General features: G+C 41.7%; 49 protein-coding genes, 20 tRNA genes and 3 rRNA genes (2 of these 72 cut by a window edge). 3 read left to right on the top strand and 69 right to left on the bottom strand.

Features of this window, described 5'->3' with window-relative positions:
• The 7 genes from TZ97_RS09015 to TZ97_RS08985 all read right to left on the bottom strand — a co-directional run.
• On the bottom strand, positions 1–1,040 hold the 5' portion of the coding sequence (locus tag TZ97_RS09015) for an aldose epimerase family protein (RefSeq protein ID WP_045760100.1). The gene continues 1 nt to the left of window position 1, outside the view; only the first 1,040 of its 1,041 coding nucleotides appear in the window; it begins with the start codon at positions 1,038–1,040; only part of the stop codon is in view: it crosses the left edge, with 2 bases visible at positions 1–2.
• An 81-nt stretch (positions 1,041–1,121) separates the two neighbouring features.
• Positions 1,122–2,291 (bottom strand): SIS domain-containing protein, encoded by a 1,170-nt coding sequence (locus tag TZ97_RS09010; protein WP_045760099.1) that lies wholly within the window; start codon positions 2,289–2,291, stop codon positions 1,122–1,124.
• A gap of 83 nt (positions 2,292–2,374) precedes the next feature.
• Complete coding sequence (locus tag TZ97_RS09005) at positions 2,375–2,779, bottom strand: PTS sugar transporter subunit IIA (protein ID WP_045760098.1); 405 nt, start codon at positions 2,777–2,779, stop codon at positions 2,375–2,377.
• Positions 2,780–2,790: 11 nt separating this feature from the next.
• Complete coding sequence (locus TZ97_RS09000; RefSeq protein WP_045760097.1) at positions 2,791–3,609, bottom strand: PTS system mannose/fructose/sorbose family transporter subunit IID; 819 nt, start codon at positions 3,607–3,609, stop codon at positions 2,791–2,793.
• On the bottom strand, positions 3,596–4,510 hold the full coding sequence (locus TZ97_RS08995; protein WP_045760096.1) for a PTS mannose/fructose/sorbose/N-acetylgalactosamine transporter subunit IIC: 915 nt from the start codon (positions 4,508–4,510) through the stop codon (positions 3,596–3,598). Before TZ97_RS08995 ends, TZ97_RS09000 begins: the two co-directional genes overlap by 14 nt.
• 26 nt (positions 4,511–4,536) lie before the next feature.
• A complete protein-coding gene (locus TZ97_RS08990) occupies positions 4,537–5,013 on the bottom strand; it encodes a PTS system mannose/fructose/N-acetylgalactosamine-transporter subunit IIB (RefSeq protein ID WP_003009322.1) in 477 nt (158 codons plus the stop codon).
• Positions 5,010–6,797 (bottom strand): glycoside hydrolase family 35 protein, encoded by a 1,788-nt coding sequence (locus TZ97_RS08985; RefSeq protein ID WP_045760095.1) that lies wholly within the window; start codon positions 6,795–6,797, stop codon positions 5,010–5,012. Before TZ97_RS08985 ends, TZ97_RS08990 begins: the two co-directional genes overlap by 4 nt.
• A gap of 132 nt (positions 6,798–6,929) precedes the next feature.
• Between TZ97_RS08985 and TZ97_RS08980 the strand changes: the two genes are divergently transcribed.
• Positions 6,930–7,646, top strand: a complete 717-nt coding sequence (locus TZ97_RS08980; RefSeq protein WP_023920049.1) for a GntR family transcriptional regulator — start codon at positions 6,930–6,932, stop codon at positions 7,644–7,646.
• 338 nt (positions 7,647–7,984) lie between these two features.
• Here the strand turns inward: TZ97_RS08980 and purB are convergent, their stop codons facing one another.
• The 6 genes from purB to purD all read right to left on the bottom strand — a co-directional run bounded on the left by purB (position 7,985) and on the right by purD (position 13,544).
• The gene (gene purB / locus TZ97_RS08975; protein ID WP_045760094.1) at positions 7,985–9,283 is read right to left on the bottom strand and encodes an adenylosuccinate lyase; all 1,299 of its coding nucleotides are present in this window, start codon (positions 9,281–9,283) and stop codon (positions 7,985–7,987) included.
• A gap of 52 nt (positions 9,284–9,335) precedes the next feature.
• Positions 9,336–9,563, bottom strand: a complete 228-nt coding sequence (locus TZ97_RS08970; protein WP_045760093.1) for a hypothetical protein — start codon at positions 9,561–9,563, stop codon at positions 9,336–9,338.
• Positions 9,564–9,572: 9 nt separating this feature from the next.
• Positions 9,573–10,523 (bottom strand): ketopantoate reductase family protein, encoded by a 951-nt coding sequence (locus tag TZ97_RS08965; RefSeq protein ID WP_045760092.1) that lies wholly within the window; start codon positions 10,521–10,523, stop codon positions 9,573–9,575.
• Positions 10,524–11,615, bottom strand: coding sequence for a 5-(carboxyamino)imidazole ribonucleotide synthase (purK, locus tag TZ97_RS08960; RefSeq protein ID WP_045760091.1), 1,092 nt, complete (start codon positions 11,613–11,615; stop codon positions 10,524–10,526). It lies immediately after the preceding gene.
• Positions 11,602–12,090: a 5-(carboxyamino)imidazole ribonucleotide mutase gene (purE, locus tag TZ97_RS08955; RefSeq protein ID WP_003015335.1), complete on the bottom strand. Its 489-nt coding sequence runs from the start codon at positions 12,088–12,090 to the stop codon at positions 11,602–11,604. Before purE ends, purK begins: the two co-directional genes overlap by 14 nt.
• Positions 12,091–12,278: 188 nt before the next feature.
• A complete protein-coding gene (gene purD / locus TZ97_RS08950) occupies positions 12,279–13,544 on the bottom strand; it encodes a phosphoribosylamine--glycine ligase (protein WP_045760090.1) in 1,266 nt (421 codons plus the stop codon).
• Between the two features lie 182 nt (positions 13,545–13,726).
• Between purD and TZ97_RS08945 the strand changes: the two genes are divergently transcribed.
• The gene (locus TZ97_RS08945) at positions 13,727–14,746 is read left to right on the top strand and encodes a GBS Bsp-like repeat-containing protein (protein WP_045760089.1); all 1,020 of its coding nucleotides are present in this window, start codon (positions 13,727–13,729) and stop codon (positions 14,744–14,746) included.
• Positions 14,747–14,800: 54 nt separating this feature from the next.
• Here TZ97_RS08945 and purH read toward each other — a convergent pair whose 3' ends face one another.
• The 52 genes from purH to ychF all read right to left on the bottom strand — a co-directional run bounded on the left by purH (position 14,801) and on the right by ychF (position 53,238).
• Positions 14,801–16,348 carry a bifunctional phosphoribosylaminoimidazolecarboxamide formyltransferase/IMP cyclohydrolase gene (purH, locus tag TZ97_RS08940; RefSeq protein ID WP_045760088.1) on the bottom strand — a complete coding sequence of 516 codons (1,548 nt, stop codon included), beginning with the start codon at positions 16,346–16,348 and terminating at the stop codon, positions 14,801–14,803.
• 1 nt (position 16,349) lies between these two features.
• Positions 16,350–16,814 (bottom strand): GNAT family N-acetyltransferase, encoded by a 465-nt coding sequence (locus TZ97_RS08935; RefSeq protein WP_045760087.1) that lies wholly within the window; start codon positions 16,812–16,814, stop codon positions 16,350–16,352.
• A 43-nt stretch (positions 16,815–16,857) separates the two neighbouring features.
• Positions 16,858–17,406, bottom strand: a complete 549-nt coding sequence (gene purN, locus TZ97_RS08930) for a phosphoribosylglycinamide formyltransferase (RefSeq protein WP_045760086.1) — start codon at positions 17,404–17,406, stop codon at positions 16,858–16,860.
• A gap of 184 nt (positions 17,407–17,590) precedes the next feature.
• Complete coding sequence (gene purM, locus TZ97_RS08925) at positions 17,591–18,613, bottom strand: phosphoribosylformylglycinamidine cyclo-ligase (protein ID WP_031574112.1); 1,023 nt, start codon at positions 18,611–18,613, stop codon at positions 17,591–17,593.
• A gap of 210 nt (positions 18,614–18,823) precedes the next feature.
• Complete coding sequence (purF, locus tag TZ97_RS08920; protein WP_045760085.1) at positions 18,824–20,263, bottom strand: amidophosphoribosyltransferase; 1,440 nt, start codon at positions 20,261–20,263, stop codon at positions 18,824–18,826.
• Between the two features lie 12 nt (positions 20,264–20,275).
• A complete protein-coding gene (locus tag TZ97_RS08915; protein WP_045760084.1) occupies positions 20,276–24,001 on the bottom strand; it encodes a phosphoribosylformylglycinamidine synthase in 3,726 nt (1,241 codons plus the stop codon).
• A gap of 208 nt (positions 24,002–24,209) precedes the next feature.
• Positions 24,210–24,917, bottom strand: a complete 708-nt coding sequence (gene purC, locus TZ97_RS08910) for a phosphoribosylaminoimidazolesuccinocarboxamide synthase (protein WP_045760083.1) — start codon at positions 24,915–24,917, stop codon at positions 24,210–24,212.
• Between the two features lie 150 nt (positions 24,918–25,067).
• Positions 25,068–25,316, bottom strand: coding sequence for an acyl carrier protein (locus TZ97_RS08905; RefSeq protein WP_024054589.1), 249 nt, complete (start codon positions 25,314–25,316; stop codon positions 25,068–25,070).
• A 3-nt stretch (positions 25,317–25,319) separates the two neighbouring features.
• On the bottom strand, positions 25,320–26,315 hold the full coding sequence (plsX, locus tag TZ97_RS08900) for a phosphate acyltransferase PlsX (protein ID WP_021154191.1): 996 nt from the start codon (positions 26,313–26,315) through the stop codon (positions 25,320–25,322).
• On the bottom strand, positions 26,312–27,091 hold the full coding sequence (gene recO / locus TZ97_RS08895; protein WP_045760082.1) for a DNA repair protein RecO: 780 nt from the start codon (positions 27,089–27,091) through the stop codon (positions 26,312–26,314). The genes plsX and recO overlap by 4 nt, the downstream gene beginning before the upstream one ends.
• Positions 27,075–28,256, bottom strand: coding sequence for a pyridoxal phosphate-dependent aminotransferase (locus TZ97_RS08890; protein WP_045760081.1), 1,182 nt, complete (start codon positions 28,254–28,256; stop codon positions 27,075–27,077). The genes recO and TZ97_RS08890 overlap by 17 nt, the downstream gene beginning before the upstream one ends.
• Positions 28,257–28,418: 162 nt before the next feature.
• On the bottom strand, positions 28,419–29,267 hold the full coding sequence (gene srtB / locus TZ97_RS08885; RefSeq protein ID WP_013904382.1) for a class B sortase, LPKTxAVK-specific: 849 nt from the start codon (positions 29,265–29,267) through the stop codon (positions 28,419–28,421).
• Between the two features lie 93 nt (positions 29,268–29,360).
• Positions 29,361–29,987, bottom strand: a complete 627-nt coding sequence (abpA, locus tag TZ97_RS08880; RefSeq protein WP_045760080.1) for an amylase-binding adhesin AbpA — start codon at positions 29,985–29,987, stop codon at positions 29,361–29,363.
• Between the two features lie 359 nt (positions 29,988–30,346).
• A complete protein-coding gene (locus TZ97_RS10850) occupies positions 30,347–30,487 on the bottom strand; it encodes a hypothetical protein (RefSeq protein ID WP_013904380.1) in 141 nt (46 codons plus the stop codon).
• A 51-nt stretch (positions 30,488–30,538) separates the two neighbouring features.
• Positions 30,539–31,513, bottom strand: a complete 975-nt coding sequence (locus TZ97_RS08875; RefSeq protein ID WP_045760079.1) for a ribose-phosphate diphosphokinase — start codon at positions 31,511–31,513, stop codon at positions 30,539–30,541.
• A gap of 178 nt (positions 31,514–31,691) precedes the next feature.
• The gene (gene pcsB / locus TZ97_RS08870; RefSeq protein WP_045760078.1) at positions 31,692–32,933 is read right to left on the bottom strand and encodes a peptidoglycan hydrolase PcsB; all 1,242 of its coding nucleotides are present in this window, start codon (positions 32,931–32,933) and stop codon (positions 31,692–31,694) included.
• A gap of 93 nt (positions 32,934–33,026) precedes the next feature.
• Positions 33,027–33,527, bottom strand: coding sequence for a rod shape-determining protein MreD (gene mreD / locus TZ97_RS08865; protein ID WP_045760077.1), 501 nt, complete (start codon positions 33,525–33,527; stop codon positions 33,027–33,029).
• Position 33,528: 1 nt separating this feature from the next.
• Entirely contained in the window at positions 33,529–34,347 is an 819-nt protein-coding gene (mreC, locus tag TZ97_RS08860) for a rod shape-determining protein MreC (protein ID WP_045760076.1), read from the bottom strand.
• 62 nt (positions 34,348–34,409) lie between these two features.
• Positions 34,410–34,497: transfer RNA gene (locus TZ97_RS08855), tRNA-Ser, on the bottom strand.
• A 4-nt stretch (positions 34,498–34,501) separates the two neighbouring features.
• Positions 34,502–34,575, bottom strand: a tRNA-Ile gene (locus TZ97_RS08850).
• A 33-nt stretch (positions 34,576–34,608) separates the two neighbouring features.
• Positions 34,609–34,679 (bottom strand) — tRNA-Gly (locus tag TZ97_RS08845).
• A 15-nt stretch (positions 34,680–34,694) separates the two neighbouring features.
• Positions 34,695–34,767 (bottom strand) — tRNA-Phe (locus TZ97_RS08840).
• Positions 34,768–34,770: 3 nt separating this feature from the next.
• A tRNA-Met gene (locus tag TZ97_RS08835) sits at positions 34,771–34,844 on the bottom strand.
• 13 nt (positions 34,845–34,857) lie between these two features.
• A tRNA-Ser gene (locus TZ97_RS08830) sits at positions 34,858–34,947 on the bottom strand.
• A 10-nt stretch (positions 34,948–34,957) separates the two neighbouring features.
• Positions 34,958–35,031: transfer RNA gene (locus TZ97_RS08825), tRNA-Ile, on the bottom strand.
• 16 nt (positions 35,032–35,047) lie between these two features.
• Positions 35,048–35,121: transfer RNA gene (locus tag TZ97_RS08820), tRNA-Met, on the bottom strand.
• Between the two features lie 6 nt (positions 35,122–35,127).
• Positions 35,128–35,201: transfer RNA gene (locus TZ97_RS08815), tRNA-Pro, on the bottom strand.
• Between the two features lie 19 nt (positions 35,202–35,220).
• Positions 35,221–35,294, bottom strand: a tRNA-Arg gene (locus tag TZ97_RS08810).
• 36 nt (positions 35,295–35,330) lie between these two features.
• Positions 35,331–35,404: transfer RNA gene (locus TZ97_RS08805), tRNA-Arg, on the bottom strand.
• A gap of 19 nt (positions 35,405–35,423) precedes the next feature.
• Positions 35,424–35,509: transfer RNA gene (locus TZ97_RS08800), tRNA-Leu, on the bottom strand.
• A gap of 7 nt (positions 35,510–35,516) precedes the next feature.
• A tRNA-Gly gene (locus TZ97_RS08795) sits at positions 35,517–35,588 on the bottom strand.
• A gap of 23 nt (positions 35,589–35,611) precedes the next feature.
• Positions 35,612–35,684, bottom strand: a tRNA-Thr gene (locus TZ97_RS08790).
• Positions 35,685–35,701: 17 nt separating this feature from the next.
• A tRNA-Leu gene (locus TZ97_RS08785) sits at positions 35,702–35,783 on the bottom strand.
• A gap of 6 nt (positions 35,784–35,789) precedes the next feature.
• Positions 35,790–35,862 (bottom strand) — tRNA-Lys (locus tag TZ97_RS08780).
• A gap of 24 nt (positions 35,863–35,886) precedes the next feature.
• Positions 35,887–35,959: transfer RNA gene (locus TZ97_RS08775), tRNA-Asp, on the bottom strand.
• A gap of 2 nt (positions 35,960–35,961) precedes the next feature.
• Positions 35,962–36,034 (bottom strand) — tRNA-Val (locus TZ97_RS08770).
• A gap of 131 nt (positions 36,035–36,165) precedes the next feature.
• Positions 36,166–36,281 (bottom strand): 5S ribosomal RNA (rrf, locus tag TZ97_RS08765).
• A gap of 79 nt (positions 36,282–36,360) precedes the next feature.
• A 23S ribosomal RNA gene (locus TZ97_RS08760) occupies positions 36,361–39,260 on the bottom strand.
• 123 nt (positions 39,261–39,383) lie between these two features.
• Positions 39,384–39,456: transfer RNA gene (locus TZ97_RS08755), tRNA-Ala, on the bottom strand.
• A gap of 53 nt (positions 39,457–39,509) precedes the next feature.
• Positions 39,510–41,057, bottom strand: a 16S ribosomal RNA gene (locus TZ97_RS08750).
• Together the 16S, 23S and 5S rRNA genes with 19 tRNA genes alongside form the textbook arrangement of a ribosomal RNA operon.
• Positions 41,058–41,298: 241 nt before the next feature.
• Positions 41,299–41,778 (bottom strand): hypothetical protein, encoded by a 480-nt coding sequence (locus TZ97_RS08745; RefSeq protein WP_045760075.1) that lies wholly within the window; start codon positions 41,776–41,778, stop codon positions 41,299–41,301.
• Positions 41,779–41,932: 154 nt separating this feature from the next.
• Positions 41,933–42,004, bottom strand: a tRNA-Glu gene (locus TZ97_RS08740).
• A gap of 90 nt (positions 42,005–42,094) precedes the next feature.
• Positions 42,095–44,068, bottom strand: a complete 1,974-nt coding sequence (gene ftsH, locus TZ97_RS08735; protein WP_045760074.1) for an ATP-dependent zinc metalloprotease FtsH — start codon at positions 44,066–44,068, stop codon at positions 42,095–42,097.
• A 10-nt stretch (positions 44,069–44,078) separates the two neighbouring features.
• Positions 44,079–44,621, bottom strand: a complete 543-nt coding sequence (hpt, locus tag TZ97_RS08730) for a hypoxanthine phosphoribosyltransferase (protein WP_045760073.1) — start codon at positions 44,619–44,621, stop codon at positions 44,079–44,081.
• 4 nt (positions 44,622–44,625) lie between these two features.
• Positions 44,626–45,900 carry a tRNA lysidine(34) synthetase TilS gene (gene tilS, locus TZ97_RS08725; protein WP_045760072.1) on the bottom strand — a complete coding sequence of 425 codons (1,275 nt, stop codon included), beginning with the start codon at positions 45,898–45,900 and terminating at the stop codon, positions 44,626–44,628.
• Complete coding sequence (locus TZ97_RS08720) at positions 45,900–47,186, bottom strand: serine hydrolase (protein ID WP_045760071.1); 1,287 nt, start codon at positions 47,184–47,186, stop codon at positions 45,900–45,902. Before TZ97_RS08720 ends, tilS begins: the two co-directional genes overlap by 1 nt.
• Positions 47,158–47,286 carry an SP_0009 family protein gene (locus TZ97_RS11060; protein ID WP_003009253.1) on the bottom strand — a complete coding sequence of 43 codons (129 nt, stop codon included), beginning with the start codon at positions 47,284–47,286 and terminating at the stop codon, positions 47,158–47,160. The genes TZ97_RS08720 and TZ97_RS11060 overlap by 29 nt, the downstream gene beginning before the upstream one ends.
• Before the next feature lie 3 nt (positions 47,287–47,289).
• The gene (locus TZ97_RS08715) at positions 47,290–47,658 is read right to left on the bottom strand and encodes an FtsB family cell division protein (protein WP_003010764.1); all 369 of its coding nucleotides are present in this window, start codon (positions 47,656–47,658) and stop codon (positions 47,290–47,292) included.
• Positions 47,651–47,917 (bottom strand): RNA-binding S4 domain-containing protein, encoded by a 267-nt coding sequence (locus TZ97_RS08710; protein ID WP_003002258.1) that lies wholly within the window; start codon positions 47,915–47,917, stop codon positions 47,651–47,653. Before TZ97_RS08710 ends, TZ97_RS08715 begins: the two co-directional genes overlap by 8 nt.
• A gap of 68 nt (positions 47,918–47,985) precedes the next feature.
• Positions 47,986–51,480, bottom strand: coding sequence for a transcription-repair coupling factor (gene mfd, locus TZ97_RS08705; protein WP_045760070.1), 3,495 nt, complete (start codon positions 51,478–51,480; stop codon positions 47,986–47,988).
• Positions 51,481–51,484: 4 nt separating this feature from the next.
• Positions 51,485–52,054 (bottom strand): aminoacyl-tRNA hydrolase, encoded by a 570-nt coding sequence (gene pth, locus TZ97_RS08700; protein ID WP_045760069.1) that lies wholly within the window; start codon positions 52,052–52,054, stop codon positions 51,485–51,487.
• 68 nt (positions 52,055–52,122) lie between these two features.
• Entirely contained in the window at positions 52,123–53,238 is a 1,116-nt protein-coding gene (gene ychF, locus TZ97_RS08695) for a redox-regulated ATPase YchF (protein ID WP_003010773.1), read from the bottom strand.
• Positions 53,239–53,415: 177 nt separating this feature from the next.
• On the opposite strand from ychF, the gene TZ97_RS08690 reads away from it, so the two are divergent.
• Positions 53,416–53,913 (top strand): DUF1307 domain-containing protein, encoded by a 498-nt coding sequence (locus TZ97_RS08690; protein WP_031574824.1) that lies wholly within the window; start codon positions 53,416–53,418, stop codon positions 53,911–53,913.
• A gap of 35 nt (positions 53,914–53,948) precedes the next feature.
• Here the strand turns inward: TZ97_RS08690 and TZ97_RS08685 are convergent, their stop codons facing one another.
• The 4 genes from TZ97_RS08685 to TZ97_RS08670 all read right to left on the bottom strand — a co-directional run.
• Positions 53,949–54,140, bottom strand: coding sequence for a DUF951 domain-containing protein (locus TZ97_RS08685; RefSeq protein ID WP_003002008.1), 192 nt, complete (start codon positions 54,138–54,140; stop codon positions 53,949–53,951).
• 12 nt (positions 54,141–54,152) lie between these two features.
• Positions 54,153–55,289, bottom strand: a complete 1,137-nt coding sequence (gene dnaN, locus TZ97_RS08680) for a DNA polymerase III subunit beta (protein ID WP_021154169.1) — start codon at positions 55,287–55,289, stop codon at positions 54,153–54,155.
• 159 nt (positions 55,290–55,448) lie between these two features.
• Complete coding sequence (gene dnaA / locus TZ97_RS08675) at positions 55,449–56,807, bottom strand: chromosomal replication initiator protein DnaA (protein WP_031574821.1); 1,359 nt, start codon at positions 56,805–56,807, stop codon at positions 55,449–55,451.
• Positions 56,808–57,074: 267 nt separating this feature from the next.
• Positions 57,075–57,671: the 3' portion of a ParB/RepB/Spo0J family partition protein gene (locus tag TZ97_RS08670; RefSeq protein WP_045760068.1), read on the bottom strand. The gene runs 165 nt beyond the window's last position; the window shows 597 of its 762 coding nt (coding positions 166–762); the start codon falls outside the window, past its right edge; it ends in the stop codon at positions 57,075–57,077.

Below are 57,671 nucleotides of genomic sequence, written 5' to 3'. Positions count from 1 at the left end.
TATTTCTTAGCGATGGCATGGTAGCTAGTCTTGCTGGTGAAGACTTGACCTGCTCTCAAGATGACCTTTTCAGCTTGGTCACTGTGAATGGCATCTGGCACTGTTTGGAATTCTAGAGCCAAGCCATTGTGCTGAACCATTGGTTGGCCTTGCAGATGAACAGTTTCGTCTACGAAATTGGCTGAATATACCACCAAGGCTGGGGCTTCTGACTTAAAGGTCAAAAAACGTCCAGATGGCTGATGGTAAAGAAAGCCGGCATTTTCATGCCCTTCTGGAAGAGCAAATGGATGGTCTAATCCTTCTACCAGACGGATTTGCGGATCAGAGTCCTTAAAAAGATCCTCCAAGAGCATTGCTTGGTAGAGATGCTGGACAACCGGACTTTCTCTATCCACGGTCTGAAGAGGAACACCGTCTGGATGGATAGGGTAAAGCCCTTGATGGTTGATCTGAAAGACATGGTCATTGATCGGCTGGGTGAAGTTGCCTGATAGGTTGAAATAGCTGTGGTTGGTCGGGTTGACCAAGGTATCTTGATCCGTTTCTACCCGATAGGCAATCTCAAGTTCACCATCTTCCGTCAAACCATAGGTTACCCAGACCTTGAGATTTCCAGGGAAACCACCGGTTCCATCTGCACGTTCTGTGTATAGGGTAATTTCCTGATCCGTTACCGACTCCACGCTAAACAAAGCGCTGTCCCAGCCTGTTGATCCACTGTGGTTGCAGTTGGTACCATTATTGGCTTCCAAGTGATAGGTCTCTCCATTGAGTTCAAAACTTGCCCCTGCAATCCGGCCTGCTACCGGGCCAATACTAGCCCCATATTTAGGGCTATTGCCCACATAGTCCTCAAAGCGATCAAAGCCTAGAATAATATTCGTAAAATGGTCTTCTTTATCAGGTGTCACATATTCTAAGATCGTCGCCCCATAGGTCATGACAGATAATTGGTAACCCTTGTCATTTTCGAGGCGATAAGCCCGAACCTCTTGATTCTGCCATTTCCCAAACACGCTTTCTTGATACTGTTTCACAAACCTTCTCCTCTCACTGTTTTTCTCCATTGTATCAGTTTCACAAGAAGAAACACTCCACTTTTTATAGAAAATTAGTGGCTATTCTTTATGAAATGGATGAATGATCACCCCTTGAACAACCCGATTGACGGTACCAGTTGGTGATGGCGTGTCTGGGCGATTTTGCACCTTGAGCGAAGTCAAGAGAGAAATCAACTGACCGTAGATAATGTATGGGAAGGCACGGTAGATATCTAGGGAGTCTGCTGATGCTTTCACCAACACTTCCCGTACATGCTCGATCCCTGCAGCTTGATCGGTCAAGAGGACAACTTGACGGGCAATCCGATCTCCTGCAACTTCGCGAACCAAGTCCAGATCATACTGACGGGTATAAGGATCAATGGATCCAAAGACCAAGACGAGAGTCTGGTCATTGATGAGGGATTTTGGACCGTGACGGAAACCGACAGGACTCTCATACATGGTTGCGATTTTGCCTGCTGTTAATTCCAAAATCTTGAGCTGGGCTTCATGGGCTAGGCCAAAGAAAGGTCCTGCCCCCAGGTAGATCACGCGCTCGAAGTCTAGATCGACCACTTCTTTGACCGCACGGTCCTTCTCCAAGATTTGCTCTGACAGATGAATCAGTTCTTCTACTCGTTTTTCTTTCATCTCTTCCTCGCTTGGATCAAAGACCAAGAGAGCTGTCAAGAGCATGGAGGTAAAGCTAGAGGTCATGGCAAAACCAGCATCGTTGGTTTCTTTCGGCTGTAAGAGCAAGAGATTGCGCTCATCTCCGTGGGCTTGCTGGGCCAGTTTTCCTTCTTCGGCACAGGTAATGGTGATCTGATAAAGTTCATCGACCAAGCCTTGGGCCAACTGCACGGTTGCGACACTTTCTGGCGAATTGCCACTCCGGGCAAAAGATACTAAAATCGTCGGAACCTCTTTTTTCAAATAGGTTTGAGGATGAGCTACGATATCCGTCGTCGCAATGGATTGAAAATTCCAGTGGCGTTCATCGTGCACTTCCTGCAAGTAAGGAACCAAGGTATCCCCCACATATGCTGAGGTTCCTGCCCCTGTCAAGATGACCTTGATATAGTCATGCTCTTGCCCAATCTTTTCTAAGAAAGCTTTGATTTCCGCTTTTCTTTCTTGGTACAAGCGAGCCGTTTCTTTCCAAACACTTGGTTGTTGGTAAATCTCACGTGTTGTGATCTCTGCTCCTAGCTCCTGCAAGTCTTCTTTTGTATAGTCTAACATAGAACCTGTTGTTCCTTTCTACAATCTAACGTTGATAAATGGGAAAGGAGCCTGAGATGATGCTCCCAGACTCCCATACCAACCTACTCATCTTCATCATCATCAAGGTTTGACAAGAGGTCATTGACCTTGACAATACTTTCTTTTGCACGTTCAGGGTAGTCCCCTTCGCTACCAATCAGACTGCTATTGATGAATTCGATAACCATCGGAAGATTCATCCCTGCGTATAAGTCAATCGCACGTCCTTCAAGGATCAAGCGGCTCACAGTGTTGCAAGGAGTCCCTCCTAAGAGATCTGCAAATACAATATAGTCTTCTAGGCCTTGAACTGTTGCTTCAAACTTAGCAGTAAAGTCTTCTGGCCCTTCTTCTGGTAAGAGTGCAACTGTATGGATGGATTCTTGTGGTCCCATAATCATTTCTGTACTGGCTTTGAGCTCTTCACAGAAGCGACCATGACTGACCAATACTAGGTGTTTTGCCATACCTTACTCCATTATGCCATTCCAAAGAAGAAGTGGCCAAATGCTGAGAATGCGATTGCTGCAAGGATGATGAGCAAGATAGCTTTTGTAGAGTTCATACCCTTCCGTCCAAGCAACCAGTAGATTACACCTGTGATGATAGCTGGTACCAAACGTGGGAAGATAAGGTTGAGCATATCTTGAATTTCAATCGCTTTGTCCCCAATGTGTGGAGTCCAAGAAACTTCAACACCAATCATGCTGGCAATCAAGGCACCAACCATGAAGATACCCAGAACGGCAGCTGCATCGATCAAAGCTGTCAAGGTACTTTGCATGTTGTTGATGAGGTTAACCCCTTCTTTATAGGCAAATTCCAATTGTTTCCAACGGAAAATGTCATAAGCAACTGCCACAGCGATCCACAAGAAGATACCGGCTGGGTTTCCTGCAACAGCCAAAGTTGCTGCGATTGAACCCATAATAGCTGGTACCAATGATCCAAAGATTGAGTCTCCAAGAGGAGCGAATGGTCCCATGAGACCTGTCTTGATCCCGTTCACGGCATCTTTTGATTTGACACCATCTTTTTCTTCCAAAGCAAGGTCAAAACCAGTGATAATGGTGTGGAAGAATGGTGAAGTATTGAAGAATTGCGTATGCAATTTCATCATTTCTTTCAATTCTGGAGTGCCATCACCATACATTTTACGCAACTGAGGTAAAAGCATATAAAGGTAACCAGAAGCCTGCATCCGTTCGTAGTTCCAACCCAATTGGAAGGTGAAGAGGCTACGTTTGTTGATTTGTTTAAAATCTTCTTTTGTTAGTTTGTAATTAGAATTCGTCATCTTCAATTTCCCCGCTTTCTGATTCAGTTACTGGAGCAGCTACGACTGTACGTTGACTGTTTTTGAAGTGTTGTACTGCAAGGAAGATACCGATAATGGCAATACCAATCATAGATACACTCTTGAAGTTGTTAACAAAAGTAATAGCTTGTTCTTTTGGAAGTTTAGCGAACACATCAGAACCAACAATGCTAGACACTGCAGCACCAAGGCTTTGAACATTGCTATAAAGCACTGTCAACATTGCTGTTAAGCCAAAGCCAAGTGCAAGATAGTGAAGGTTACGACGAACAGGAAGGTAACGAAGCAAGATCGCAAATCCAAGACCTGGAAGCATTTGACCTGCGAGTTTCAGACCGTTTGCCAACCATTGTACATTAGCAAGACCTGTAACAACAGTTTCTACGAAAGAACCACCAAATGCAAGAGCCAAGAAGACTGGAAGGGCACGAGAAAGAGCCCAAGGAACAGCACCAAGAAGGTAGTTGCGTTCAATTCCTTTATAGTCGTAACGTTCGATCGCAGCATCTACACGGTGAGCGAAGTAAGTTGTAGTCATACGACCAAGAATATCAAAGTAGGTCAACAAAGTTGCTACCGGCACAGCGATTGTAGCAATAGCAATCTCTGGATCAATCCCTTTTGCTACTGAGAAGGCAGTCGCAAGAACGGCACCAGATGTTGCGTCAATACGAGAAGCTCCACCGAAAGTACCTACACCGAGCACTGTCAATTGAAGAGAAGCTCCGATAAATAGACCTGTCTTTAAATCCCCCATGACAAGTCCTGTAATGAAACCAGCAAAGACTGGTGATCCTGCTGATGAAACAATCGTCAACTCATCACAGATTTGATAAGCTGAGTACAAAGTAAGTAGTAAAATTTGCCACCATTGTATCATGACAATTTCCTCCTAAAAATTTTCTTTTACTTTAATAACTTCATAAAGTCTTCTGCAGTGTCGTTTGGCACCATCTGAGACGTAATCTTCACACCTTTTTCGTGGATCTTGTTAAAGTCTTCCACGTCCGCGTCCACCACATTGATCGAGCGGGTAATCGCACGCGTCTCATCGGATTGAGACATATTGCCGACATTTAGTGTTTCAAGCTGAACGCCTGCTTCGATCAAACGAAGGAAACGATCTGGTTTGCGAGCTACGATAAAGAGTCGTTGGCTATCATATTTTCCAGCCAAGATATTTTCCGCAGCCTTTGCGACTGGCAAGATACTAAGCTTAACACCAGGTGGTGTCGCTAGTTTCAAGCCACTTTTTTCGATATCATTTTGAGCGACTTCATCATCGATCACCATGATACGTGAAACATTTAGTTTGGTAGTCCAAAGATTGGCTACCTGCCCGTGGATCAAACGTCCATCGATACGGCATCCTACAATAGTCATAAGTTTTCCCCCTTTACTTCTTTGAATGTAGGTTGTTGAACAAGTTGAAGTGTCTCTTGGTAACGCCCTTCTGTCTCAAAGACGATCAGGCTATTGGCTCCTTCTTTGAGGAAACCATGAGGCACGTAAAGTGAAGTGGTCGGTCCGACCTCCCAGAAACGACCAAGGTTGTGGCCGTTGACAAAGACGACCCCTTTCCCAAATCCTGTCATATCCAGATAAGTATCAAGGGTGTGGTCCAGCTGAAAATCATATCGGTAAAATGATGGAGCACCTGCCTGCCATTCCTTTGAAAAATCGAGCTGACTGAGATCTTGTAAATCCAGTGGGTACTGCTTCCAATGAAGGTGGAAATGCAAATCCACACAGACACCTGTGCGAATGCCCTTGTGCTGGCTATCAGCTAAGAGCTTGTGCCCATAGTTGACACGTCCCATATTCTCAAGCAAGATTTTTAAATTCGTAACCGCTTTCTTTTTTCCTTTGATAAAAAGATCTTCACCGATCTCTGTTTGGTATTGTGTTGCTACATGTTGATCATCTAGGTAAATCTGTACCCGATCCCGACCATCAATGATGCGCAGTTTTTCTTCTTCCGCATCCAACTCAAGGTCTGTCTCATATAGGAGATAACCTGTGGTTTGCCCCAACTCCTCCATCTTTTCGGGATAAAGGCTGGTCTCAACCTGAGCCAAATTGTCCAGATTTCCAAAAAGACTAGTCTTGGCTACCAATTGCAAGGTTTGTTCTGGCAAACACTTTTTGATGAGTGGTTCTTGCTGTGGGTATTCCGGATAATAGGTCGCCATCATTTTTTGAATAGCATCATACTTCTCCGTCGGATTGCCCTGCTCATTGAGCAAAGCCCCATAGTCATAGGACGTCACCTGTGGCAAGTCTAGCGTTCCCCGAGCTGAGCAACCATTCATGAAGCCGAAATTGGTTCCGCCATGAAACATATAGAGGTTGATGGAACCAAGCTCCAAGACCTCATGGACAGCTTCTGCCAACTCCTCTGGGTCCCTTTGAATCACGGGTTCCTTCCAGCGGGTAAACCAGCCATCCCAGAATTCCATACACATCAAGGGCCATTTCTTGCCGTATTCGTCAAAGAATTCTTTCATCTGACCGAAGTTATAGGCTGCTTTGGAACCGAAGTTTCCCGTCACAAAGAGGTCTTCTTCGATCAAGGTTCCTGTTCTTAGCGTTGCTCGCCATGGTCCATCTGATGTAAAGAGGGGACAGGTCACGCCTTTTTCCTTCATCAAATCCCGAATGGCACGAAGATAATCCTTATCCTCTCCATAAGAGCCGTACTCATTTTCCACCTGCATCATGAGGATTGGACCACCCTGATCCACTTGGTAGGGTGTCAACAACCCAAGCAAGCGTTCATAATAACGATCCACTGCTTCGATAAAGGCTGGGTCTGATGAGCGGATTCGCAGGTCTTCTTCTAAGAGCCAGGCTGGTAATCCACCAAATTCCCACTCTGCACAGATAAAGGGCGACGGCCTTACAATCATGTAAAGTCCAAGGGATTGGGCTGTTTGAATGAAACGCTCTAGATCCAATCGACCACTAAAGTCAAACTGCCCTTTGCGGGGTTCATGCGCATTCCAAGGGACATAGGTTTCAACCGTGTTGAACCCCAATGCCTTTAGATTATACAAGGAATGATACCAGTCTGCTGGGTCAATTCGGAAATAATGGATCGCTCCGGATAAAATCTTGAAGGGTTGATCTTTTAAATAGAAAGCATCGCGAATCTCAAAAACTCCCATAAACGCCCCCCTTTCTTATATGTAACCCTTTTCATTTATTAATATAATAAATTATTTAAAAAATGTCAACACTTTTATAAAAAATATGTTAAAATAGGGTTAAATAAGAGAAATCTAAAGAGAGGTAGCACTATGGCAATTCCAAAGTACCAACACATCAAAGATGAATTGAAGCAGCAAATTATCTCCGGAAAATTTGAAAATGGAGATAAATTTTATACTGAAGCTGAACTCATTAAAATTTATGATGTCAGCTCTATCACCGTTGTCCGTGCTTTGAACGACCTCGCTGCTGATGGCTACATTGTCCGTCAGCAAGGAAAAGGAACCTTTGTTTCTCGTGCTCGAAAACACAAACTGGTTGAATTTTCAGATGTTGAGACCTTCCCAATCCAAAAGGCCAAAGTCAAAGTTCTCTCTATTAAACGTGGAAATACCTTAAGCATCCTAGACAAACTAGGCCTCAACCCAACGCAATTCTACTATAAGATCGAACGGACTCGCCAGACAGGGGATGATACCTATATCTTCCACCAAACCTATGTTCCTGAACAATACATCAATCCAAACTATCCAAATTTGGAATACTACAGCTCTATCTATGATCGCTTCAAAGAAGACTATCACATTCATATGAATGACGAGCACTTCGAAGAAGTCAACGAAATCGTCTTTCCTACACCAAGCAAGATTGCTAAAGTATTGAAGATCGATGAAAATTTCCCAACGGTCAAACAAGTGAAGACGACCAAGCTAGAAGCGACTGGCCAAATCCTTGAATACACGGAAACCTATAAACGCGGTGACTACTACAAGATCAAGTTCATCTCCTGTGACCGCGATCACTAAGAACCAAAAAGACTGAGACATCTCGGTCTTTTTTATAGCTCCAGTATAGCATGTTAAAAACGATTTCTAAAGACCTCTTTAAAAATATATATAATTAGTGATAGTTTAGCTATAAAAAGTTTAAAAAGAGAGTGGGACAGAAATCGGTAATTCGTTAGAATTCGATTTCGTCGTCCCACCTCCGCACAGTTGAGTAGGGCTGTAAAAGCTGATGAAATCAGCGTATTAGACCCCACTCAACCACTGCGTCTTGCAGTTAGTCTTATCAAACATCAAAGGCTGGACAGTTTTTGCCCAGCCTCTTTCGTCTATTTTTCAAATTCCCTTTTTCGTTGCGACTAGTCACCCAAACCGATGCGTTCGAAGATTTCATCCACCCGTTTGGTGTAGTAAGTTGGGTTGAAGATTTCGTCGATTTCTTCTTGAGTGAGACGTGAAGTTACTTCTGGATCTGCTTCAAGAAGTGGTTTGAAGTCTACTTGGTTATCCCATGATTGGGCAGTCTTCGGTTGAACAAGGTCGTAAGCTTGCTCACGTGTCATCCCTTTTTCAATCAAAGTCAACATGGCACGTTGGCTGAAGATCAAACCAAATGTAGAGTTCATGTTGCGAATCATGTTTTCTGGGAAGACTGTCAAGTTCTTAACGATGTTTCCGAAACGGTTGAGCATGTAGTCAATCAAGATGGTTGTGTCTGGTGCGATGATGCGCTCAGCTGATGAGTGAGAGATATCACGTTCGTGCCAGAGTGACACATTTTCATAAGCTGTGACCATGTGACCACGGATAACACGCGCAAGACCTGTCATGTTTTCAGAACCGATTGGGTTACGTTTGTGCGGCATTGCTGAAGATCCTTTTTGACCTTTGGCAAAGAATTCTTCCACTTCACGTTGTTCAGATTTTTGAAGACCACGGATTTCAGTCGCCATCCGCTCGATAGAAGTTGCGATGCTAGCAAGAACTGCAAAGTACTCAGCGTGAAGGTCACGAGGAAGCACCTGTGTAGAGATTTCTTGAGCACGGATACCCAATTTATCGCAGACGTATTTTTCAACGAATGGTGGGATGTTGGCAAAGTTACCAACCGCACCAGAAATCTTACCAGCTTCCACACCAGTAGCCGCATGCTCGAAACGCTCGATGTTGCGCTTCATTTCGCTGTACCAAGTTGCCAATTTAAGACCAAAAGTTGTCGGCTCAGCGTGCACACCATGAGTACGACCCATCATGATAGTGAACTTGTGTTCTTTCGCTTTGTCAGCGATGATGTTAAGGAAGTTTTCAAGATCTTTGCGGATGATGTCGTTGGCTTGTTTGTAGAGGTAACCATAGGCCGTATCGACCACGTCAGTAGAAGTCAAACCATAGTGCACCCACTTGCGCTCTTCACCAAGCGTTTCAGAAACCGCACGTGTGAAAGCCACCACATCGTGACGCGTTTGCTGCTCAATCTCCAAAATACGGTCGATGTCAAAGTCCGCTTTTTCACGGATCAAAGCCACATCTTCCTTAGGAATTTCTCCCAATTCAGCCCAGGCTTCGTCAGCCAAGATTTCCACCTCAAGCCAAGCACGGTATTTATTTTCTTCAGTCCAAATGTTCGCCATTTCTGGGCGAGAGTAACGTTCGATCATTGTTTTTTCCTTTCTTTTGATGTTTTACATCAGTTAGCAACCGACTGTCGCTTTACTCAAATTCTTCTTTCCCAATCCACACAGATGGATAGTGATCGAGTGTATTCAAATCCGTATCCAGTGGGACATCATAGATAGCTAAATAGTTTTCAGGGTATTGAGCAGTCAGCTCTTCATACTTAGCTTTCACTTTTTCGTGATCGCTACTAGCATATAAGACTTCGACGACTGCTCCAGTCTTCTCTTTTTCAACAAATGCGTTGACGATAAGTTGAATCATAAAAACCTCCTAAATCGAAATGCCCTTCATATTTGCTTCCAGAATAGGCATCTTCACACCTAACTCCTGACCAGTCTGATAAACACTTTGACAACAATAGAAGATGTCCTGTTTATCATTGTGTAAGGTCATGATTTTTCGGGTTAGCTCATTTTTCGCAAACATAACTTTCATGGCTTTGCCGGCTATCCAAGCCGGAATTTTGTAGGGTAAGAGTTCTGCCTTATAAAGTTTCAAATTCACACCACGCGCTTCTACAACTTTCAAAGCTTCTCGAATGGCCTTGATAGCTAATGATAATTCCGAAGAACTATTCATCAAGTTCAGAGCCAATTCTTCTGGATTTTCCAGATTTCCCGAACGCGCAGCTGTCGAAGTAACACCTGCGTTAATCGCCATGTGAATCCAAATCCACTCGACCATATCATGAGGCACTTCCCACTTCAAATCTGCAGAAGTCAGCAAAGTCGTCAGATCAGCATAGTTAGAAATGTGTGCTTTTTGCTCACCTTCTAGCATTAAATGGTCAAACAAGACACCATCCAAATGGTCCTCCTGCATGTGACCTCCAGCTGTCGGAAAGGCCAGAATATAGTCGTAATCCCCTGCCCACTCTTGGACCTCTTTTCGAGTATCCCAGAAATTGCAGAAGAAAACAAGGGTACCTTTGATATTATTTTTTCGCAAGGTCTCCACAGCTTCTTTGACAAACCCATGTCGCACACTCAGAAAAATAAAATCATATTCTGAATCAGCTTCTGCCACATGAACCTCATAGGTGTCGTGTTTATTTTCACCTTTGGAATGATAGCGACCATCTAGTAGATCAACCGACAACTCCTTCGGAGCAGTGCTTTTCTTACTATCTCTCAGTACGTGTTCCACTTGATGGCCTGCTTTTTGGAAGGCGTAGGCATAAGTGGTCCCGATGACTCCAAGTCCTAGAATCGCTATTTTCACTTAAAAATCAATCCCTTTCCCAAATTCCTCAACTTCATCAGGCTCATCACTAAACAAAGTCACATGTCCCATTTTGCGGTTGTGCTTTGCTTCTAGTTTACCATATAAGTGGAGGTGAGCGCTTGGATTTTCTGTCACATATGTTTCAGCAGCTTCGACGTGTTGGCCGAGTACATTAAGCATGACAGCAGGCGCATGAAGGTGGATTGCTGGGAGTGGTGCTCCGAGAACACCCAAGATGTGGGTATCAAACTGAGAGAAGTCGCATGCTTCAATTGAGTAGTGCCCTGAATTGTGTGGACGTGGCGCGATTTCGTTGACGATGATATCATCAGCTGTCGCAAACATTTCTACACAAAGAGTTCCAGACAAGTTCAGTTGTTCTGCGATTCGCACTGCCATGGCCTTGGCTTTTTCAGCTAGACTTTCTGAAATGCGAGCAGGCACAATGGTTTTTGAAAGAATGTTGTTGCGGTGGATATTTTCCTGAACGGGGAAAACCGTCACGTCCTTGCCATTTCCAGACACGATGACCGAAATTTCAAGATCAAAGTTGACAAATTCTTCCAAGACACAGTCTGCCGAGTCAGCTAGCGCATAGGCTTCTTCCAAATCTTCTTCTGAACGAATGACCTTCTGACCATGGCCATCGTAACCACCGGTCGCCGTCTTGAGAACATAGTTTTTCGAGAGGTCGATATCTGACAAGTCTTTGCTTGAGGTCACGACCTTGTAAGGAGCCACAGTGACTTGTGCCTTCTTGGAAAGAAAGTCCTTCTCAAAAATGCGATTTTGGGAGATGCGAAGCAGGTCTGTCCCTTGTGGGAGTTGTCCATCTTTGATAACGGCATCCAAACCATCAGCATCCACATTTTCAAATTCATAAGTGAGAACATCACAGCGATCTGCCAACTGACGAAGGGCATCCACGTCGTCGTAAGGAGCTACGATGATTTCCGCCACACGAGAGGCTGGGCAATCAGCTGCTGGATCCAGTGCGATAACCTTGTGCCCCATGTAGATAGCTGAGATTGCCATCATCTGACCGAGCTGGCCACCACCGATAATCCCAATGGTTTTAGTTGAGCTCATTTGTAGACTCCTCTGCGATTTTTCCTTGTTCTTCTGCGAAATCCGCTAACGCTGTCGCAATAGCCTGGTCCTCTACCGAAAGAAGGCGGAGGGCAAAGAGGGCCGCGTTAGTCGCACCTGCTTCACCGATCGCCATAGTTGCGACAGGCACTCCACCTGGCATCTGAACGATGGAATAAAGTGAATCTACACCGCTAAGGGCACGTGATTTGACGGGTACGCCGATAACCGGAAGGGTCGTTTTAGCTGCGACCATCCCTGGCAAGTGAGCTGCGCCACCTGCACCCGCGATGATGACCTTGATGCCACGGCTACGTGCTTCTTCGGCGTGTTTGAACATGAGGTCAGGCGTCCTATGGGCGGAAACAACTTTCTTTTCGTAAGCGACGCCGAAGTTATCGAGGACTTCAGCTGCTTTTTGCATGGTTGCCCAGTCGGATTTTGAGCCCATGATAATGGAAATTACTGGTTTCATTTTTAATCCTTTTTCTTTTTTTGATAATGGTCTTAGGTGGTGGGGACGGAAGCAAACCTTCGGTTTCATTCCTAAACTTTGAGCCTAAGGTCTCAAAGTTTCCCCCGACCAGAACAGATGCTGTTCTGGTCTTTTCACCACGGCGACCATTATCTTAGTTTAGCTCGCTATGACAAAGTTAGTATCTGTTAATCTTTTATCGCCTTGCTACCGATATCCGTACGATAGAACAGACCTTCTGTGTTTTGTTTGTTGAGTTGGTTGTAGATAATGTTTTGGCCGTCTTTGACGGTGTCTGCTGTTGTGACAAGCATGTAAACACGTCCGCCGTTTGAGAGGAGGTCTTGGCCATTTTCAGCGAATTTGGCACCAGCATAGTAAGTGATGATGTCCCCATCTGTCTTGGCTGGAAGTTTGACACCCTTCTCATAAGCGAGTGGGTAGCCGTTTGAGGCTACAACCACGCCCAATGTCACACCCTTGTCCGTCCAAGTGATGGCTGGCTCTTTGCCATCCAAAATGTCAGTGATATTTTGCGCAAAGTCAGATGTCAAACGAGGCAAGATGATTTGCGTTTCAGGATCTCCAAAACGAGCGTTGAACTCGATGACTTTCGGTCCATCAGCTGTCAAGATTAGCCCCACGTAAAGGACACCTAGGTACGGACGCCCTTCTTTGATCATGCCTTCAAGAACTGGCTTGACAATGGTGTCAACCGCTGTGTCAACCACGCTCTGTGGCAAGTGAGGAACTGGCGCATAGGCACCCATTCCACCAGTGTTAGGACCCTTGTCACCATCGTAGGCACGTTTGTGGTCCTGAGCTGTTGGCATGATGTAGAACTTGTCCCCATTGACAAAGGCAAAGAGAGAGAACTCTTCCCCGTCAAGGAATTCCTCGATGATCACACGCGCACCAGAGTCCCCAAATTTATTGTCCAAAAGCATCTCGTGAGCGGCTTCGACGGCTTGCTCAACCGTCTCCGCAACGACGACACCTTTCCCAAGAGCTAAGCCGTCTGCCTTGACGACGATTGGAGCACCTTTTTCCTCGATGTAGGCCTTGGCTTCTTCGAAATCTGAAAAAGTCCCATAGGCTGCTGTCGGAACGTCGTATTTGACCATGATTTCCTTTGCAAAATCCTTAGACCACTCAAGCTCAGCCGCAGCCTTGGTCGGACCAAAGGCTTTGAGTCCAGCCGCATTGAAATCATCCACGATACCAGCTGCAAGGGCATCATCTGGACCGATAAAGGTCCAAGCAATATCGTTCGCTTTTGCGAAGTCAATCAGCTTAGAATGTTCGGAAATTCCGATATTGATTAAATCAAGACCGTCCAATGTCATCCCGTCATTACCAGGAGCCACAAAAACCTGCTCAACGTCTCTAGACTCCAACAATTTCTTAGCAATCGCATGCTCACGACCGCCAGATCCAACAACCAAAAGTTTCATCTCGAACCTCTTTTGCGAATTATTTTATTAAATTATATCATAATCGTTCGTTTTATTCTAATGATTTCAGCAAAAGTCTTCTATTTTCAGTAGAATCCAAACATTTTTTGCTATTTTCTCCTATTTCTCATTTTTTTCCGAATAGTATAGGTGAGACCTACTAATTGACAAAAAGGAGTATTATGCAAACGATCAAAAAATTTGTAGTACTGACTTGTGCGACATGGGGGATGCAAGCCTCTATTGCCCATGCAGATCAAGCGACCAACGCTATCTATGCCGAAAAAGGGCAGCTGGTGATTCATCTTGGAAACGTCCCGGATAAGTATCAAAAGATCCAAGTTCCCGTTTGGTCTGACCAAAATGGCCAAGATGACCTGATTTGGTATCCTGTGGAACGCAGTGACAAAGGATTTGACCTACAAGTACCTTTAACCAACCACTCTGATCAAGCCGGACTTTATCATGTGCATGTCTATGGGGTGGAGGCAAATGAACAGCTAACCGGTCTTTACCCTCTCACGACCAGCGTCCAGCAAAAAGACCTGGCTTCTTCCCAGCCAAAAATCACGATCACACCCATCTCCTCACAAGAATTTGAGGTAGACCTAAAGTTATTCGAAGACGTTGACGAAATTGTCTTCCCCATCTGGTCTGAAGAAAATGGGCAGGATGATCTGGTCTGGTATCCCGCAAAGAAGATTGCACCTGGACATTTCCAACTGCGCTTTCAGGCTCAAAAACACAAGGGAAGTGGTCTATTTCATCTCCACGTCTACCAGAAAAGCCAGGGACAACTAAAAGGGCTATTCCCCACTAGCTTTCAAGTGGAAAAGGCAAAGCCAAAGCTCACTCCACTCGCGACACACCCGGGAAATACCTATCCGATCGGTGAATGTACCTGGGGAGCCAAAGAATTAGCCCCTTGGGCCCACAACTGGTGGGGAAATGGCGGCATGTGGGCAGCTAGTGCACGCGCTGCTGGATTCCGGACAGGAGATACCCCCGAGGTCGGCGCCATCGCCTGTTGGGACAATGGGGGATATGGCCATGTCGCCTTGGTTACAGACGTCGAACATGACCAAAAAATTCAGATCCAAGAGGCTAACTACAACGGCCATCGCTATATCGACAACTTCCGTGGTTGGTTCGATCCAACCAACCCCATCTGGGGAACCGTCACCTACATCTACCCAGATTAAGGTCTTCTTAATCAGCATAAAAGACACTCATCGTTGAATGAGTGCCTTTTTTGATTAATGTCTAAAATGTCTCACGCCTGTAAAGATCATTGTCAAACCGTATTTATCAGCCGCTTCGATTGACTCTTGGTCACGAACGGATCCACCTGGTTGGATGATCGCTTTAATCCCTGCTTTAGCGATTTCTTCCACATTATCCGCAAATGGGAAGAAGGCATCTGAAGCAAGAACAGCGCCGTCAAGACGGTCTTTAGCTTGGTCAATAGCGATACGGACTGAAGCCACACGATTGGTTTGACCTGGGCCAACACCAAGTGTCATGTGGTCGTTGGTCACGATGATACCATTTGATTTCACATACTTGATAGCTTTCCAAGCAAACTCAAGAGCTGTCGCTTCTGTCTCAGTTGGTTGGCGTTTCGTCACCACTTGCCAGTCAGCTGGGCTTTCTTTCACCACGTCTTGGTTTTGAACGAGGAGACCACCAACAACACCAGTGTATTCTGCTTCCACTTCGCTAGCATCTTGAGCGTCAAATGGCAACTCAAGGATACGCAAGTTTTTCTTCTTGGTTGTCAAGATTTCAAGCGCTTCATCTGTATAGCTTGGCGCGATGATGATTTCGAGGAAAACGCCATGCATCTTCTTAGCTGTCGCAGCATCTACCTCACGGTTGAGAACCACGATTCCACCGAAGATCGATACTGGATCAGACTCATAAGCATAGTCCCAAGCAGTTTCGATGTCGTCAGCTTGACCGATCCCACATGGGTTCATGTGTTTGAGGGCCACAACAGTTGGACGGTCTTTGAAATCACGGATGATCCGGATAGCGGCATCAGCGTCACGGATATTGTTGAAGGATAATTCTTTCCCGTTCAGCTGTTTAGCGGAAGCGATGGAGTAATCCGTTGGCAAAGCTTTTTGGTAGAAGTCTGCATCTTGTTGAGGATTTTCCCCGTAACGCATTGGTTGCTTAAGATCATAAGTCAAAGTGAGTTTTTCAGGTTTTTCTTCACCCACTTGAGCAGTGAAATATTCTGCGATCAAAGCATCATAGGCTGCTGTATGACGGAAGACTTTCGCTGCCAAACGTTGGCGAGTTTCGTAACTTGTTTCGCCGTTTGCTGCCAATTCGTCAAGCACCACAGCATAGTCAGCAGGGTCTACCACAACCGTTACGCTAGCGTGGTTTTTCGCTGCTGAACGAAGCATGGATGGTCCACCGATATCGATGTTTTCAACCGCGTCAGCGTAAGTTACGTCTGGTTTGAGAATCGTTTCCTTGAATGGGTAAAGGTTGACCACAACAAGGTCGATCAACTCGATATTATTGTCCTTAGCAGCCTCTAGGTGACTATCGAGGTCACGACGAGCGAGCAGACCACCGTGGATATTTGGATGAAGAGTCTTCACACGACCGTCCATCATTTCTGGGAAACCAGTCACATCGTCGATGGCAATGGTATCTACCCCAGCATTGTCAAGGGCAATTTTAGTCCCACCTGTTGAGATGATGTCCCAACCGAGTTTTTTGAGTTCTTGGGCAAATTCAACAATACCCGCTTTGTCTGAAACACTAATTAGTGCGCGTTTAGTCATTCTATTCCTCTTTCTTTAGATCCAACCGCATAGCGACTTCGTTATTTTCTTCTATAAATCTTGTTTCCTGAAAACCCAAACTAGTCAGCAGGTACTTCATTTTTTCATTTCCAACTACATAATCTGCGATAATATGATTGCAAGCTCTATCCATCTGAGCCTCTTTGATCAGAGCTTCCAAGGCTTTTCGTCCATAACCTTTTCCTTGGTACTGCTGGCCAATCATTATCCGCCAGATAAAGTATTCTGCCTCATCCTTATCTATTTCCAACAGTAGAAAACCAACTACTAGCTCATTCCAATAGATTGCCATTGGAAACACATCCCCATTCTCTCGGTAGAGCCATGCGTCAGCTAAAGAACGCACATTGGGAGCTACAAAACGTGCTCGTTCATCAGCTTCAGATATTTTCAAATCCAGCACTGCCTGAAAACTGCTCTCATCTACTAACTTCAGATTAATCATTTTTCTCCTACCAAGATTACACAATCAAAACTTGATTTCCTTCTTACCTTCTCTCCACTCCCAAACGTTCCAAGACTTCTGGATAGAGTTTGTACTCTGTTTCATGGATGCGAGTTTCGAAAGTATCAAGGGTATCCCCTTCAAGGCGCGGCACGCGGACTTGTTTGATAACCTTACCAGTATCCACACCAGAATCCACCCAGTGAATAGTCACACCGCTCTCAGCAACACCTGCATTCCAAGCATCCTCAATGCCATGAGCACCTGGAAATTCAGGGAGATAAGCCGGGTGAATATTGATGATACGGCCTTCATAAGCTGCTAGCAAGGTTGGGCCAACGATTTTCATATAACCCGCCAAACAAACCAAGTCAATCTGGTGTTCATCCAAGAGTTTGACGATAGCTTCTTCATAAGCTGCTTTATTGTCAAATTCCTTGAGTTCATAGGCATGACTCACCACACCAAGATTTTTGGCCCGTTCTAAGACATAGGCATCACGATGATCTGAAAAAACAAATTCTACTGGAAAGTGTTCTGCAATCACCTGAAAGTTTGAGCCATTGCCAGAGGCAAAAACAGCGATTTTCATATTCGATACAAAGGGACGTTTCGGCTAGCCGAACAGTTTCGTAGAAAAATAGGAAATCATTGCTGGGTGCTTACCCACAGAATGATTTCTCTTTTTTCCTAGAAAATGAGTCCCGTGTTCAGTTAGGCTTGCTAACTAAACATTCCTTTCTACAATTTCTCCGTATAAAATGGTGATAGCACCATTATTTAATCACCACACTTGCGCCATCTTTCTTCACAATCCGACCGATTTCATAAACAGGTTCGTCAAGAAGTTCTTTGACACGTTCCACATTTTCTGGTTTCACTGCAAGCATGAGACCAATCCCCATGTTGAAGATTTCAAACATTTCTTCATGTTTAATTTGGCCATATTTTTCAAGAGCTTTGAAAATTGGAAGAACTGGGACTTTGCTTTCGTCAATTTCAGCAGCCAAGTCATCTGAGAACATACGTGGTACATTTTCGATGAAACCACCACCTGTGATGTGGGCAATTCCGTTGACCAATTCTTCTTTGATGAGTGGTAATGCTGCTTTGACGTAGATACGAGTTGGCTCCAAAAGAACGTCTTTAAGTTTCTTCCCTTCCAATTCTGGGAGAACTTCTTCACCTGTGTAATCCGCAAAGACACGACGAACAAGTGAGTAACCATTTGAGTGGATACCGCTTGAAGCAAGGCCAAGAATCACATCGCCTTCAGCTACTTTTGAACCGTCAATGATTTGAGATTTTTCTGCAACACCGACAGCAAACCCAGCCAAATCATAGTCATCTTCACCATACATACCAGGCATTTCAGCCGTTTCTCCACCGATAAGGGCTGCACCAGCCTGCACACAACCTTCTGCAACACCAGCAACGACTTGCTCTAATTTAGCAGGTTCATTTTTACCAGTTGCGATATAGTCAAGGAAGTAAAGGGGCTCCGCACCTGCAGCGATGATATCGTTAACACACATGGCCACACAGTCTTGACCGATCGTATCGTGTTTGTCGTACTTGATGGCAAGCATGAGCTTGGTTCCAACACCATCTGTTCCTGAGATCAAAACAGGTTCTTTAACACCTGTTTTTGAAAGGTCAAACATGCCACCAAAACCACCAAGAGCTCCCATGACACCCGCACGTTCCGTACGAGCCACATGTTTTTTGATCCGTTCAACAACTTCATAACCCGCTTCAACGTCTACACCAGATTGAGCGTATGCATTCTTATTTGTCATTTTTTAATCCTTTTCTTTTTTTGAGAAAGAGTGCGACGTATTTTTAGATAAACAATTATTTTATCTAAAAATACTAGTCAGGTCTCTAGCTTTGGTCCAATAGGGCAAAGCGTCTACTGACAAATGCTTTAGCTTTTAGTCAGTAGTGAGACGTGGAGCATAAGCATTTTTATTTGTCATTTGTTTCATTCCTTTTCTTTTGCACTGCTCTTAATAGAAAGAAGTATGTTCTTTCAAACTTTCCACATAGCGTTCTTCGTAGTCATACAAAGGCGTTGGATATTTTCCATCAAAGTAAGCCACACAAAGACCGCCATTTGGGGCATCTGTATCGATTCCAATAGAATCAATCAAGCCATCGATTGACAAATACGTCAAGCTATCTGCACCAATGATATCGCGTGTTTCCTCTACTGTATGATTGGCAGCAATCAATTCCTTACGTGTTTGAATATCGATCCCGTAGAAACATGGATAAGCCAGAGCTGGGCTTGCGATTGCCACATGGACTTCTGTAGCCCCTGCTTCTTTCAATAACTTCACAATCCGACGTGATGTTGTCCCACGTACGATAGAATCATCAATCATGACAACCCGTTTGCCTTTCACGACACCGGATACGGCAGAGAGCTTCATCCGAACCCCTTGCTCCCGTAGTTCTTGTGTTGGTTGAATAAAGGTCCGTTGGGTATATTGGTTTTTAATCAAGCCCATTTCATTTGGTAGGCCAGATTCTTCCGCAAATCCCATGGCTGCGCTAAGTGATGAATTAGGTACACCGACCACAATATCTGCTTCATGTTTGAATTCACGTGCCAATTGAGCTCCCATACGTTTACGGGCTGTATGGACATTGACCCCTTGGATATTGGAGTCTGGGCGAGCAAAGTAGATATACTCCATCGAGCAAACAGCCAATTGGGTGTCCGTTGTATAGTTATCGTAAGTAATACCATTATCATCGATAATCACGACTTCACCTGGATTCACATCGCGGATCCACTCAGCACCAACCACTTCAAAGGCACAGGTTTCAGATGAAACCACGATAGCGCCATTGGCCATTTTCCCAATCGAAAGAGGACGGAAACCATTTGGATCCAAGGCCGCAATCAGCTTATCTTCCAGCATGAGAAGGTAAGCAAATCCACCTTTCACCGTATTCAAGGCTTCTTTCACCTTACCCATGAAGGATGGGTTGTGGCTCCGACGAATCAGGTGGGCCAAGATTTCTGAATCAGAAGTTGAGCTAAAGATCGCCCCGTTATTTTCCAACTCCCGTTTGAGGGACTTGGCATTGGTCAAATTCCCGTTGTGGGCAAGTCCAAACTGCGTATCATGAAAGCGAAAGAGGAAGGGCTGGATGTTATCCACCGAAGCTTCCCCAGCTGTCGCATAGCGAACATGGCCAATCGCTCCCGTTCCTGTCAACTTATCCAAGTTAGTAGGATTTCGAAATACTTCTGAGAGAAGACCCGTATCACGATACCGTTTTAATTGACCCGCATCATTCGAAAGGATCCCCGCCCCTTCTTGACCACGGTGTTGAAGACTGTGTAATCCGAAATAAGTCAGTTTTGCAGCATCTGGGTGTCCCCAGATCCCAAAAATACCACATTCTTCATTAAGAGATTTAACTTCGTATGTCATTTTGTATACCTTTTATTTTCCAGTAAAGTATTTAACCGCTGATGCAAAGAGATGTTGGTCTTTATTTCCTGGAATATTTTGGAAGAGACCGTCTTCGAAACGTTCTGAGTGACCCATCTTCCCAATAATTTGACCGTTCTTACTTGTGATACCTTCGATAGCATTCACAGATCCATTTGGATTGTATTTAGAATCCATGCTTGGTTTACCTTCGAAGTCAACATATTGGGTAAAGATTTGACCATTGTCGCGAAGCTCTGCAAACTCCTCAGCTGTCACGACAAATTTACCTTCACCATGTGATACTGGGATAGCATGAATGTCACCAACTTCTACTCCGGCAAGCCATGGTGAGTTGGTGTTGGCAATACGTGTTTCAACCATCTTAGCCATGTGTTGGTTGGCATCATTGTAGAAGAGGGTTGGACTGGTGCCACTTGCATCTTCAAAGTTACCATATGGAAGAAGACCTGATTTGACAAGGGCTTGGAATCCGTTACAGATACCAATAATCAAACCACCACGTTCGATGAAGCTATCAATGGCTACACGTACTTTTTCATTAAGCAAGATGTTAACGATAAATTTAGCTGATCCATCTGGTTCATCCGCTGCTGAGAAGCCACCTGCAAAGAAGATAATGTTAGCTTTTTCGATATTGTCAACCATAGTGTCAACAGACTTGACAATAGCTTCTTCATTCAGTGTGACAAATGGTACCAAGTTGACTTTTGCACCTTCTTTTTCAAAGGCCTTAGCTGAATCGTACTCAGAGTTAGTACCTGGGAATACTGGGATGTAAACCACTGGTGTATCAACTGTTTCTTTAGCTTTGATCACAGCATCTGATACCACAGCTGGTACTTCTTCCAACTCCGTTGCCTGTGCAAATTCCGTTGGGTAAACTTCTTCCAATTTACCTTGGAAAGCACTGTCAAGTTTGTGTCCATCAAGCGTTACACCATTGACAGTAAGTGTAAAGTCAGCTACTGTTTGTCCGATCTTAGCAACACCTGCAATTTCTTCAGGCGATGTGAAGACGAATCCACCCAATTGGGCTGTCAAGCTAGTGTCAAGGTCCGCTAATTCGACATTTGCTCCGATATGGTTACCAAATGTTGCAAGCGCAAGAGCTTCAACCACACCACCATATTTAACAGCTGATGCGGCTGTCACTTTGTGGTCAGCTTGGATGGCTTCAAATTGAGCAAAGTTAGATTTGATAAGTTCGAAGTCAATTTCTTGTGCCAAAGCTTGACCAGGAATGTAGTAAATATTTTCACCAGCAGCTTTGAATTCTGGAGAAAGAACCTTACGGCTATCTGCAGTTGTTACCCCAAAAGCAACCAAGGTTGGTGGTACGGTTAATTCTTCAAAGGTACCAGACATCGAGTCTTTACCACCGATAGATGGTAAACCAAGTTGAATCTGAGCTTCGATGGATCCAAGAAGAGCAGCTACTGGTTGACCAAAACGCTCTGCTTGTTTATCCATACGCTCGAAGTATTCCTGATAAGAGAAACGAGCCTTAGACCAGTTGGCACCAGCAGCAACCAAACGAGCTGTTGCTTCGATGACTGCATAGGCAGCACCATGATATGGAGACCATTCTGCCACATGAGGGTTGAAGCCTTGCGCCATGACAGAGGCAGTTGTTGTCACGCCATGTTGAACTGGCAATTTCTGTACAGAAGCTTCCGTTGGTGTGATTTGGTAGCGACCACCAAGTGGGTGATTGACTGTTGAACGACCAACCGAGCTATCAAAGATGGTTTGTAAACCTTTTTGACTGGCATGGTTCAGGTCAGCCAAGACTTCAAGAGTATCCGCTTCAAGGGTTTCAGCAGATGTTTGACGTTCTTCTGGAAGCTTGACATCCTTGTCAACCACCTTAGCATCTACGACAACACGTACACCGTTTGTATCAAGGAAACGACGTTCCAAATCAACGATTGTTTCACCATTCCAGTGCATGACAAGATTTGGTTTTTCAGTCACTGTCGCAACGACAACAGCATCAATATTTTCTTTATTACATTCAGCAACGAAGGCATCTACATCTTCTGGACGGACCACGACAGCCATCCGTTCTTGAGATTCAGAGATGGCAATTTCTGTACCATTCAAACCTTGGTATTTCAATGGCACTTTGTCTAGATCAATTTCAAGACCATCTGCCAATTCACCGATAGCCACACAGACACCACCAGCACCAAAGTCATTTGATTTCTTGATCAGACGTGTCACATCCCCATTACGGAAAAGACGTTGAATCTTCCGTTCTTCGATGGCATTCCCTTTTTGAACCTCAGCACCAGCTGTTTCAACAGATTCAACGGTTTGAACTTTAGAAGAGCCTGTCGCACCACCGACACCGTCACGTCCAGTCTTACCACCGAGCAAGATAATCACATCACCAGCTTCAGGTTTTTCACGGACAACATTTTCCTTAGGAGCCGCACCGACAACTGCACCTAGCTCCATACGCTTAGCAACGAAACCTGGGTGGAAGTATTCACGAACATAAGTTGTCGCCAAACCAATTTGGTTACCGTATGAAGAATAACCATGAGCCGCTGTTTTAGAAATCACTTGTTGTGGCAATTTACCAGCGCGAGTCGCTGAAATTGGAGCTGTAATATCACCAGCACCTGAGATACGCATAGCTTGGTAAACGTATGAACGACCTGACAATGGGTCACGAATGGCACCACCGATACAAGTAGCTGCTCCACCAAATGGTTCGATCTCCGTTGGGTGGTTGTGCGTTTCGTTCTTGAACATGAGAAGCCATGGTTCTTTGACACCATTGACATCCACTTCAATTTCAACAGAGCAGGCATTGATTTCATCAGACACTTCCATGTCATCCAAACGACCATTAGCACGCTCATAACGGCCAAAAATAGTTGCCATATCCATCAAGGTTTGAGGTTTTTCTGTACGTCCCAACTCATCACGCATGGCAATATACTTGTCATAAGTCGCTTGCAATTGTTTTTCAAATTTAGAAGCTGAGAAGTCGATGTTTTTCAACTCAGTTTCGAAAGTTGTGTGACGGCAGTGGTCAGACCAATAAGTATCCAAAACTTTCAACTCAGTCTCAGTTGGTACACGTCCAATAGATTTGAAGTAATCTTGGATGAAGAGAAGGTCATCCACTTCCATGGCCAATCCTTGCTCAGCCTTATACTTAGCAAAATCTTCTGCCGTATAAGTTTCAAAGAAATCTAAGCTTGGAATGGTCTTGTCAGACTCAGAGAAATCCTGTTTAGCTATACCAACAGTGATATCTTTGAAACGAGAATCCACTGGGTTCAAAAGGTAGTTTTTGACAGCTTCCAACTCATTCGCATCAATATCCTTGTTAACCAAGTAAAGTTGTGCTGTGTTCACTGTTACATCATTTGAACTACCAAGCAAAAGCAAAGCTTCTTGTGAAGATGCGGCACGTTGGTCAAATTGACCCGGCAAACTTTCGATCGCAAAGAAAGCATATTTCTCAAGATCAGCTTGAACTTCAGCTTCATCCAAAACAGTATCGGTCACTTGCTCAGAGAAGATATGTTTTTCCGCACGCGCAAACAAGTCCTCTGCCAAATTAAAGACATCGTAAACCTGAACAATCCGAAGATCCTTCAAGGTTTTCAACTGAAGATTATGCTGTAATTCTTTTACTAAAGAGTCCGATTTCACACGAAAATCAGCTTTTTTCTCAACGAAAATACGTTTATCCATTTTATTTCCTTTATTTCTATTCAAACATGTTATCGAAGACGAAGGTTTTCTATTTCAAAAAGATCACTTCAAACCTTGTAATTTTTCCAATACAACTTCATAAACATCTGTCAAGCTACCAAGATCACGACGGAGTGAAAAGGTCTAGTAGACCTTTTCAGCCTGAGTCCTTTTACTTGAAAGACGAAGGTTTTCCGTTTCAAAAAGATTACTTCAAGCCCTGTAATTTCTCCAACACAACCTGATATACATCCGTTAGGCTACCCAAGTCCCTACGGAAAACATCCTTGTCCATATGGTGCCCTTCCGCATCCCAAAGGCGGCAGTTATCTGGTGAAAATTCATCTGCCAAGATTATTTTGCCATCCTTATCAAAACCGAATTCCAATTTGAAGTCAATCAAACGAAGACCAATTTGTGCAAACCAATCTTTCAGCAATTCATTGATACGACGCGTTTCTTCCTTGATATAGGTAATTTGTTCGTCGTTAGCAATATCCAAAAACTTCACATGTTCATCATTGATGAATGGGTCATCCAACTCATCGTTTTTATAGTAAAATTCAACGATTGGAGTTTTTAAGTCCAAACCTTCTTCAACTCCAAACCGTTTTGAGAAAGAACCCGCCGTCACGTTACGAAGAACAACCTCCAAAGGAATAATTTTCACTTTCTTGTTGAGTTGTTCAGTATCAGAAATACGTTCGATAAAGTGAGTAGCTACTCCCGCAGCATTCAATTTTTCAAAAATAAGAGACGAAATCTGATTATTTAGCACACCTTTTCCCTTAATAGTCTCCTTACGAGCCCCATTTAGCATGGTTGCCTGGTCCTTATAGACCGACTTAATCACATGTTCGTCCTCAGTAGTATAGATATCCTTAGCTTTTCCAGTATAAATCAGTTGATTGGTCATGACTTTGTTCGCCTTTCGTATTTTATCACCTTCATTCTATCACATACAAAGTGTATTTTCAATAAAATTCCGTACAATATAAGCAGAATCCGAATAAAAAGGACAGAAAAAAAGATCATCCAGAATAATCTCTGAACGATCCCTTTTTCATTAGTGACCAGCAGTTCGTTTTTCGATATAGTCGACAACATCCCCTACTGTGTTAAATTCATCAATAGCCTTGTCCGGAATCTCAATTTGGTATTCATCCTCAAGATTGATAATAAATTCCATCAATTCAACAGAATCCGCCTGTAAATCCTTACGTAAGTCAGATTCCAAAGATACTTGAAAGTCTGGTCCCTTGCGATCTTTGAGAAATTCCTCAATAGTAGCTAAAATTTCGTTTTGTTTACTCATACATTACCCTTCCTTCGATAATTCCTTCACTGATTTTCCAACAACATCTGTCTCTAACATGGTCCGAATCTGACGAATCGTGCTATAGACAGCTTTGGCATCACTCGAACCATGCGTTTTAACAACAGGTGCTTGAAGGCCAAACAAGACCGCTCCTCCAACATCTGAGAAATCCAAGGTTTGCTTCAATGATTTCAAACGGTCCTTGAGCAGAAAAGCTCCCAATTTCGCCTTCCAGTTTCCAGTGGCAATCGCTTGTTTCAATTGCTTCAAGATTCCAAAAGCCGTTCCTTCCATCGTTTTCAAGACAGCGTTTCCCGTGAAACCATCCGCCACAACGACATCAGCAACGCCATCCATCAAGTCACGCGCTTCCACGTTTCCAACAAAATGAATCGACTCATCCTCAGATAACAATTGGTAAGTTTCCTTGCGCAAAGGATCTCCCTTACTAGCTTCTGTCCCATTATTCAATAGACCCACGCGTGGTTTTTGAATCCCACGAACATTTTCCGCGTAGTAAGACCCCATCACAGCATACTGATGCAAGTGTTCCGGTGTATTTTCCGCATTAGCACCCAAATCTAACATGTCATACCCACGACCATCAACCGTTGGAAGTGTCGACATCAAGCCAGGTCGTTCCACCCCTTTGATGCGGCCAACGATAAAGAAACCAGCCGCCAATAGCGCACCTGTATTTCCCGCAGATAGCATGGCATCGACCTCACCATCCTTCACATCCTTGGCAGCTAAGACCATCGAAGCCTGTTTTTTCCGACGAATGGCCCGTGTTGGCTCATCATCTGAATCGATTTTTTCTTCCGTATGCACAATCGATACACGTTCTGTTGCGGTTAAATAGTCTTTGATTTTTGCCTCATCGCCATACAAGACAATCTCAATATCATCAAAATCACGAATGGCTTGATTCACACCTTCTACCAAGGCTTGAGGTGCATTATCACCCCCCATTGCATCTACTGCAATTTTTTTCATGTTTCACCTCCAGATGAATCTTTCATAATCGCTCCCCAATCACTCAAGGAATCGATAAACTTTTTAGCTTTTAAATGGATCCCTACATACTCCTCATACAACTGATCAATTGCCTGACGCAGAGCTGCTTTCATCTCCGCTTGTAGGGAAATCGTCTCTAACTCACTGAATCGTACTGCTTGAAACTGATCCAATAAATAGAGAACATTCGGATGCCAGTGAGCGCGTCTCTCATCCTGATCATAGTGATCCGGACAAAGCACCCCACTATACCGGAAGGAATAATCAAAAGGAAGTCCAACCCGATGACAGAAACAGCATTCATGCAGATTCAAGATAACTCCAAATCGTGATAGAATCTGAATCTCAAAAATATTGGTTAAAACCTCATAATCCAGTCCCTCTTCCATCAAAGACAAGGTCTTTTCCAAAAAAGCAAACAGGGCTGGATCCACCTGATTATCCTGAATACTTGCATCCGCAAGTGCCAGAACATAGGTCGCATAAGAAAGGGCAAAAAGATCTGCATTGATTTTCTTATAAACCTGCACATCTTGAAAATCATCAATATAACTCAACCCATCATCATTGATTTTCAACAACATATCTGCCGTTACCAAAGGTTGCAACATGGGATTCAACCGTGATTTTCCCGCATGTTTCACAAAAAACATCCGCTTCCCTGACTTCTCTGTGAAGATTTTGACCAGCTTGTCATCCTCACGAAACTCCCGATTATACAGGACAATTCCCCGGGTCTCAATTGACTCCAGCATGTTCTTCCATATACTCCTTCAAGCGTTTCATAGCTTCCTTGATAACCTCCATGCTGGCTGCATACGACAAACGCACATAGCCTTCACCATATTGGCCAAAAGCAGCACCAGGAATGAAAGCAACCGCTTTTTCACGCGCAAAATCCTGTAAGAAAGCAAAGGAATCCTGATTATAGCCAGCTGGGATTTTAGCAAAAATATAAAAGGCTCCATCTGGCTTAATCATCTCAAACCCAAGCGCGGACATCTCTTCAATAATATAATCCCGACGCTTCACATATTCCTGCTTCATCGGCTCTGCATCATCCCGACCAGCAGTCAAGGCCTCAATCGCAGCATACTGGTTCATCGTTCCAGCAGCCGTTACCAAATACTGATGACTCTTGATGAGTTGAGCCGTCAATACAGCCGGAGCAAAGATAAAGCCAAGTCGCCAGCCTGTCATGGCATGAGACTTAGACAAACCATTAATGACAATGGTCTGCTCAGGAATGAAGGATGCCATAGAGACATGCGCTTCTCCAGTATAAGTTAGCTCTGAATAAACTTCATCACAAATCACAAAAACTTCATATTTTTTTAGGACAGCAGCCAATTCTGCCATCTGTTCGCGCGAATAAGTGACACCCGTTGGATTAGCTGGATAATTGAGAATAACAGCCTTCAATTTTTCACCCTGCTCTAGAATCGCCTTTTCCAACTTTTCAGGCGTCAAGACAAAACGATCTGCTGTCGTATCAATTTCGACAATTTCCGCCCCAACCAAATTCACAATCGGTTCATAACCAGGATAAGCTGGCGCCGGAAGAAGTACTACATCTCCAGGTTCCAAGATCGCTGTCAAGGTTGCAGATAGGGCTTCAGTCGCACCGATCGTCACCAATATCTCATCCTCAGGACGGTAGTGAATACCATATTTATCAGCCACAAATTGACTCGCAGCCTCACGCAGAGCTAGCAAGCCACTCATCCCAGTATAATGGCTAAAATTTGCATCAATAGCAGCCTTTCCTGCTTCTTTTACATGTTCAGGAGTTGTAAAATCCGGTTCCCCCAACGTCAAACGCAAGACACCAGGAATGGAAGAAATTGATTGGTCAAACTGACGAATCAAAGAAACTTCAATCCGATTTAGATTCTTATTAAAGCGTTTCGTTAAATCCATAAAACACCTCCAAATACACTTATATTCATTATACTATAAATGGAAGTCCATCGCAAAGGCTCAACCTACTAGATATAGGATAAAAAGAAGATAGATGAACAGATTACAAGACATTTCCTACAAATACTAGACATAACAAAAAAGGCCTAAGCCTTTTTGTTATTATTGTTGACCACGTGTTGCCACATATTTCAATTGATCTGCATGTTTCGCCACAAAATCCTTCATTTCTGAATCAGGGATTTGACGAAGATAAAGGTTCGCACGAATGGTTTCATCCTCTTCGCGACAAGTTGACAATACCAAATATTTATCAGATGCCTTGATCTTGATATTTGGATTCTTCGTTTGCCCATCTTCGTAAACTTTTTTCAACTGCGTTGTAAAGTCTTTATCATCTGTAAAGCTTGTACGATAAAAAGCAGTATCCTCTGGGACGATAACCAAGCACATCGCTTCGTAGTAATATTTACGATCAGGAGTTTCAATCACAACATAGGGATGTTGATCAAAATAATCTTGTTTATCATAGAAATTAACATCATTAAACATGCGATGATCTGCAACTTTACTGCCACGTGCATGACCAAAGAGCCAAGTCAAACGATCGCTAAAGTCCTTTTTGTTATCGGTATCCATGAAAACAGTTCCCATAAGAGGTTCGTTCCCACCATCAAAAGTCTTATTCAAATAGGTTTCATTATCAGTCGTTTGAACTACTGGTTCGTCCAACTCAGTACCTGGAGCATAAACATAACCAATTGTTTCTGGATTAACCGCAGTTAATTGGGCAAAACGATTTTTTAAATAATCTTTTTCTTCTTGACTTGGTTCATATTTAGCTGCTTGTTTGGTTGAGCTTGTACTAGTTGTCTTTTTAGCTGTGCTAGAAGATTTCCCTCCCCCAAATGGATTGAAGAAAATAAAACCAGCAACAATTACGACAACTGCAGCAAGAGCAATCATGATCCCAACTAATTTATTTGAAGCTTTTTTCTCAGCTCTTTTCATTTCATTGATCTCCTTATGACGATTTTTTCTCTAAAAAATATCACTGAGCCCTAGGACTCAGTGATATTCGTTTCGAGCTAATTAATAATCAAATTATTTAACTGCGCTTGTTTTTGGAAGAGCTTTACCAGCTTTAGCATCAGCCTTAACTGTTTTACCGTCTTTGTCAACAGTAGCAACAACGTTACCTTTTTCGTCTTTAACTACATAGTTACCATTTTCATCTTTAGTAACAGTAACGTCTTTACCAGTTTGAGCTTTGATGTCATCTGCAATACGATCTTCATTACGTTTGTTGTCTTGGATGCCATCTTTGTCATTCCAGTAGTTACCTTGAGCGATAGCTGCGTTACGGTATACTTCTTGCAAATATTGAATTGCACGGTTACGTTGTGCATTTGTTGCTTCAGCCAAAACTTCGTTAAGGTCTTCTTGTGCACGTTGAACTGCTTTTTCATAATCATGACCACTAGTACGTTTTGCTGTTTCAAGAGCTGCACGAGCTGCAATTACTGAAGGTTCTTTTTCAACACGTTCTGCAATTTCTTCTGGGTGAGCATCTACGTAAGCGTTAGCTTGATCAGCAATATCACGTTCAGAAACGTATTTCTTTTGGATCAATTGGTTTGAAGAACTTGGGTTTTCACCTTGTGCAAATACAGGTGCTGCTGCAGCAAATACTGCAAGAGCTGCTACTGATGATAATAAAACTTTTTTCATTGTTTTATCTCCTTTTTTCTTTTCAAAAATTAATCGTTACTTCGTAACTATGACTAGTATACTAGGATATTCTTCCTATGTCAAGACTTTTTTTCTTATTTTTTTAAAAAAGTTTAAGTTTTCTATTTATTTAAATGCAAAACATACAAGATTTGAGAGCCATTCCGAATACACTTCCTACAGCATCACAATAGTGATAAATCCTAGTTTACATCAATATTTCCACTAAGTATTTGGTTGTTTATATTACATCCTGTTCATTCTTTCAAATCCCTATCCAAAACAATTTCATGAATCGTTCCATAATATTTACTATCATTCTTTCACCCCCCCAACGATCTCTTTCATATTCGGTTTGTTTATTTCACTGCGCCATTCTTTGGTAATCTTTTCTTCGGTAAACTCGGATCCGCCTTAGCTTCTAACTTTTGTGCTGCAGTGAGCAATTTTTTCTGTTTCTTTTCTTTTTCCCTTTTCTGCCACCATTCTACTACTTTCATAACATCTCCTTTCCTAAAAAAGAGACTAGTTCCCCAGCCTCTTCATTATTTTTAAGATTTCTTCGCATTTCCAATTTCAAACAAAGGGGAAAGAGGACGATTTTCGTGAATGCGAACAATAGCCTCTGCAAGAAGTTTCGCAATCGAAATTTGCTCAATCTTATCAATTAATCGATCTTCAGGTAGATAAATCGTATCCAACACCACCAACTTCTTAATGGCTGATTTTTGGATGTTGTCCATCGCTGGTCCTGATAAAACAGGGTGAGTACAGCTTGCATAAACTTCAACAGCACCTGCTTCTGCAAGGGCATCCGCCGCATGACAAATTGTACCAGCTGTATCAATCATATCATCAATCAAAATACAAGTCTTGCCTTCAACACTCCCAATGATATTCATCACTTCACTCGTATTCATCTTATCGACACTTCGACGTTTATCAATAATCGCAATCGGTGTCTTCAAAAATTCAGCTAATTTCCGAGCACGAGTCACACCACCATGGTCTGGACTGACAACAACATAGTCTTTCCCAATCATCCCACGACGTTCAAAATAGTCGGCGATCAAAGGCGCACCCATCAAGTGGTCAACAGGAATATCAAAGAAACCTTGAATTTGAGCAGCATGCAAATCAATTGTCAAGAGACGATCAACTCCAGCAACCTCAAGCATATTGGCTACCAACTTAGAAGTGATTGGTTCACGAGCTCGAGCTTTCCGGTCTTGACGAGCATAGCCGTAATATGGCATCACCACATTAATGGATTGCGCACTAGCACGTTTCAACGCATCTACCATAATCAAAATTTCCATTAGATTATCGTTAACCGGTGAGCTAGTGGATTGCAAAATATAAACATCTTTCCCACGGATTGATTCTTCAATATTAACCTGAATTTCTCCATCAGAAAATTGACGAACCGTTGACTTTCCAAGCGGTAGTCCCATTTCTCGAGACACACGTTGAGCCAATTCTTGATTTGACGACAAAGCAAAGAGCATTAAATCAGAAAATGACATGATTTCCTCCAGTAAAATCTAAAACCATATTGTACAGTCAGCACAAATTTCTCCTGTAATCATTTTATCGCTTTTTAAGCAAATATTCAAATATTAATTTATGGAAATTACAAAATCTATCACTACATAAATTCTATCAAAAAAGAAGCAGAACAAATGTTCTGCTTCAGTGTAATTCTTAGTTTGGATAGATATAAGTAACAGTACCTTGTGCTGTTGTTGGGTTAAACCAACCACGGTAGTTACCAATACTACGGATACCATTATAGTTAGACTCAGAAACTTGGATGCTTGTTGTAGATTGAACGGCTGTAACAACTGCTACGTGTCCATATCCACCATCATTCCAACATGCAATGGCACCAACTTGTGGTTGAGATCCTGTACGGAATCCTGCTGCTGCAGCACTTGCTGCCCATTGTCCACCATTACCCCAGTAATCACCTGCCCATGGAGCCAATGTCTTCGCACCCCATGTACATTCACCAACTGGATAAGATGATGCAGATGTACTATAAGTTGGACGAGAAGTAGTTGCAACTGGTGCTGCCGCTGCTTGAGTTTGAACAGCAGGTTGAGCTACTGCTTGAGTTTGTGCTGCCGCTGGTGTTGCAGCAGGTGTTTGTGCTGCTGCCTGAACTTGTGCTTGAAGGGTAGTATTTGCAGAAGCTTTCACAGCTGCTTGTTGTTCCTTTTGTTTTGCACGGTAAGCTGCTTCAGCTGCTGCCGCTGCCGCTGCCGCTTTTTCAGCTTCAGCTTTTTGTTGCAACAAAGCGTTCTTTTCGTTTTCAGCAGATGATTTTTCAGCTGCCAAATTCAATTGTGCCACTTTCAACTCAGCTTCTTTAGTTGACAAAGCTTGCGCATCATCTTCTAATTGCTGTTTGTTTGCAATAACAGTATTGATAGCGTCGTTGTTTTCTTTTTGTTTTTGTGCAATGTCTTCTTTATCACGTTTTTGCTCTTGCAACATTTTGTTGTTAGCATCTGCAATTTCATTCATAGCAGAAATACGTGAGATAGCTTCTGTCAAAGATCCAGAGCTAACAATCGCATTAATATAGCTTGTTGCAGTCCCAGTTGTTTGAGCACTACGTGCTTGATTTGCAAGAGATTCTTGACGAGCTACAATATTTTTTGACAACTCATCGATCTCAGCTGACAATCGTTCCGATTCTTCATTCAAACGGTCATTTTCAGCTTGAAGATTTTCTTGTTGTTGTTTAATTTCAGATACTTGACCTTGGATTTGATCTACCTGAGCTTGTGCACTTTGTTGTTGTTGATTAATACTATTGATTTTGTTATCTTGAGCAGCAATCTTATCATCTGTTGAGTCAGCTGATACACCAGCTACAACAGCACCTTGTGATAAAGCAACTGTACTCAATAAGATTGTGGCAAATAATTTTTTCTTCATTAGATAAATTTTCCCTTTCTAATAAGACACTAACTAGTATAACAAATTTTTTAAAAATTTATATTACGCTATTGTTACATTTTTATTTCGAGTTTATAAATAAATCTTTTCAAGTAATGGCTGTAATACTATTAATAGAAGTACATTCAAAATTAAACTTGGGGAAATTTGGTAAATAATTAATGTAATCCAGTTAAATTTTATACCAATAAAAAGAATCAAAAGAAGGTTTGTTAAAATCTGAAATAATAGAATCGTTAATAAAAATGTAAAAAAACGAGTCAATCGATTGACCAAAATAATCTGATTACACCGATAAAAAATCACCTGTAGTAAAGGAAATACTAGGAAGGCAATTCCTAGGGTGTGTAAAAAATACACATCAAAACAAAAACCAAAGAAGACTCCCCACCAAATACTAGCTATCTCAGAGAAATAGAGGCTCAGTAACATAAAACCATATAGAAATATAAATGAAGTAGGTTCAAAGGAGCTTGGACTGAAACGAGACATAATAAAAGAGATTTGCCCATCAACAAATAAAGATAAGAATAAGATTAAAGGGAAAAAATGGTACTTACGTATGACTTTCACACTACTCTCCAATCAATAGTACATAACGATTGACATCTAAATTAGCCTTTGGTTTCACACGAATTTCTTGCCCTAACTGATCAGATGCCTTTTGAGTAGAAGTCACTGTACCAAGAGGTAAGTCACTACTCTTATATTTTCCTAAACCACTTGTTGAAACCAGAGATCCTTTTTTAATTTCAACTGGATCTCCAATTTGCAACAACCGAAACTCACCTGTCTTCTCGTCATAACCATTTAATAAAGCAAAAATAGATTGACCTTGACTCTCAATTCTAAATGTCAGGTGTTGTGAAGAAATAGTATCTTCAACCAATAATTTCACTTTACTAGAATTTTTCTCAGTACTATCTACTACACCAATGACCCCGCCAGATGAGAGAACAAACATAGAATCAGTAATTCCATCTATACTACCTTTATCAATTACAAATTCCTGATCCCAAGAACTATAATTGCGGTCAATAATCTCACTAACAACATGTTTAGAACCAGATGCAGAATTTTTAATTGACATCAAGTCTTTCAATTCCTTATTTTCTGATTCCAAACGACTAAGTTTTGACTGGTCAATATCTTTTTGATAAAGACGTGACTTTAAAGAGCGGTTTTCATCATTTAATTCAGATAAATTTTTTAAATCATTTGCCTTAGATTCAACAAGAACAAATGGTACCGATACAGCCTTGTCAACAATAGCTAATAGATCAGAAGAATTTGAAACAATCGCATTTCTAACAGATGGGAATAGAAATAAAATTCCTGAAACAGTCAAAACAAACACAAAACTAAAAACTTTTAAAAAACGATTCAAGAACATAGAAAAAACCTTCAAAAATATAAAAAATAGTTTGAGACGTCATCTCAAACTTTGAAATTATACGGAGAATGGGGGATTCGAACCCCCGCGCCAGTTACCCGACCTAACGATTTAGCAAACCGTCCTCTTCAGCCTCTTGAGTAATTCTCCAAAATGGGCACGAGTGGACTCGAACCACCGACCTCACGCTTATCAGGCGTGCGCTCTAACCACCTGAGCTACGCGCCCAAGTTAAAAACTTGGTAATGAACTTATGTTCAAAGCGGGTGACGAGAATCGAACTCGCGACAACAGCTTGGAAGGCTGTAGTTTTACCACTAAACTACACCCGCTTATTAAAAAAGTAATGGCGCGAGACGGAATCGAACCGCCGACACATGGAGCTTCAATCCATTGCTCTACCAACTGAGCTACCGAGCCAAATTGCGGGAGCAGGATTTGAACCTACGACCTTCGGGTTATGAGCCCGACGAGCTACCGAGCTGCTCCATCCCGCGTTAATTTAAAAAAAGGAGGATGTGGGATTCGAACCCACGCACGCTTTTACACGCCTGACGGTTTTCAAGACCGTTCCCTTCAGCCGGACTTGGGTAATCCTCCAATATAACAATGGACCTTGTAGGACTTGAACCTACGACCACTCGGTTATGAGCCGAGAGCTCTAACCAGCTGAGCTAAAGGTCCAACAAGATCAACAATATAGCGGCGAAGGGGATCGAACCCCCGACCTCCCGGGTATGAACCGGACGCTCTAGCCAGCTGAGCTACACCGCCATAATATCGGGAAGACAGGATTCGAACCTGCGACACCTTGGTCCCAAACCAAGTACTCTACCAAGCTGAGCTACTTCCCGATCTAAAGCTACCGCTTTATGCACCCTAGAGGAGTCGAACCTCTAACCGCCTGATTCGTAGTCAGGTACTCTATCCAGTTGAGCTAAGGGTGCTCTTTCCTATTTAATTCTTACATAGCCTTGCGACCATGCACCCTAGAGGAGTCGAACCTCTAACCGCCTGATTCGTAGTCAGGTACTCTATCCAGTTGAGCTAAGGGTGCTTCTTTCAACCTTTGTCTATGCCGAGGACCGGAATCGAACCGGTACGATCGTTACCAATCGCAGGATTTTAAGTCCTGTGCGTCTGCCAGTTCCGCCACCCCGGCCTCCTCAAGCGAACGACGGGATTCGAACCCGCGACCCCCACCTTGGCAAGGTGGTGTTCTACCACTGAACTACGTTCGCATTGCTTTCTTTATATAAAAAAATGCCGGCTACATGACTTGAACACGCGACCCTCTGATTACAAATCAGATGCTCTACCAACTGAGCTAAGCCGGCTCATTATTATTCTCTTATGCGGGTTAAGGGACTTGAACCCCCACGCCGTAAAGCGCCAGATCCTAAATCTGGTGCGTCTGCCAATTCCGCCAAACCCGCAAAATATGACCCGTACTGGGCTCGAACCAGTGACCCATTGATTAAAAGTCAATTGCTCTACCAACTGAGCTAACGAGTCTTAAAATAATTTTCATTATCTTAACGGTCCCGACGGGAATCGAACCCGCGATCTTCGCCGTGACAGGGCGACGTGATAACCGCTACACTACGGGACCTATGGGAGTTAACGGGATCGAACCGCTGACCCTCTGCTTGTAAGGCAGATGCTCTCCCAGCTGAGCTAAACTCCCAAATGGTCGTTTAACTCACTGGATCCCTGTCGTGCACTGACTTACGTCAGTTTCGACAAAGTCGAACTTACGTTCTCCTTAGCTGAGCTAAACTCCCAAATGAGCCTAGTATCTACTAGGCTCAATCTCTTGCTAAGCGACTACCTTATCTCACAGGGGGCAACCCCCAACTACTTCCGGCGTTCTAGGGCTTAACTGCTGTGTTCGGCATGGGTACAGGTGTATCTCCTAGGCTATCGTCACTTAACTCTGAATGATTAAACATTCAAAATTGAACATCTATATTCTAACAAGTTAACCTTACGTTGTCAATATCTTTTGACTCTTTGGATAAGTCCTCGAGCTATTAGTATTAGTCCGCTCCATTGCTCGCACAACTTCCACTCCTAACCTATCTACCTGATCTTCTCTCAGGGCTCTTACTGATATAAAATCATGGGAAATCTCATCTTGAGGTGGGTTTCACACTTAGATGCTTTCAGCGTTTATCCCTTCCCTACATAGCTACCCAGCGATGCCTCTGGCGAGACAACTGGTACACCAGCGGTAAGTCCACTCTGGTCCTCTCGTACTAGGAGCAGATCCTCTCAAATTTCCTACGCCCGCGACGGATAGGGACCGAACTGTCTCACGACGTTCTGAACCCAGCTCGCGTGCCGCTTTAATGGGCGAACAGCCCAACCCTTGGGACCGACTACAGCCCCAGGATGCGACGAGCCGACATCGAGGTGCCAAACCTCCCCGTCGATGTGAACTCTTGGGGGAGATAAGCCTGTTATCCCCAGGGTAGCTTTTATCCGTTGAGCGATGGCCCTTCCATACGGAACCACCGGATCACTAAGCCCGACTTTCGTCCCTGCTCGAGTTGTAGCTCTCGCAGTCAAGCTCCCTTATACCTTTACACTCTGCGAATGATTTCCAACCATTCTGAGGGAACCTTTGGGCGCCTCCGTTACCTTTTAGGAGGCGACCGCCCCAGTCAAACTGCCCGTCAGACACTGTCTCCGTAGATGATTAACCTACCGGGTTAGAGTGGCCATAACACAAGGGTAGTATCCCAACATCGCCTCCATCGAAACTGGCGTCCCGATCTCAATGGCTCCTACCTATCCTGTACATGTGGCACAGACACTCAATATCAAACTGCAGTAAAGCTCCATGGGGTCTTTCCGTCCTGTCGCGGGTAACCTGCATCTTCACAGGTACTAAAATTTCACCGAGTCTCTCGTTGAGACAGTGCCCAAATCATTACGCCTTTCGTGCGGGTCGGAACTTACCCGACAAGGAATTTCGCTACCTTAGGACCGTTATAGTTACGGCCGCCGTTTACTGGGGCTTCAATTCATACCTTCGCTTACGCTAAGCACTCCTCTTAACCTTCCAGCACCGGGCAGGCGTCACCCCCTATACATCATCTTACGATTTAGCAGAGAGCTGTGTTTTTGATAAACAGTTGCTTGGGCCTATTCACTGCGGCTGACGTAAAGCCAGCACCCCTTCTCCCGAAGTTACGGGGTCATTTTGCCGAGTTCCTTAACGAGAGTTCTCTCGCTCACCTGAGGCTACTCGCCTCGACTACCTGTGTCGGTTTGCGGTACGGGTAGAGTATGATTAACGCTAGAAGCTTTTCTTGGCAGTGTGACGTCACTAACTTCGCTACTAAACTTCGCTCCCCATCACAGCTCAATGTTATAGAATTAAGCATTTAACTCAATTCACACCTCACTGCTTAGACGTGCACTTCCAGTCGCACGCTTTAGTTAGCCTACTGCGTCCCTCCTTCACTACATACTCTAGTACAGGAATATCAACCTGTTGTCCATCGGATACACCTTTCGGTCTCTCCTTAGGTCCCGACTAACCCAGGGCGGACGAGCCTTCCCCTGGAAACCTTAGTCTTACGGTGGACAGGATTCTCACCTGTCTTTCGCTACTCATACCGGCATTCTCACTTCTATGCGTTCCAGCGCTCCTCACGGTACACCTTCTCCACACATAGAACGCTCTCCTACCATACCTATAAAGGTATCCACAGCTTCGGTAAATTGTTTTAGCCCCGGTACATTTTCGGCGCAGGGTCACTCGACTAGTGAGCTATTACGCACTCTTTGAATGAATAGCTGCTTCTAAGCTAACATCCTAGTTGTCTGTGCAACCCCACATCCTTTTCCACTTAACAATTATTTTGGGACCTTAGCTGGTGGTCTGGGCTGTTTCCCTTTCGACTACGGATCTTAGCACTCGCAGTCTGACTGCCGACCATAATTCATTGGCATTCGGAGTTTATCTGAGATTGGTAATCCGGGATGGACCCCTCACCCAAACAGTGCTCTACCTCCAAGAATCTTAATGTCGACGCTAGCCCTAAAGCTATTTCGGAGAGAACCAGCTATCTCCAAGTTCGTTTGGAATTTCTCCGCTACCCACAAGTCATCCAAGCACTTTTCAACGTGCCCTGGTTCGGTCCTCCAGTGAGTTTTACCTCACCTTCAACCTGCTCATGGGTAGGTCACATGGTTTCGGGTCTACGACATAATACTAAGACGCCCTATTCAGACTCGGTTTCCCTACGGCTCCGTCTCTTCAACTTAACCTCGCATCATATCGTAACTCGCCGGTTCATTCTACAAAAGGCACGCTCTCACCCATTAACGGGCTCGAACTTGTTGTAGGCACACGGTTTCAGGTTCTATTTCACTCCCCTCCCGGGGTGCTTTTCACCTTTCCCTCACGGTACTGGTTCACTATCGGTCACTAGAGAGTATTTAGGGTTGGGAGATGGTCCTCCCAGATTCCGACGGGATTTCTCGTGTCCCGCCGTACTCAGGATACTGCTAGGTATAAAGACTATTTCGATTACGAGGCTCTTACTCTCTTTGGCTGACCTTCCCATGTCATTCTTCTATAATCTTTAAGTCCACATTGCAGTCCTACAACCCCGAAGAGTAAACTCTTCGGTTTGCCCTCCTGCCGTTTCGCTCGCCGCTACTCAGGCAATCGCTTTTGCTTTCTCTTCCTGCAGCTACTTAGATGTTTCAGTTCACTGCGTCTTCCTCTACCTATCCTTAACAGATAGGAGTACTAGCCATTAGCTAGTGGGTTCCCCCATTCGGACATCTCTGGATCGTCGCTTACTTACAGCTCCCCAAAGCATTTCGTCGTTTGTCACGTCCTTCTTCGGCTTCTAGTGCCAAGGCATCCACCGTGCGCCCTTATTAACTTAACCTTATTTTTGGTCTTACGACCTAAACTCTTTAAATATTTACAGCGTTTCGGTTTATTTTCTTGTTACTATTTGATATAGATATTCAATTTTCAATGTTCAATCTTAACACCCTTAAAGTGTTAATGGAGCCTAGCGGGATCGAACCGCTGACCTCCTGCGTGCAAAGCAGGCGCTCTCCCAGCTGAGCTAAGGCCCCACAAGACCTCTCAAAACTAAACAAGACCAACGTACAGGTTTCCATTTCCTTAGAAAGAAGGTGATCCAGCCGCACCTTCCGATACGGCTACCTTGTTACGACTTCACCCCAATCATCTATCCCACCTTAGGCGGCTGGCTCCTTACGGTTACCTCACCGACTTCGGGTGTTACAAACTCTCGTGGTGTGACGGGCGGTGTGTACAAGGCCCGGGAACGTATTCACCGCGGCGTGCTGATCCGCGATTACTAGCGATTCCGACTTCATGTAGGCGAGTTGCAGCCTACAATCCGAACTGAGACTGGCTTTAAGAGATTAGCTTGCCGTCACCGACTCGCGACTCGTTGTACCAGCCATTGTAGCACGTGTGTAGCCCAGGTCATAAGGGGCATGATGATTTGACGTCATCCCCACCTTCCTCCGGTTTATTACCGGCAGTCTCGCTAGAGTGCCCAACTCAATGATGGCAACTAACAATAGGGGTTGCGCTCGTTGCGGGACTTAACCCAACATCTCACGACACGAGCTGACGACAACCATGCACCACCTGTCACCTCTGTCCCGAAGGAAAACTCTATCTCTAGAGCGGTCAGAGGGATGTCAAGACCTGGTAAGGTTCTTCGCGTTGCTTCGAATTAAACCACATGCTCCACCGCTTGTGCGGGCCCCCGTCAATTCCTTTGAGTTTCAACCTTGCGGTCGTACTCCCCAGGCGGAGTGCTTAATGCGTTAGCTGCGGCACTGAGTCCCGGAAAGGACCCAACACCTAGCACTCATCGTTTACGGCGTGGACTACCAGGGTATCTAATCCTGTTTGCTCCCCACGCTTTCGAGCCTCAGCGTCAGTTACAGACCAGAGAGCCGCTTTCGCCACCGGTGTTCCTCCATATATCTACGCATTTCACCGCTACACATGGAATTCCACTCTCCCCTTCTGCACTCAAGTTAAACAGTTTCCAAAGCGTACTATGGTTAAGCCACAGCCTTTAACTTCAGACTTATCTAACCGCCTGCGCTCGCTTTACGCCCAATAAATCCGGATAACGCTCGGGACCTACGTATTACCGCGGCTGCTGGCACGTAGTTAGCCGTCCCTTTCTGGTAAGTTACCGTCACAGTGTGAACTTTCCACTCTCACACTCGTTCTTCTCTTACAACAGAGCTTTACGATCCGAAAACCTTCTTCACTCACGCGGCGTTGCTCGGTCAGGGTTGCCCCCATTGCCGAAGATTCCCTACTGCTGCCTCCCGTAGGAGTCTGGGCCGTGTCTCAGTCCCAGTGTGGCCGATCACCCTCTCAGGTCGGCTATGTATCGTTGCCTTGGTGAGCCGTTACCTCACCAACTAGCTAATACAACGCAGGTCCATCTCTTAGTGATGCAATTGCACCTTTCAAATCAATATCATGCGATATCGTCTTTTATGCGGTATTAGCTATCGTTTCCAATAGTTATCCCCCGCTAAGAGGCAGGTTACCTACGCGTTACTCACCCGTTCGCAACTCATCCGCTCGGTGCAAGCACCAAGCTTCAGCGTTCTACTTGCATGTATTAGGCACGCCGCCAGCGTTCATCCTGAGCCAGGATCAAACTCTCATTAAAATAATTGTTTGCCTTAAACTCATTCTGTCACTGACAGATTTATTGTTTTTTTATTGTTCAGTTACTATAACCTTAGTTATAGCGCCCTGCACATTGGTTCGTCTTGTTCAGTTTTCAAAGGTCTTTGTCGCTCTCGCGCGACAACTATATTAGTATATCATGACCTACCCTTACTGTCAATACTTTTTTCAAAAAAATTTATTTTTTTGAAAGTTTTTTAAACACTATCAACTTTCAGTTTTTAAATGGAATTTTTAAAATCCTTTAGATAGTTCTCTAGTTTCTTTTTCATTTTTGCTTTTCCTTGACATCTTCTGTTTGTTAGTAATGCTTCATATTGTTCTTTTTCTTTTACTGTTAATTTTTCTTTAAAATCCTTTAAAGAATCTCTTAGAACTACCAGTTCATCTAAATACATTTTTCTTGATGAAATTCTGTGGCTAATTTCCCCAATTTCAATATATGGAAGTCTATTAATTTTTCTTTTATCACTTTCCTGTTGTCTTATTTTATCTTTAATATGATTTCTAAATTTTGTTTTGAAATATGTATAAAGTAATTCTTCATTTGTTTCAATTTCAGGATTCTTTTGATAAAGTTCAAACAGAGTTAACTGACCTTCTTGTTCCCAATCATCTTTTTCCCATAATTGAATATAATATTCTTTTTCACATTTTCTTACGATATATTTTACTTTTTGATACATTTTATTAAATTCCATAAGCTCTCCTTTACTTTTATCTGTATTTTATAAAAATAAAGAAGCCCCTTGGACTTTTTTTCTATTCTGCACGTTTTTTTAACTATTTGGTTATTATTTTAACTATTTTGTTCAAATACACAAAAAAAACTGCCACTTGGTGACAGTTTATCGATAGTCCGTACGGGATTCGAACCCGTGTTACCGCCGTGAAAAGGCGGTGTCTTAACCCCTTGACCAACGGACCATTTTTACAACATACTCTATTATACAGAATATTTTTACTCTGTCAACACTTTTTTAATAAAAAAGAAGGAAATATTTTCCTTCTTTTAAATTAGTTGTTTTCTTCCAATTTTGACTTAATCTCATCATAGGATAGAGGTTTTGCTTCTTCTTCTAATTCATGTTCTGAATTTTCGGGCATTTTTCCTGTTTCGTATAATGATTTAATTTGGACACTATCCAAGGTTTCATATTTTAATAGAGCTTCGGCAATCAGTTTATGCGTTTCTCTATTTCCTTGAATAATTTCCGCAGCTTTATTACGGGCTTCATTCAACAGACCACGAACTTCTTCATCGATTTCGTAAGCTGTTTGTTCTGAAATCATTTTCTGTGGGCTTTGGGCACCAAACATCGCATGATTTCCTTCATATTGAACCGGTCCAAGTTTTTCACTCATACCATATTCTGTTACCATCGCACGCGCCATTTGGGTTGCTTGTTCAAAATCATTTGAAGCACCTGTTGTTTGCGAATTGAAAATAATTTCTTCGGCAACACGTCCTCCCATGAGCCCTGCTAATTGTTCTTTCATATCTTCTTTAGAAAGTAACATTTGATCTTCTTTAGGAAGGGCAATCATGTAACCGCCCGCGCGACCACGTGGAACAATGGTAACTTTATGAACCACACGAGCATTCGATAAGACAAGACCAACGATCGTATGACCAGCTTCATGATAAGCAACCATTTCACGTTCTTTTTGTGAAATCGTCCGATCTTTCTTAGATGGACCTGCAATAACACGATCTTCTGCTTCATCGATATCAGCCGCATCAATTACTTTTTTATTTCGACGAGCCGCTACCAAGGCTGCTTCGTTCAAAACATTTTCAAGATCAGCACCGACAAATCCTGGTGTCTGTTGTGCAACCAATTTCAAATCTACATCTTGAGCGAGTGGTTTGTTCTTAGCGTGAACTCGAAGAATTGCTTCACGACCTTTCACATCTGGACGCCCAACCAATACTTTACGGTCAAAACGGCCAGGACGAAGAAGGGCTGGGTCCAGAACATCTGAACGGTTAGTAGCAGCAATAACAATAATTCCTTCATTGCCTTCAAAACCATCCATCTCAATCAAGAGCTGGTTGAGGGTTTGTTCCCGCTCATCATTTCCACCGCCAAGACCTACACCACGTTGGCGTCCAACAGCATCAATTTCATCGATGAAAATGATAGCTGGAGCAGCTTTTTTAGCATCTTCGAAAAGTGAACGAACACGACTAGCTCCGACTCCGACAAACATTTCAACAAAGTCAGAACCAGAGATACTGAAGAATGGTACTCCAGCTTCTCCAGCTACTGCTTTTGCTAGAAGGGTTTTACCAGTTCCTGGAGGGCCTTCAAGAAGCACACCTGCTGGAATCCTTGCTCCTAATTTAGTAAAGCGTTTTGGATCTTTCAAAAACTCAACAACTTCAACAAGTTCTTGTTTTTCTTCCTCAGCTCCTGCTACATCTGAAAAACGAACTTTAATATCTTCTTTATTAGCAGCACGGGCTTTATTACGACCAAAGTTCATCGCACCACGAGCACCACCGCCACCACCTTGGTTCATCATGGAGAAGAAGAAGAACATGACGATAACAAATGGAACAATTGAAGTGAGAATTGTTATCCACATGCCACTTGAGCTCTCACGCTTGATGGTGATTTCTGCTTTGTGGTCAGCTGCTAATTTTTGTAATTCATTGATGGTGATATCAGATGGAAGGATGACACTAGTAAAGCGAGATACTTTTTGAACACTCGGGGTAAAAAATTGAATTCCTGTATCTTCTTTTGATTCTTTTGCTTTATTATAGGTCCCTGCAATTTCAATCACACTACCATTTGGTTGGTAACTGATCGTTTTGACATTATCATTTTTAATTTCCTTGACCAATTCTGTGTAGTTGATTTGCTGACTTTGACCAACTCCATTACCCGCAAAAAAGTACTGGAATCCTGTCACAGCCGCTACAATAATCAACAAATACAGAAAAGGATTTCGAACAAAACCGTTGTTTTTTCTGTTATTCATCTAGTCTCCTCTATTTTGAGTACACTTCCTCTTTTAATACACCAACATATGGTAGGTTACGATAATTTTCTTCATAGTCTAAACCATATCCGACAACAAACTCATTCGGAATCGTAAAGCAAGTATAATCTGCTTCGATCTCAACCAAACGTCCTTCAGGTTTATCCAATAATGTCGCAATCTTCACAGATGCTGCATTTCGTTCTTCAAAGAGTTCTTTTAGACTCTTGAGGGTTTTACCTGTATCGATGATATCTTCCACAAATAAAATATCTCTACCTGTAATATCCTGATCAATATCCTTGATAATATTAATGATACCTGAGCTTGCTGTACCACCATGATAACTTGACACTAACATAAAGTCTAATTCAATATGAGTATCAACATGGTTGATCAACTCTGCCATAAATGGAACAGAACCCTTCAAAATACCAACGAAAATAGGATTTTTTCCTTGATACTCTTTTGTTAGGGTTTCACCCAATTTCTTTGCTGCTTCTACAATTTCATCATGTGAAACCAATACTTTTTTTATATCTTTTTCTAACATGTTTTTACCTATCTATTTTTTGAATATAAAGACTATCTTTCATTATACCACTTTTTGAGAGCTTACTCAAATCACTCGTTACCAATCCCACTACAGAAAGAATATTATGATTTTGTTCTATAATGAGAGCCTTTTGCCGAAGAGAAATTGAAATTTTATGGTTGATAAACCACCGTCTTAATTTTTGATGGTGGCCATTAACAAGCAGCTGATCTCCTTCCTTTCTCCTTCTAATTAAGATGGGAGTTTCGCGTGAAACAGAAAGAATTTCTACATTTTCTCCTACTAATGGTTGTCCAAAAGATAGTTTATAATTTGCAATTTCAAAGATATTCCCAAATTCTAACAAAAATGGGAGGGGTTGGTCATCCGACTTTTGACTGATTTTTTGTATTTCAAAGAAATCATATTCTTGATGTAATTCATAATTCGACTTTAAATAATGAATGCAATTTCTTTTTTTTCGCAGTAAATCTAATAATTCTTGAAACTGGGCCCTACCAAGTTGCAAATCTGGAAATTGTGCCAAATACTCTTCTAATAAGAATGATTGTACAGAATGAGAATACGTTCTAAAAGAAGCTAAATCTTGAATGCTTAACTCGCTAGTCAATTCTTTCAGTGCTTGGTGCCAATGATTCACTTCCTCTGCTAAATAGCGAAGACTTGCTTGCATTTGGGGATTTTCTTTTTCAAATTCTGGAAGGTATTGATGGCGTACACGATTGCGAAAATAATCCTGTGAGTAATTACTACTGTCTTCAAAGTGAGGGATTTTCATCAGCTCATCTTTGGTAAAACTCAATAAAGGACGGATTAATTCACCTTTTCCAAATGGTTGGCGTACAGGAATGCCACTCAAGTGACGTAATTTAGTTCCTCTTATCAAGCGCATGAAAGTTGTTTCAGCTTGATCGTTTGCATGATGGCCTGTTACTAAAGCAGTACAATTCTCTTTCTCCATAATCTGTCTAAAAAAATCATAACGAAAGGTACGAGCTTTTGCTTCTGTAAAATCACCCAAATAGTGAGCAACGTGGATACGTGTCTTGCGCCTGTCAGCTAGTGTTCGAAGTTCTCTTTCTTCTAAATCTGATTCTGGTCTTTGTCCATGATTAACATGAGCAAGTATCAGTTGGATTTTCAATCGTTCTTTGTTCTTTTCTAAAAGTTCGTACAGATTCATTGAATCCAATCCACCCGATAAGGCAACTAAAACACGACGATGGGAAGTAAATAGATCTTGTTTTTCACAAAACTCTAAAAATCGCTTTTCCATTATTTCAATACCTCATAGATATCCTTTGAAATATTGGAAATCGTATCATAATTCGAATGATCTGTAAAAATGGCTAGTACATAGGGTGAATTTGTGTAGACAATCGCAACATCATGTCTAAAATCATAGGCATCTCCAATTTTATGAGCAACCTTTACTGGAAGGTCACGCGCAATCCGTTGATCATCGAATTTTGTAGAGGAAAGCACATCAATAATTGAGCCATTCTGTTGATAGACAGCCTCCATGACATTGCCAGCCATTTCAGCGGATGCTTCTCTTTTTTCAACATCCCAATGTTTTTTTGCAATTTTATCCAAAGTTTTTTGGAAATCTTGATCTGATTGATGAGTGACATAATAATTCAAGATATTATGGCCAACATTATCGGATTCTTTTGCAATCTTATCTACTAATTCTTGGACACTATATTCCTTACCATCTGCTGTTTTTGAAATACTACCGCTTCCTTCTGGTTCATAACCACCTTTAAAGTCATTGACTTCTGGAATATACTTGTAGGTTGTAGATGGAGAAATGGCTTTTTTATTGAGCTGTTCTTGGACATAGTACAAGTATGGTAATTTCGTTACACTGGCAGAATACATTTCTTTTTGCGGATTTATTCCAGCAGTATTTCCAGTCGCTAATTGTTTTACGTAGATTCCATACGAAGGAGAATTGTATTTACTATTTAACAATTCCTGGACTTTTTCCATTCGATTATCTTTTTCAGTGACGAATGCTTTGTTCACCCAGCCCTGACCTTCAATCTCCACAAACTCATCTCGTAAAGTCTTAGCTGTACGTAAGACTGTCACTTGTGTATAAGGAGAAAGAGGTGTATTTTTTTCTTTTGCACCATTTATTAAGGGGCGGTCGTACACTTTAAAACCAGGTTTTAGCCACATGTCCTGTTTTTTTTCTTGTGTTTCTTGTACAACATCAGAAAAAATGACAGAAGAATCTGCTAATATATACCCTTTCTCTGCTATTTTAAATACAGCTTTCCCTTCATCGTTTACAAAGAGTTGTTCGATTGTAAACGGTGAATTTGGAAGAATTTCTCCTTGTATTTTTTTCAACTGAGGATCAGAGAAAATAGAAATTTTGCGATAGACATTAGGGTTTGCTGGAAGTGAAGAAAAATAAAGTTCTGATGGATGAGCCATTGTCTGAGAAGACTCAGACTGCTCAACACTCGCTGCTTGAGACCCAATAAATAAAATTGGAACTAACAATAGGAGCAGAAATCGTTTAGACACCTGTATTCCTTTCCTTTTCATCCTTTTGAAGTTTGATCATTTGGTTTTTCTTTTTTAATTCCTCTAATTTTTCATCCGAAAATTCAAGAAATTGTTTAACTGTTTGTAAAATATTTTCCATCGGTTATTGGGGGAGTAAATCTGGGATGGTATAAACATATTCACCATCTTTTGAAAAAGAATACTTGGCGCGTGCATATTTTGTTGCGTAATCATCATCTTTTAATTTTTTAGCGATGTCTTGTTGATATTCTTTTTGTTCACTTGTCTCTTTATACTCTTTTTCCAACTGTTTGTATTGTTCTTTTTTATCTTGTAGCGATTGATAGCTCTGGGCTAAATTATAAGTTGGAAGAATAAACAGTAACATGACCAATATCAAGACGAGTCCCATAAAACGATTGCGTTTTTTTCTTTCTTCTTCTAAAAAACGTTTTCGCTGACTTTCGTCTTTGATATATTTATTGTTCATTTGAACGATATTTTTAGGCATCTTCTTCTATCCTTGTTTCACTAATGATTTCGTACATTTTGGATGCATCTTCTTTTTTGGTACTATCCAACATTTCCAAGACTTTAACCGTCAATACTTTATTTCCAAAACGAACTTCGATTTGATCATTCACTTTCAAATCTGTTGAACTTTTGGCTAATACTCCGTTGACTTTGATCCGCCCTTTATCTGCAACTTCCTTTGCAACAGGGCGACGCTTAATAATGCGAGAAACTTTCAAATATTTATCTAATCTCATACTGTCACCTCTAACATAGTATTGTATCATTTTTTATACATAAAATGCGAAAAATGAGCTAAGAACTGCTAGTTCTCTTCTTTTTCCTGTTTAATTTCCAATAAGGTTTGACCAAATTGCTTCAGAGCTTCTAAAATTTCAAAATCTTTCTTGTTTCGAATATCAAAGATTACTTCAATTAATCCCTTTTCTTCAGCAATCTGTGCCTTCAACTGTGTCATTGACAGAGCTTTGAAATAATCCTGTGTTAAAAACAGTTGTTTGGCAATTGGTTCAAACTTCACTGCCACTTTTTGTTGTTTTCTCTCCACCAAACGAACAAAGACTTGATCCAAGTAAGCTTTCACTAAACCAATTTCAAGTAGATAGGCGACAACATCTGGGTATTCTCCAAAACGATCAATCAATTCATCTTGCAAGTATTCATAGTCACTCGCAGAATTCATTTCACGAATTTGTTTGTAAATTTCAATTTTTTGACGTTGATCTGAAATATATTCATTAGGTAAATACGCATCTATTTGAAGGTTCAACTCTGCATTACTCTTTTGCCTACGATGCTCTTGGCCTTGTTTTTTAGCAATAGCTTCTTCTAACAATTGAGAATACATTTCAAAACCAACTGAATCGATGAAACCAGATTGAGAAGCTCCAAGGATATTGCCTGCTCCACGGATCGATAGATCTCGCATAGCAATTTTAAATCCAGACCCCAATTCAGTAAAACCTTTAATCGCTTCCAAACGTTTTTCAGACACTTCTGTAAGAGATTTGTCTGGACGATACATCAAATAAGCATAAGCGATTCGGTTGCTTCGTCCCACACGACCTCTTAGTTGATAAAGAGTTGAAAGTCCCATATGATCCGCATTTTCAATAAAAAGTGTATTGGCGTTTGGAATATCTACACCTGTCTCAATAATGGTTGTCGTCACTAAAACATCGTATTCGCCATTAATGAAATCCAACAAGGTATTTTCCAGGCGAACTTCACTCATTTGGCCATGAACAAAGCCAATCGAAGCCTCTGGAATCAACTCTTTTAACTCGGATACTTTTTGCTCAATCGTATCTACCTTATTGTAAAGATAGTACACTTGACCTCCACGATCTATCTCCCGCAACACAGCATCTCGAATAATAGTTGGATTGGTCTCTAGTACAAAAGTTTGCACAGGATACCGATTGGTCGGAGGTGTTTCAATGACAGACAAATCTCGAATTCCTAGCATAGACATATGGAGAGTCCGAGGAATAGGGGTAGCTGTCAAGGTAAGCACATCCACCTTTTTTTTCAATTCTTTCAAGGTTTCTTTGTGCTTTACTCCAAAACGTTGCTCTTCATCGATCACAATCAAGCCCAAGTCTGAAAAGACGACATCTTTAGACAATAACCGGTGAGTTCCAATAATAATATCCACTCGTCCTTTTTTCAATTTTTCAAGCGTTTCCTTCTGCTCCGCCTTACTCTGGAAACGACTTAAAACAGCAACTTCTACCGCAAAAGCTTCAAAACGCTCCTTAAAATTGGCATAATGTTGTTGGGCAAGAACAGTCGTAGGAACTAACACTGCTACTTGTTTATGATCATTTACTGCCTTAAAGGCTGCTCGCATAGCAACCTCTGTTTTCCCAAAACCGACGTCTCCAACCAGCAGTCGGTCCATCGGACGATTCGATTCCATATCTTTTTTGATTTCTTCAATGGAGCGCAACTGATCATCTGTTTCAATATATGGAAAATCTTGTTCAAAAGCTTCTTGATTTTCATCATCTGAAGAATAAGCAAAACCTTCTAATTGACTACGCTCTGCATAGAGTTTTATCAAATCATCCGCAATATCCTCCACCTGGGTCTGAACCTTTTGCTTCGTTTTTTGGAAACGACCATCGTTTAATTTGTTAATTTTTGGCGTTTTTCCATCACTTGCAACGTATTTGGACAACATCTGAATCTGATCGACAGGAATCGAGATGCGATCTCCATTTTGATATTGAATGGAGACATAATCACGATGGACACCCGAAATTTCAATCGTTTCAATTCCCAAATATTGACCAATACCATGAACTTGGTGAACAACATAGTCCCCTTTTTCCAGTTCATTATAATTTTTTAGACGTTCTGCATTGGAAATATTTTGCCTGCGAATCTTTCGTTTGATCTTTTTTTGATAAATCTCTGACTCTGTAATGTAGACAATTTTTTCATCAACAAATTGAAAACCGTGAGCTAGTCCTCCAACAATTAATTGACTAGCTTGAGGGATGATCGCATCCCCATCGATATAATCTAATCGAATTCCATACTCTTCTAAATTTTTATGGAGCTGTTGAAGATTGTGGTGAGAACTTGCTTGGACAATAACTGTATAGTTTGATTTTCGATACCGTTCAATTTCCTCTTTTAGTAAATCAAATTGTCCAAAAAACTCCTGCATTGGGTATTGATTAAATTGATACAAATGATCAAACTTCAGATTTCCCAATCCTTTTTGAAAGTTTGAAAAATAAGTTGCAGGTGTATATTTTCGTAATATTGTACTGGTGTCTGCAAAATAAACTTGGCGAGAAGAAGCTCTATTTTTATGTAAATCTTCCGTCAAGAAATTAGCTGTATCTAGTTCAAATCTCGCTATTTGATCGGCTATTTTTTGATAATCATCCAGAAAGACAGGAGTGTGTTTAGGGAGATAATCAAATAGGGTATATTGCTTCTCGTAAAAGAAACTAATAAATTTTCTAAGATCCGGATGGAGTTTTCTTTGAGAAATATCTCCTAGAATTTCTGCTAGATAAGATTTAAATTCTTCATTCACACTCTGTTCTTGCAATTGTTCTATTTGCTTCTGACCACGGATGAAATCTTCCTCTTGCAATAATAGATCACTCACTGCTTTCAGTTGAACTTCTTCGACATTTTCAACAGAACGCTGGCTTTCTGGGTCAAAGATTCGGATTCCATCAATCTCATCTCCGAAAAATTCAATCCGATAGGGTTGGAGTTGGTCGATCTCAAAGATATCTAAAATATCTCCTCGTAGACTAAACTCACCTTGTTGCAAAACCTGTCCCACTTTTTGATAGCCAATTTTCTGTAATGTTTCACTCAGAGTAGTTAAGTCTATTTCTTGACCGACCTTCAATTGAAAAATGCTAGATACAAAAACTTTAGGAGAAGGTAACAGTAGTTTGATACCACTCACATTGGTCACAAGGATACCTTGACGATCCTCTTGACATAAAAAGTTCAAAGCCTCTAATCGTGCAAATTGCCTTTCTTGTGAAGCAAAAACAAATTCTGCTAAAGGGTTATCATCTCCCAAAAATGTATGGACTTTGTCCTCTCCAAGTAAGGTAATAAAATCACTAGCCAATCGTTCCGCTTCGTTATAACTGGAGGTGATGAGGACTGCTTTTTCAATAGAATCAAAGGCTGAAGACATTACAATAGCCTTAGTAGTCGCAGATAATCCTAAGATCAATTCCCTATTATTTTTCTGCAAACCTTGTTGCCAGGATAGAAGGTTGGAGTTTTGACTCACTAAATCAATTACATTCATCTACTTACCCGTTGTATTTCTGCATGCTTCTTTCAAAATTTTCTTCTACCAAGTAATCGTTAACTGCTTCTTCTACTCGATCGATTGTTTGTAGAATGGTGATGTAATCGTCTTTATCAAATTTTCCTAAGACATGATGAACAACTGACATACCCTGCTTAGGTCTTCCAATTCCAATCTTAATTCTATAAAAAGTCTGAGTTCCAATATGATTGATAATCGATTTGATTCCGTTATGACCTCCAGCTGATCCTTTAGCTCGAAGACGAATCTTGCCAATTTCCATATCTAAATCATCGTAAACAACCAAAAGATCTTCAATATCCAGACCATAATAAGTCAGAAGAGCATGGACTGCTTTTCCACTCTCATTCATGAAAGTGGTTGGCTTTACAAAATAAACCTTTTCGCCATTCAAAAATGTTGAGGCAATATCAGCTTGAAAAATCTTATCATGGGAGAAAGTAAGATTTAAAGACTTTGCTATTTGATCAACTAACATAAAGCCTACATTGTGTTTGGTTTCAAAATACTTATCACCTGGATTTCCCAATCCAACAATTAATTTCGTCATCTCTTTCCTTTCAAAACACTAAAAGGGTTGGAAATATTTTTTCCAACCTTTATATCTTTTTAACTCTCTTATACATTAAAACGGAATTCCATGATGTCCCCGTCTTGGACAACATATTCTTTTCCTTCTTCGCGCAAGCGTCCCGCTTCTTTTACAGCCTTTTCAGAACCGTATTTAACCAAATCATCATAGGACATGGTCACGGCACGAATAAATCCTTTTTCAAAGTCAGAGTGGATGATTCCAGCAGCTTGAGGAGCTTTCATACCACGTTTGAAGGTCCAAGCACGCACTTCTTTTTCACCAGCTGTGAAATAAGTGCCAAGTCCCAACAAGTGGTAAGCTGCACGCGTGAGTTTATCGACTCCAGACTCTGTTAAGCCAATTGCCTCTAAAAATTCTTGTTTATCTGCATCATCTAGCTCAGAAATTTCTTCCTCAGCACGCGCAGAAATCACCACTACTTCCGCATTCTCTGTTGCCGCAAAGTCACGAATTTGCTTCACATACTCGATAGAATCTGGATCTGCAACAACATCTTCATCCACATTGGCTACATAAAGAACTGGTTTGGTAGTCAAAAGGAAAAGTCCTTTCACCACTTTTTGTTCTTCCTCCGTGAATTCAATGGTCCGAGCTGATTTACCATCTTCAAGAACTGGTTTGATTTTTTGTAGAACATTAAATTCTGCAACAGAATCCTTATCTTTTTGTGTACGAGCGATTTTTTCTACACGCGCATAGCGTTTATTGACAGACTCTAAGTCAGCTAAAATTAATTCTAAATTGATGGTATCAATATCTGCTAGTGGATCAACAAAGGCATCTTCACGACCTTGCTCCCGCATGACATTTTCATCATCAAAAGCACGCACTACATGGACAATGGCATCTACTTCACGGATGTTGGCCAAGAATTTATTACCAAGTCCTTCCCCTTTAGAAGCTCCTTTCACAATCCCAGCAATATCTGTAAATTCAAAAGTAGTCGGAACTGTCTTCTTAGGAGTAATCATTTCCGTCAATTTTTGGAGGCGTTCATCTGGAACTTCTACCATCCCGACGTTTGGATCAATGGTCGCAAAGGGATAGTTTGCGGCCTCTGCTCCTGCTTTTGTAATTGCGTTAAATAGGGTTGATTTACCAACGTTTGGTAAGCCAACGATACCTGCTGTTAATGCCATTTTTCTTTTTCTCCGTTCAAATTTCAATCTCTTTTATTATAACATAATTCAAAAGACAAGTGATGAAAAATGAAATATTTCATCACCTTTGAAACTAGATTTTTTCATCAAACTGTAACGTTCTAAAAAGATAAAAATGGTATACTATATTTAACAATGAACAAAGGAGTTTTTCAGATGAAAAAACAAACATGGAAATCTATTTTTCTTTCTTTAATCGCTATCTTTACTCTCTTTCTTCTTGGAGCTTGTGGACAACAATCTGTTCAAAAATCCTATCTTCAGGCAATCAACCAAGAAAAGAAAACAGATGTTCGTATTACACTAGAACATAAAGGTGATAAAGCGATCAGTAACCAAACCACCACTACTATTTATTACAAAGAGGCGGGAGTTACGAAAGATCAATTAAAGGAAATGATCGATAAATATGATGAAGAATACAAAGATGTCAAAGGATTCACACATTCTGCTGAATATAAAGATGATTATATGGTTGAAAAAACAACACTAAATTATGAAAAGGCAGACTTAGATCAGCTAATTGAAAAGAAATTAGTAACGACACAAAAAGATAAAAAAGTCGACTATATCAGCTTCAAATCAACTTTTGATATGATGAAACAGGGTGGTTTCAAAGAAGTTAAAAATGGAAAATTTGAAGAATTAAAATAATCGAAAAGGTTCGGTCACATAAGTGACTGAACCTTTTATAGTACTTTCTTCATTTTCTGTTCAAAATCATGGCGACTCATCATGACCACATGATCACAATTGCTACACTTGATTTTTATGTCTGCACCAAGTCGCGTAATTTCCCAACGATTTGCCTTCTTGCCTGTTTCTTTAATCACACAAGCGTGAGGCTTTTTCATTTCTACAAAATCACCTAACGTATACATGATTCACCTTTGTTAATTTGTGCGAACTGGCGTAATCAATTGAATGAACCCTTGTTCATTTCCTTCTGGAACCAATGTAAACGGTCTAACAGAAGAAATAAAACGAATAACAACTTGTTCACTGTCAATAGCTTTGAGCGCTTCAATCAAATAAGTTGGATTAAAGCTAATAGACAAATCCTCTCCTGAAACGGCGCTCGTATCGATCTCTTCATTTACTCGCCCAACTTCTGGTGAATGAACGTGAGAAGAAACCACTCCATTTTTGAACTCTAATTTAACCGTTCCGTTTTGAGTCGCATTTGAAAGAAGACGAGCACGCTCCATTGCAAATCGAAGGTTGGCCACATTGAAGGTTGCCTCTGTATTGAATTCTGTTGGAATGAGACGGTCTGTATCAGGATAATTTCCTTCTAGCAAACGGGTATAAAAACTAATGTGTTCACTTCTAAATAGGATTTGATTGTTAGCAAAGAAAACTTCAACTGTTTCAATATCATCAGAAAAGACAGAGGTGAATTCACGAAGAGAGCGACTTGGGATGACAACATCAAAGTTGTCTCCATTTTTCTCCAGTGTAATCACTTTTTGACTCATACGGTGAGAGTCTGTTGCTACTGTTTTTAGCTCTTTATTATCCGATAGAACAAAGTGAACACCTGTCAAAATTGGCCGACTTTCTTGTACACTTGCTGCAAATGCTGTTTCATTAATTAATTGTTTTAATAATTTTGTTTCCAAAACTAATGGATTACTTGCAGCAATTTCTTGAATACGTGGATATTGATCTGCATCTTTTCCTTTAAGTGTAATTTCTGATTTTCCACTTGTTAAAAGAACCTGTTTTTGTTCAATCTCTTTAAAATCTAAAGTAACATCTGGTAAACTTGAAACCACATTAATAAAGAAAGTTGCTTCCAATAAAATAGAACCTGGGGAGGTCACTAGTAAACCAGCATTTTCATCTTTGATAGAAATAAAGTTTTCAATTGAAATTTGGCCATTCGATCCAGATAAGGCAACTCCTTCTGGAGTGACATCAATTTTAATCGTGGAAAGAATTGGGATAGCATTTTTTGAACTGATCGCTCTTTTGGTAGTATTTAGTGCTTGTAAAAATAAAGTTTTGTTAATAGAAAAATTTATCATGGTCATTCCTTTTATTTATTTTATGATTAGTAAGTTAATAGTAATAGTAGGTTGTGTGGAAGTTGTGGAAAACTCTCTGAATCCTATCTATGACTTAAAAAGTTACTTGTTTAAAAAATGTGCATAACCCCTAGAAGTTAAGAGGAAGTTATCCACAGATTAATTTAACTTTTTCTTGATACTTTGAATTTCGAGTCGTAGATTATCATCTGTGTCGACCATACTTTTAATTTTTTCATAAGCATGAATGACGGTCGTGTGGTCTTTTCCACCGAATTCTTTTCCGATTCGAGGAAGTGAGTTGTCTGTCATCTCTCTTGAAAGATACATGGCCACTTGTCGTGCTAGGACAATATTCTGAACTCTTCGAGAACCTTTGATTTCTTTTACACTGACTCCATAAAAGGCTCCAACTGCTTCCTGAATTTTTTCAATGGGGATGACAAGCGTCTTGCTATTATCGTTTTTACGAGCTCGAATAGCTTCAGCTGCAACATCGATCGTAATTTCTTTTAGTTTCTTAACCTTCGCCATTAAAGAAATATCATTTAAGGCACCTTCTAAGTCTCGGACATTTGAATCAAACTGACCTGCTAGATATTCCAGTGTGTCATTAGGAAAAATATAGTCTAGATCTTCAATTTTATTCCGTAAGATGGCAATCCGAGTTTCAAAATCAGGTGGTGTTATATTTTGCGTTAGTCCCCATTTGAAACGAGTAACCAGTCGCTCTTCAAGACTATCTAAATGATCCGGACTTCGATCGCTTGTTAGAACAATCTGTTTGTTGTCGCTATGGAGGGCATTAAAGGTATTAAAGAATTCCTCTTGAGTTGTGACTTTTTTCCCGCCGAGTGACTGGATATCATCGATCAGTAAGAGATCAAGACTTCGATAGGTATTCTTGAACGTCTTCATTTCTCCTAATCGAAGGTGTTCTAAAAATTCATTAATAAAGGTTTCTGCTGGAACATACTTAACCCGTGCATTTGGAATATTTTCTAGGATTTGATTTCCAATTGCGTTCAATAGGTGAGTCTTTCCAAGCCCTGGTCCACCATAGATAAAGAGAGGGTTGTAAGTTGTTGCAAGATTTTCAGAAACTGCAAGCGCTGCTGCTTTCGCCCAAATATTTCCATCCCCTTGCACAAAATTATCAAAGGTGTACTTTGATTTCAGACCTGTATCAATTTTAGGTAACGGTTCGGTTGTTAAGCTACCTGAAGATAATCTCCTATTCTCACCGCTATGACTACTAGGAATTTCTTCGGTATCTTCAAAAACGAAATGGAACTTCAAATCTGTATTGTAGACTTCAAAGCTGGCTGTGATCAAAGCATTTTTTAGATTTGTTTCCCAAAATAATTCTTTATAATTTCCATCAAGATAAATGGTAGCCGTTTCTCCATCGATTTTGACTAATTTTGAATCGGCGACAAAAAAATCATAGGCACTATCTTTTAGTTGTAATTGGGCTAATTCTAAAAAACGAGACCAAAATTGCTCTTCTTGTGACACTATCAGACTTCCCTCCTTTTCTTGAATTGTATCAAATCATACGTACTCCTATTCTACCACAAACAAAAATAGTTTTCCACAGGCTAAATTTCATGAAATTAAATTATAGTTTTAAACTTTTCCACAAGTTGTGGATTTAAATTCACATTGTTTTTAAAAGTTATCCACAAAGTGGGGATAACTAGAGAATATCCTTATTTTTCTGCTATTTACAAAAGATTTTTATGGTGGAAAAGCTTGTCAATATAAAAAATAAAAATAACAGCCTTATTTAAGGCTGTTGATAATTCGTTGGTATTCATCAAGACTGGAAAAAGAAATTTGGATAGTTCCTTTATTTTGAGAAGAGGAGTGTATCGTCACATCTGTTCCTAATATTTTTTTCAATCGTTGTTCCTCTTCTAGTAGGAAGCTCTCTTTTGCTTTTTGTTTTTTCTGTTTTCTTTTTGAACTAATCTTGTTTTCTAATGTTCGAACATTTAAATGATCCTGTTTGATTCGCTCCAACCAAAAGTGCTGCTCTTCTTCATCAAGAGGAACAAGAACACGCGCGTGAGCCGAAGAAATATCATTTTGAATGACTGCTTCTTGAACAGAGGGAGCTAGATGTAACAAGCGAAGCATATTGCTGATATAGGGTCTAGATTTCCCCATAAATTGAGCGATTTGGTCGTGCTTATAGCCATGATCAACGAGCTTCTGGTAGGAGATAGCTTCTTCAATTGGATTGAGATCTTCTCGTTGAAGATTTTCAATAATGGCTTGTCGCATCATTTCTTGATCCGTTAACTCTTTAATAATCGCAGGAACAAGCTCTAATCCAGCAATTTTTGAAGCTCTAAAACGTCTTTCACCTGCAAGCAA

This window comes from Streptococcus parasanguinis, from assembly GCF_000963275.1.
In the GTDB taxonomy this organism is placed as follows: domain Bacteria; phylum Bacillota; class Bacilli; order Lactobacillales; family Streptococcaceae; genus Streptococcus; species Streptococcus parasanguinis_B.
The sequence above is the reverse complement of the archived record's forward strand: the minus strand, read 5'-3'. Positions and strand labels throughout refer to the sequence as shown.

What these genes read in the sequence shown, in the direction of transcription:
- TZ97_RS08905 (WP_024054589.1), bottom strand. Translation starts at nt 25,316, where the DNA reads ATGAGTAAACAAAACGAAATTTTAGCTACTATTGAGGAATTTCTCAAA.
- TZ97_RS08985 (WP_045760095.1), bottom strand. Translation starts at nt 6,797, where the DNA reads ATGGGAGTTTTTGAGATTCGCGATGCTTTCTATTTAAAAGATCAACCC.
- TZ97_RS10850 (WP_013904380.1), bottom strand. Translation starts at nt 30,487, where the DNA reads ATGAAAGTAGTAGAATGGTGGCAGAAAAGGGAAAAAGAAAAGAAACAG.
- abpA (WP_045760080.1), bottom strand. Translation starts at nt 29,987, where the DNA reads ATGAAAAAAGTTTTATTATCATCAGTAGCAGCTCTTGCAGTATTTGCT.
- TZ97_RS08915 (WP_045760084.1), bottom strand. Translation starts at nt 24,001, where the DNA reads ATGGATAAACGTATTTTCGTTGAGAAAAAAGCTGATTTTCGTGTGAAA.
- purN (WP_045760086.1), bottom strand. Translation starts at nt 17,406, where the DNA reads ATGAAAATCGCTGTTTTTGCCTCTGGCAATGGCTCAAACTTTCAGGTG.
- TZ97_RS08935 (WP_045760087.1), bottom strand. Translation starts at nt 16,814, where the DNA reads ATGATTAATCTGAAGTTAGTAGATGAGAGCAGTTTTCAGGCAGTGCTG.
- TZ97_RS08890 (WP_045760081.1), bottom strand. Translation starts at nt 28,256, where the DNA reads ATGGATTTAACGAAACGCTTTAATAAGAATCTAAATCGGATTGAAGTT.
- purF (WP_045760085.1), bottom strand. Translation starts at nt 20,263, where the DNA reads ATGACATACGAAGTTAAATCTCTTAATGAAGAATGTGGTATTTTTGGG.
- purD (WP_045760090.1), bottom strand. Translation starts at nt 13,544, where the DNA reads ATGAAACTTTTGGTTGTTGGATCTGGCGGTCGTGAGCATGCGATTGCT.
- pcsB (WP_045760078.1), bottom strand. Translation starts at nt 32,933, where the DNA reads ATGAAGAAAAAATTATTTGCCACAATCTTATTGAGTACAGTTGCTTTA.
- purH (WP_045760088.1), bottom strand. Translation starts at nt 16,348, where the DNA reads ATGACTAAACGCGCACTAATTAGTGTTTCAGACAAAGCGGGTATTGTT.
- TZ97_RS09010 (WP_045760099.1), bottom strand. Translation starts at nt 2,291, where the DNA reads ATGTTAGACTATACAAAAGAAGACTTGCAGGAGCTAGGAGCAGAGATC.
- srtB (WP_013904382.1), bottom strand. Translation starts at nt 29,267, where the DNA reads ATGAAAAGAGCTGAGAAAAAAGCTTCAAATAAATTAGTTGGGATCATG.
- ftsH (WP_045760074.1), bottom strand. Translation starts at nt 44,068, where the DNA reads ATGAATAACAGAAAAAACAACGGTTTTGTTCGAAATCCTTTTCTGTAT.
- mreC (WP_045760076.1), bottom strand. Translation starts at nt 34,347, where the DNA reads ATGTTCTTGAATCGTTTTTTAAAAGTTTTTAGTTTTGTGTTTGTTTTG.
- TZ97_RS08720 (WP_045760071.1), bottom strand. Translation starts at nt 47,186, where the DNA reads ATGAAAAGGAAAGGAATACAGGTGTCTAAACGATTTCTGCTCCTATTG.
- TZ97_RS08970 (WP_045760093.1), bottom strand. Translation starts at nt 9,563, where the DNA reads ATGATTCAACTTATCGTCAACGCATTTGTTGAAAAAGAGAAGACTGGA.
- pth (WP_045760069.1), bottom strand. Translation starts at nt 52,054, where the DNA reads ATGACGAAATTAATTGTTGGATTGGGAAATCCAGGTGATAAGTATTTT.
- TZ97_RS08945 (WP_045760089.1), top strand. Translation starts at nt 13,727, where the DNA reads ATGCAAACGATCAAAAAATTTGTAGTACTGACTTGTGCGACATGGGGG.
- hpt (WP_045760073.1), bottom strand. Translation starts at nt 44,621, where the DNA reads ATGTTAGAAAAAGATATAAAAAAAGTATTGGTTTCACATGATGAAATT.
- TZ97_RS08980 (WP_023920049.1), top strand. Translation starts at nt 6,930, where the DNA reads ATGGCAATTCCAAAGTACCAACACATCAAAGATGAATTGAAGCAGCAA.
- TZ97_RS11060 (WP_003009253.1), bottom strand. Translation starts at nt 47,286, where the DNA reads ATGGAAAATATTTTACAAACAGTTAAACAATTTCTTGAATTTTCGGAT.
- TZ97_RS08875 (WP_045760079.1), bottom strand. Translation starts at nt 31,513, where the DNA reads ATGTCATTTTCTGATTTAATGCTCTTTGCTTTGTCGTCAAATCAAGAA.
- TZ97_RS08710 (WP_003002258.1), bottom strand. Translation starts at nt 47,917, where the DNA reads ATGAGATTAGATAAATATTTGAAAGTTTCTCGCATTATTAAGCGTCGC.
- TZ97_RS08745 (WP_045760075.1), bottom strand. Translation starts at nt 41,778, where the DNA reads ATGGAATTTAATAAAATGTATCAAAAAGTAAAATATATCGTAAGAAAA.
- purK (WP_045760091.1), bottom strand. Translation starts at nt 11,615, where the DNA reads ATGAGCTCAACTAAAACCATTGGGATTATCGGTGGTGGCCAGCTCGGT.
- dnaN (WP_021154169.1), bottom strand. Translation starts at nt 55,289, where the DNA reads ATGATAAATTTTTCTATTAACAAAACTTTATTTTTACAAGCACTAAAT.
- TZ97_RS08685 (WP_003002008.1), bottom strand. Translation starts at nt 54,140, where the DNA reads ATGTATACGTTAGGTGATTTTGTAGAAATGAAAAAGCCTCACGCTTGT.
- recO (WP_045760082.1), bottom strand. Translation starts at nt 27,091, where the DNA reads ATGCTGGAGTCAATTGAGACCCGGGGAATTGTCCTGTATAATCGGGAG.
- TZ97_RS08715 (WP_003010764.1), bottom strand. Translation starts at nt 47,658, where the DNA reads ATGCCTAAAAATATCGTTCAAATGAACAATAAATATATCAAAGACGAA.
- TZ97_RS08995 (WP_045760096.1), bottom strand. Translation starts at nt 4,510, where the DNA reads ATGATACAATGGTGGCAAATTTTACTACTTACTTTGTACTCAGCTTAT.
- purE (WP_003015335.1), bottom strand. Translation starts at nt 12,090, where the DNA reads ATGAAACCAGTAATTTCCATTATCATGGGCTCAAAATCCGACTGGGCA.
- ychF (WP_003010773.1), bottom strand. Translation starts at nt 53,238, where the DNA reads ATGGCATTAACAGCAGGTATCGTTGGCTTACCAAACGTTGGTAAATCA.
- TZ97_RS09005 (WP_045760098.1), bottom strand. Translation starts at nt 2,779, where the DNA reads ATGGCAAAACACCTAGTATTGGTCAGTCATGGTCGCTTCTGTGAAGAG.
- mfd (WP_045760070.1), bottom strand. Translation starts at nt 51,480, where the DNA reads ATGAATGTAATTGATTTAGTGAGTCAAAACTCCAACCTTCTATCCTGG.
- TZ97_RS08990 (WP_003009322.1), bottom strand. Translation starts at nt 5,013, where the DNA reads ATGACTATTGTAGGATGCCGTATCGATGGACGTTTGATCCACGGGCAG.
- purC (WP_045760083.1), bottom strand. Translation starts at nt 24,917, where the DNA reads ATGACCAATCAACTGATTTATACTGGAAAAGCTAAGGATATCTATACT.
- purB (WP_045760094.1), bottom strand. Translation starts at nt 9,283, where the DNA reads ATGATCGAACGTTACTCTCGCCCAGAAATGGCGAACATTTGGACTGAA.
- tilS (WP_045760072.1), bottom strand. Translation starts at nt 45,900, where the DNA reads ATGGAAAAGCGATTTTTAGAGTTTTGTGAAAAACAAGATCTATTTACT.
- plsX (WP_021154191.1), bottom strand. Translation starts at nt 26,315, where the DNA reads ATGAAAAAAATTGCAGTAGATGCAATGGGGGGTGATAATGCACCTCAA.
- TZ97_RS09000 (WP_045760097.1), bottom strand. Translation starts at nt 3,609, where the DNA reads ATGACGAATTCTAATTACAAACTAACAAAAGAAGATTTTAAACAAATC.
- purM (WP_031574112.1), bottom strand. Translation starts at nt 18,613, where the DNA reads ATGACAAATAAGAATGCATACGCTCAATCTGGTGTAGACGTTGAAGCG.
- TZ97_RS08690 (WP_031574824.1), top strand. Translation starts at nt 53,416, where the DNA reads ATGAAAAAACAAACATGGAAATCTATTTTTCTTTCTTTAATCGCTATC.